The organism is Rhizobium indigoferae (assembly GCF_034554815.1).
Classification (GTDB): Bacteria; Pseudomonadota; Alphaproteobacteria; order Rhizobiales; family Rhizobiaceae; genus Rhizobium; species Rhizobium leguminosarum.
Genome location: NZ_CP140637.1, coordinates 1,190,083 through 1,247,753, shown reverse-complemented (window position 1 = coordinate 1,247,753; position 57,671 = coordinate 1,190,083). Strand labels below are relative to the sequence as shown.

General features: G+C 59.0%; 41 protein-coding genes (2 of these 41 only partly in view). 28 read left to right on the top strand and 13 right to left on the bottom strand.

Features of this window, described 5'->3' with window-relative positions; all coding sequences use genetic code 11:
- The 3 genes from U5G49_RS32515 to U5G49_RS32505 all read left to right on the top strand — a co-directional run.
- A protein-coding gene (locus U5G49_RS32515; RefSeq protein WP_193445219.1) for a PD-(D/E)XK nuclease family protein crosses the window boundary here: on the top strand, positions 1–2,013 show its 3' portion. 621 nt of this gene lie to the left of the window's left edge; only the last 2,013 of its 2,634 coding nucleotides appear in the window; the start codon falls outside the window, past its left edge; it ends in the stop codon at positions 2,011–2,013.
- Positions 2,010–5,324: a UvrD-helicase domain-containing protein gene (locus U5G49_RS32510; protein WP_193445218.1), complete on the top strand. Its 3,315-nt coding sequence runs from the start codon at positions 2,010–2,012 to the stop codon at positions 5,322–5,324. Before U5G49_RS32515 ends, U5G49_RS32510 begins: the two co-directional genes overlap by 4 nt.
- A gap of 123 nt (positions 5,325–5,447) precedes the next feature.
- Positions 5,448–6,272: a hypothetical protein gene (locus tag U5G49_RS32505; RefSeq protein ID WP_193445217.1), complete on the top strand. Its 825-nt coding sequence runs from the start codon at positions 5,448–5,450 to the stop codon at positions 6,270–6,272.
- Between the two features lie 218 nt (positions 6,273–6,490).
- Here the strand turns inward: U5G49_RS32505 and U5G49_RS32500 are convergent, their stop codons facing one another.
- The 7 genes from U5G49_RS32500 to dinB all read right to left on the bottom strand — a co-directional run bounded on the left by U5G49_RS32500 (position 6,491) and on the right by dinB (position 17,874).
- The gene (locus U5G49_RS32500) at positions 6,491–7,915 is read right to left on the bottom strand and encodes a response regulator (RefSeq protein ID WP_193445216.1); all 1,425 of its coding nucleotides are present in this window, start codon (positions 7,913–7,915) and stop codon (positions 6,491–6,493) included.
- Positions 7,912–8,643: a sensor histidine kinase gene (locus U5G49_RS32495; RefSeq protein ID WP_246289164.1), complete on the bottom strand. Its 732-nt coding sequence runs from the start codon at positions 8,641–8,643 to the stop codon at positions 7,912–7,914. Before U5G49_RS32495 ends, U5G49_RS32500 begins: the two co-directional genes overlap by 4 nt.
- 152 nt (positions 8,644–8,795) lie before the next feature.
- Positions 8,796–10,601 (bottom strand): AAA family ATPase, encoded by a 1,806-nt coding sequence (locus U5G49_RS32490; protein ID WP_246289162.1) that lies wholly within the window; start codon positions 10,599–10,601, stop codon positions 8,796–8,798.
- Positions 10,602–10,751: 150 nt separating this feature from the next.
- Positions 10,752–11,102: a hypothetical protein gene (locus tag U5G49_RS32485; protein ID WP_193445213.1), complete on the bottom strand. Its 351-nt coding sequence runs from the start codon at positions 11,100–11,102 to the stop codon at positions 10,752–10,754.
- Positions 11,103–15,806, bottom strand: a complete 4,704-nt coding sequence (locus U5G49_RS32480) for a hypothetical protein (protein ID WP_193445212.1) — start codon at positions 15,804–15,806, stop codon at positions 11,103–11,105. It lies immediately after the preceding gene.
- A gap of 184 nt (positions 15,807–15,990) precedes the next feature.
- Positions 15,991–16,740, bottom strand: a complete 750-nt coding sequence (locus U5G49_RS32475; protein WP_193445211.1) for an exonuclease domain-containing protein — start codon at positions 16,738–16,740, stop codon at positions 15,991–15,993.
- Positions 16,741–16,776: 36 nt separating this feature from the next.
- Positions 16,777–17,874, bottom strand: coding sequence for a DNA polymerase IV (dinB, locus tag U5G49_RS32470; protein ID WP_193445210.1), 1,098 nt, complete (start codon positions 17,872–17,874; stop codon positions 16,777–16,779).
- A gap of 212 nt (positions 17,875–18,086) precedes the next feature.
- Between dinB and xth the strand changes: the two genes are divergently transcribed.
- On the top strand, positions 18,087–18,923 hold the full coding sequence (gene xth / locus U5G49_RS32465) for an exodeoxyribonuclease III (protein ID WP_193445209.1): 837 nt from the start codon (positions 18,087–18,089) through the stop codon (positions 18,921–18,923).
- On the opposite strand, the gene U5G49_RS32460 is transcribed toward xth, so the two are convergent.
- Complete coding sequence (locus U5G49_RS32460; protein WP_193445208.1) at positions 18,870–19,643, bottom strand: SOS response-associated peptidase family protein; 774 nt, start codon at positions 19,641–19,643, stop codon at positions 18,870–18,872. The two genes, xth and U5G49_RS32460, sit on opposite strands and share 54 nt — an antisense overlap.
- A gap of 294 nt (positions 19,644–19,937) precedes the next feature.
- Between U5G49_RS32460 and U5G49_RS32455 the strand changes: the two genes are divergently transcribed.
- Genes U5G49_RS32455 through U5G49_RS32445 form a run of 3 tightly spaced genes read left to right on the top strand, consistent with a single transcriptional unit; the run spans position 19,938 to position 25,394 of the window.
- The gene (locus tag U5G49_RS32455) at positions 19,938–20,699 is read left to right on the top strand and encodes an ImuA family protein (protein ID WP_193445207.1); all 762 of its coding nucleotides are present in this window, start codon (positions 19,938–19,940) and stop codon (positions 20,697–20,699) included.
- The gene (locus U5G49_RS32450) at positions 20,614–22,131 is read left to right on the top strand and encodes a Y-family DNA polymerase (protein ID WP_193445206.1); all 1,518 of its coding nucleotides are present in this window, start codon (positions 20,614–20,616) and stop codon (positions 22,129–22,131) included. The genes U5G49_RS32455 and U5G49_RS32450 overlap by 86 nt, the downstream gene beginning before the upstream one ends.
- Positions 22,128–25,394, top strand: coding sequence for an error-prone DNA polymerase (locus tag U5G49_RS32445; protein ID WP_193445205.1), 3,267 nt, complete (start codon positions 22,128–22,130; stop codon positions 25,392–25,394). The genes U5G49_RS32450 and U5G49_RS32445 overlap by 4 nt, the downstream gene beginning before the upstream one ends.
- A gap of 138 nt (positions 25,395–25,532) precedes the next feature.
- Here U5G49_RS32445 and U5G49_RS32440 read toward each other — a convergent pair whose 3' ends face one another.
- From U5G49_RS32440 to iolD, 4 genes are read right to left on the bottom strand one after another with little or no spacing between them, the layout of a single operon-like run.
- Complete coding sequence (locus U5G49_RS32440; protein WP_246289160.1) at positions 25,533–26,708, bottom strand: Gfo/Idh/MocA family protein; 1,176 nt, start codon at positions 26,706–26,708, stop codon at positions 25,533–25,535.
- Positions 26,709–26,710: 2 nt separating this feature from the next.
- Positions 26,711–27,772 carry a sugar phosphate isomerase/epimerase family protein gene (locus U5G49_RS32435; RefSeq protein WP_193445204.1) on the bottom strand — a complete coding sequence of 354 codons (1,062 nt, stop codon included), beginning with the start codon at positions 27,770–27,772 and terminating at the stop codon, positions 26,711–26,713.
- A 7-nt stretch (positions 27,773–27,779) separates the two neighbouring features.
- Positions 27,780–28,598: an SDR family oxidoreductase gene (locus U5G49_RS32430; protein WP_193445203.1), complete on the bottom strand. Its 819-nt coding sequence runs from the start codon at positions 28,596–28,598 to the stop codon at positions 27,780–27,782.
- A gap of 1 nt (position 28,599) precedes the next feature.
- Entirely contained in the window at positions 28,600–30,450 is a 1,851-nt protein-coding gene (gene iolD / locus U5G49_RS32425) for a 3D-(3,5/4)-trihydroxycyclohexane-1,2-dione acylhydrolase (decyclizing) (protein WP_193445202.1), read from the bottom strand.
- A gap of 105 nt (positions 30,451–30,555) precedes the next feature.
- Here iolD and iolG point away from each other — a divergent pair, with 105 nt between their 5' ends.
- The 9 genes from iolG (at position 30,556) to U5G49_RS32380 (ending at position 43,310) form a co-directional block, all read left to right on the top strand.
- A complete protein-coding gene (iolG, locus tag U5G49_RS32420; RefSeq protein ID WP_193445201.1) occupies positions 30,556–31,563 on the top strand; it encodes an inositol 2-dehydrogenase in 1,008 nt (335 codons plus the stop codon).
- Between the two features lie 4 nt (positions 31,564–31,567).
- Positions 31,568–33,004: an NAD-dependent succinate-semialdehyde dehydrogenase gene (locus tag U5G49_RS32415; protein WP_193445200.1), complete on the top strand. Its 1,437-nt coding sequence runs from the start codon at positions 31,568–31,570 to the stop codon at positions 33,002–33,004.
- A gap of 12 nt (positions 33,005–33,016) precedes the next feature.
- Positions 33,017–33,826 (top strand): HpcH/HpaI aldolase family protein, encoded by an 810-nt coding sequence (locus tag U5G49_RS32410; protein WP_193445199.1) that lies wholly within the window; start codon positions 33,017–33,019, stop codon positions 33,824–33,826.
- Positions 33,826–34,794 (top strand): hydroxyacid dehydrogenase, encoded by a 969-nt coding sequence (locus U5G49_RS32405; RefSeq protein ID WP_193445198.1) that lies wholly within the window; start codon positions 33,826–33,828, stop codon positions 34,792–34,794. The genes U5G49_RS32410 and U5G49_RS32405 overlap by 1 nt, the downstream gene beginning before the upstream one ends.
- 273 nt (positions 34,795–35,067) lie before the next feature.
- Positions 35,068–36,144 carry an ABC transporter substrate-binding protein gene (locus U5G49_RS32400; RefSeq protein ID WP_193445197.1) on the top strand — a complete coding sequence of 359 codons (1,077 nt, stop codon included), beginning with the start codon at positions 35,068–35,070 and terminating at the stop codon, positions 36,142–36,144.
- Positions 36,145–36,219: 75 nt separating this feature from the next.
- A complete protein-coding gene (locus tag U5G49_RS32395) occupies positions 36,220–37,035 on the top strand; it encodes an ATP-binding cassette domain-containing protein (protein ID WP_193445196.1) in 816 nt (271 codons plus the stop codon).
- A gap of 33 nt (positions 37,036–37,068) precedes the next feature.
- On the top strand, positions 37,069–38,268 hold the full coding sequence (locus U5G49_RS32390) for a sugar ABC transporter permease (protein ID WP_193445195.1): 1,200 nt from the start codon (positions 37,069–37,071) through the stop codon (positions 38,266–38,268).
- A 109-nt stretch (positions 38,269–38,377) separates the two neighbouring features.
- Positions 38,378–39,250, top strand: coding sequence for a MurR/RpiR family transcriptional regulator (locus U5G49_RS32385; RefSeq protein ID WP_193445194.1), 873 nt, complete (start codon positions 38,378–38,380; stop codon positions 39,248–39,250).
- Positions 39,251–40,595: 1,345 nt separating this feature from the next.
- Positions 40,596–43,310: a PAS domain-containing protein gene (locus U5G49_RS32380; protein ID WP_193445193.1), complete on the top strand. Its 2,715-nt coding sequence runs from the start codon at positions 40,596–40,598 to the stop codon at positions 43,308–43,310.
- Here the strand turns inward: U5G49_RS32380 and U5G49_RS32375 are convergent.
- Entirely contained in the window at positions 43,276–43,599 is a 324-nt protein-coding gene (locus U5G49_RS32375) for a response regulator transcription factor (protein ID WP_322790952.1), read from the bottom strand. The genes U5G49_RS32380 and U5G49_RS32375 overlap by 35 nt on opposite strands.
- 377 nt (positions 43,600–43,976) lie before the next feature.
- On the opposite strand from U5G49_RS32375, the gene U5G49_RS32370 reads away from it, so the two are divergent.
- The 12 genes from U5G49_RS32370 to U5G49_RS32315 form a co-directional block, all read left to right on the top strand.
- A complete protein-coding gene (locus U5G49_RS32370; RefSeq protein WP_284200434.1) occupies positions 43,977–44,612 on the top strand; it encodes a response regulator transcription factor in 636 nt (211 codons plus the stop codon).
- A gap of 248 nt (positions 44,613–44,860) precedes the next feature.
- Entirely contained in the window at positions 44,861–46,597 is a 1,737-nt protein-coding gene (poxB, locus tag U5G49_RS32365; protein WP_193446742.1) for a ubiquinone-dependent pyruvate dehydrogenase, read from the top strand.
- A gap of 10 nt (positions 46,598–46,607) precedes the next feature.
- Positions 46,608–48,014, top strand: coding sequence for a cytochrome ubiquinol oxidase subunit I (locus tag U5G49_RS32360; RefSeq protein WP_193446741.1), 1,407 nt, complete (start codon positions 46,608–46,610; stop codon positions 48,012–48,014).
- Positions 48,015–48,016: 2 nt separating this feature from the next.
- Entirely contained in the window at positions 48,017–49,051 is a 1,035-nt protein-coding gene (cydB, locus tag U5G49_RS32355; protein WP_246289448.1) for a cytochrome d ubiquinol oxidase subunit II, read from the top strand.
- Between the two features lie 261 nt (positions 49,052–49,312).
- Positions 49,313–51,031, top strand: coding sequence for a thiamine pyrophosphate-dependent enzyme (locus U5G49_RS32350; RefSeq protein ID WP_193446743.1), 1,719 nt, complete (start codon positions 49,313–49,315; stop codon positions 51,029–51,031).
- A gap of 58 nt (positions 51,032–51,089) precedes the next feature.
- Positions 51,090–53,180 (top strand): FUSC family protein, encoded by a 2,091-nt coding sequence (locus tag U5G49_RS32345; RefSeq protein ID WP_193446740.1) that lies wholly within the window; start codon positions 51,090–51,092, stop codon positions 53,178–53,180.
- Positions 53,177–53,380, top strand: a complete 204-nt coding sequence (locus tag U5G49_RS32340) for a DUF1656 domain-containing protein (protein ID WP_193446739.1) — start codon at positions 53,177–53,179, stop codon at positions 53,378–53,380. Before U5G49_RS32345 ends, U5G49_RS32340 begins: the two co-directional genes overlap by 4 nt.
- 5 nt (positions 53,381–53,385) lie before the next feature.
- Positions 53,386–54,546 (top strand): HlyD family secretion protein, encoded by a 1,161-nt coding sequence (locus U5G49_RS32335; protein ID WP_193446738.1) that lies wholly within the window; start codon positions 53,386–53,388, stop codon positions 54,544–54,546.
- A gap of 58 nt (positions 54,547–54,604) precedes the next feature.
- On the top strand, positions 54,605–55,183 hold the full coding sequence (locus U5G49_RS32330) for a response regulator transcription factor (RefSeq protein WP_193446737.1): 579 nt from the start codon (positions 54,605–54,607) through the stop codon (positions 55,181–55,183).
- A 500-nt stretch (positions 55,184–55,683) separates the two neighbouring features.
- Positions 55,684–55,896, top strand: coding sequence for a hypothetical protein (locus U5G49_RS32325; protein WP_193446736.1), 213 nt, complete (start codon positions 55,684–55,686; stop codon positions 55,894–55,896).
- Between the two features lie 11 nt (positions 55,897–55,907).
- The gene (locus tag U5G49_RS32320; RefSeq protein ID WP_193446735.1) at positions 55,908–56,465 is read left to right on the top strand and encodes an FUSC family protein; all 558 of its coding nucleotides are present in this window, start codon (positions 55,908–55,910) and stop codon (positions 56,463–56,465) included.
- Positions 56,462–57,671: the 5' portion of a threonine/serine exporter family protein gene (locus tag U5G49_RS32315; protein WP_376770341.1), read on the top strand. 137 nt of this gene lie beyond the right edge of the window; 1,210 of the gene's 1,347 nt are visible here — the first part of the coding sequence; the start codon lies at positions 56,462–56,464; the stop codon falls past the right edge of the window. Before U5G49_RS32320 ends, U5G49_RS32315 begins: the two co-directional genes overlap by 4 nt.

Sequence of the window (57,671 nt, the reverse complement as noted above, 5' to 3'; positions counted from 1 at the left end):
ACCCGTAGCGAGATCGTCGAGGCTCTCAGATGGGCACGGGAGCATCTGAGCTCAGGCAGCGTTCCAGCGGCGGAAATCGCGATTGCTTCCACTACACCGCATCTCTACGACGAATATATGCTTGTTCTTCGCCAGGACAGCGGTTTGCCGATCCACTTCGCGCATGGTTTGCCGGCGCTGTCGACTCCGGTAGGGCAGTGTTGCGCCGCGCTGGCAGACACGCTGACACGCGGTTTGGATCAGAAGCGAGTAAGGCGCATTATACAAGGTTTTCCAGCCACGTCGGCGGCCGATGAAGTACCAAAGGACTGGGCGCTCGGCCTGCGGGCGGAAGCAGGTCTCTTCTCCGTCGATCAGTGGGAAGTGGCGCTGCGAGCGGCACGGGGCGCGCGGGAACATGGGGACAAGGCGGAGCGTGTCCTTTTGCCAATCCTCCGTATGCTTGCAGGTGGTCCGGCCAACGCGGTCGAAGCTGGTAACCTGCTGCTCTCGGAAAAGAGCCTCGCGATTTGGAAGCAAGCACTTCGTATGGCCCCGACCGCCGCCATCTCCCTTTCCCTGTCGCAGCTCAGGGTTCCGGATGATACGGATCCAGCCAACTCGATCGCTTGGTGTTCGTCGGATCAGCTGTCGACAAGCCCACGCCCGATCGTCAGGCTGATAGGTCTCAACGTCAAATCCTGGCCCCGGGGAGATCGGGATGATGCGCTCATTCCCAACCATGTGTTGCCGCGACGAACGCTGCAGGGACGATCACTAACTGATAGAGATCGTATCAGCTTCTTTGCCATTGCCGCCCGGGCGCGTCATGTTGCGCTCTCCCTCAGCCGACGAAGTGCCCGCGGAGGTCTTCAGGCCGCAAGCCCCCTTTGGCCGAAGGCTCTGGAGAGCGAACTGCTCAGACACCGCGTGCCAGCGCACGCCTTCAGCGAAAATGATCGGTTGTTGGCTCGCCCGTTGGAAGCCAAGGACGACGTCCGGGTGGCGCGCAGTCGCGCATGCTGGAGGGCTTGGGCCTCCCCCCAGCTGACGGAACACGATGGTCTGATAGGCGTCGATCATCGCGTCGTGCGCAAAGCAGTCGAAAGGATTCACTCGGCGACCTCGCTCCGCCTCTTGCTGAGAGATGGGCAGGCATTTGTCTGGGCTTACGCGATGGGATGGTGGGCCAACAGACTCGAAGCACGTCCCCTGGAGCTGGACGCTGCCGCCTTCGGCGACCTAGTGCACGAGATGATAGCAGCGGCTATTCGACTCCTGGATACGCAAGGCGGCGTGCAACGCGCTTCATCGAGCGAAAGGGAGGAGGCGCTGGCTGCCGCGGCCGCGCAGATAGCGATTTCTTGGCCGTCGCAGCGTGGGGTACCGCCGGCCGTGATCTGGAATGGCACGGTGGCGACCGCGCAGGCGTTGGCGAAGCACGCCCTAGAAGTCGATGCCGAACTTCCGCAAAACATCCGCAGCTGGACCGAACTCGCCTTCGGAAAAGTCCCCACTATGACGGGGGCACCATGGAAAGGGGAGGACCCGGTCGTTCTTCCGGGAACCGGTATCCGGGTCCATGGTCGCATTGACCGGCTGGACCTTGCGGACACTCGTGTCGCAACTCGGATTACCGACTACAAGACCTCACCTAAGCCCTTGGAAGTCTTCCGGCTCGTGATCGGAGGTGGCCGAGAACTGCAGCGGGTGCTTTATGCTGCGGCTGCCAAGCAGTTGCTCCCAGACGTCCAAAGGGTCGTGGCCCGACTCATCTACCTGCGCGATGACGCTTACGAACATCCGTTGGTTGGTGAGGAGTTGGAGCGTGCAACCGCTACCCTTTCGGAATTCGCGGAGCTCGCCCGAAACGCCCTGTTGGAGGGTAGAGCTCTGCCGGGACCTGATGCTCTGGACAAATATTCGAAGTTTCGCCTTGCCTTGCCAGCCGATCGCGAACGTTATTTCGAAATGAAGCAAGGCTCCCTGAAAACCGCGCAAGGCAAGCTCAACCAGTATTGGAGTAGCGAGTGAAGCTGGCCGACGAGCACCTTCGCACAATTTGCCTGACCGACTTCGAATCCCTGTTGTGCGTTGAGGCGTCCGCAGGAACAGGCAAGACGTCCCTAATGGCCGGCCGGGTCGCCATGCTGCTGGCGGCTGGCTGTCCGCCTGGCGAGATTGCTGCCATCACCTTCACCGAGGCAGCCGCTAGCGAGTTGGCAAAGCGTATCCATGCTGTCGTGCAAGATCTGCTTGACGGCAAGGTACCACCCGAAATGGTGTGTGCCCTGCCGACCGGTCTGAATGAGGCGCAACGCATAGCTTTGGGAGTGGCCGCACAGCAGCTCGACGAACTCACTAGTACCACAATACACAGCTTCTGCCAGTCGATCATTATCGATCATGGCGTCGCCGCCGGCCTCGACCCTGGATCCCGGATCGCCGACGAAGGGGTTGCAGAGCTCATGTTCGAAGACGCCTTCTCGAACTGGCTCGTTGATGCCCTGTCTAGCAACGCTCCAATCGATGAGGCTGTCGTCGATTTCGTCCAGAATCCGCTCGAGAAGCCTGTCGATACCCTCAGGAACTTGGCCCATCTCTGGAAGAATCATCGTTCGGCTCTGCCAGCGCCGACTGATCCTACGCTGCGCCCCGACATCGACTTGATCGACGCTATCGATACATTCATCCGTTGGGTTGCCAGCTATCCATACGACCTGCCCACTAACAGCCTGGCCGAGCAATTCAGCGATATCCGGATGCATTTCGTGGGCGCGTTGGACGGTAGTTCCGATTTTCGTCGCCTCTGGCGCTTGTCGAAGCCCCCGAGGATTTTCGCCATGCTCCAGGATTCCTTCGAACTAAGGAGCTATGGCGGCATCGAGACCTGGGCGTCGACCCGCCGGCATGATCGGGTGGACCTTCAAGCGCAAGCCGCAGTGCTCTACCATGCCGTAGACGACGCCTTTTCGGAGACACTTGCACACATTGCCAGCCTGATGGTGATGCAGCTTTCACAATCGCTGCAAAGAGTACTCGATAACTATGCGGAGGCTAAACGGCAGGCGGCCGTCATGGATTTCGACGACCTCTTACATCACGCCCGTAGTCTGGTCACGACTAACGAGGATATCCGGAGGACCGTCGGGGAGAGGTACCGGCGCATCCTCGTAGACGAGTTTCAGGATACTGATCTTGTCCAGACCGAGATCCTCTTTTCAATCTGCGCGCACCAAAAGACTGTTGACTGGCGAGTCTGCCGTCTAAAGCCTGGTTCACTCTTCCTCGTCGGCGATCCCAAACAGGCAATCTATCGCTTCCGGCGGGCTGACATCGAGGCCTATCACGCCGCTAGGGAGGTGGTGTTGGCGCAGCCCAACGGCATGCTCATCCCCATAACTGCTAATTTCCGATCGCAAAGACATATCATTGACTATGTCAATGCCAGCTTCGCCTCTGTGTTCGACGGTGCCGCCCAGCCTAGATATGTGGCCCTTTCAGCCACTATCGATCCAACTCCCGACGGTATACAGCGGACTGCCAAACTGACGATCAACGGCAGAGGGCAAGGACAACTCCGGCAGAATGAGGCGGAACGGGTCGCCCAACTCTGCCAGGAGCTTATTGGAAGGTTTCCCGTTCGGCGGCGGCCCGGCGTGGTGGAGCGGGCGCGCCCATCTGATATAGCACTCCTGGCCCCCAGCTATACCGAACTTTGGCGCTACGAGCGTGCGCTTGAGGCGCTTCGTATCCCAGTGACATCGCAAGCCAGCAAAGCTCTGATGTTGCGTCAGGAAACTCAGGATATGCTTGCACTTCTCCGGGCCTTGGCCGACCCGACTGACAAACTTGCTTTCGGCGCTCTGATGCGAGGTCCACTGATCGGCCTTTCGGACCAAGCCTTGCTCGACATCGCTGCCGAACTCGAGGATGCGGGCGACGAATGGGGATTTGGCATTCGCACGCCGGTAGCTGAGGTCAGTGACCCCTATGCGCGCTCAGTCCTTGGGGTCTTGCAATACCTGAGGAGCCGGGTGACTAGCGTGCCGCCGAGCCAGCTGCTGGCGGAAGCTCTGGACGCATTGGGGGCGAGATTGATCGTCACCACACGTCACCGAAGCCGCTATGCTCGCGCCTTAGCCAACCTTGATGCGTTAGTGGAGATGGCAAAACGCTACGCGACCTCGGGTCTCCAAACCTTCGTCCACGATCTGCAAGATCGATGGGAGCGTTCGGAACCAGTTCATGAAGGACGCGGCGACACGGCCGACGATTCCGTCCAGATCATCACCATGCACAGCGCCAAGGGACTCGAGTGGCCCGTCGTGGTGCCAATCGGAACGGCCACCAGGCTGCGTACCCCCGGCCGCTTCATCCATCGCCGAGCCGACAACACCCTGCATTGGCTTGTAGGCGGAGTCGCTGCGCCGGGTCTGCGGCTTGCCCGCGAGGAGGAAGAACGCCAAGACTACTTGGAAAAGGAGCGCATGTGGTATGTTGCTTCAACGCGAGCCCGCGACTTGTTGATTGTTCCGGAATTTGTCGCTGGGGACCCGAAGTCATGGTCGAAAGTCATCGACCGTACCCCGCATCCTCTCCCGGAGGTGGACCTTTCGTTCCTTCCAGAAGCGACTAAGCCGTTGGTGGCGCCCACTGAAAATACCCAGACTGCCGCAGTTTTCGCTGAACAGCAGACGCACGTTCGCTCCAGCTCGCCAGTCGTCAAGTGGTCGCAGCCGAGCATGCATGATTCAGACCGGGCCGTGGTTGTTCTGGATATGGCTCTGGATGTGGAAACGGTTCCCGGCTGGATATCTCCAGCCGGCGCAGGACGCCTCCGAGGATCGGTCTTGCACAAGCTTATCGAGGAGACGCTGACCGGAGAACTCGCTGTCGATTCGGATGCGCTTAACGCCCGGTCGCTAGAGCTGCTCGGACAGCTTCTGGCCAGAGAGGCTGAGCCGGCATTTGACCTTCCGGATTCGGGGGAGCTGGCGACAACGGTCCGAAACTTGCTCAGTATGGCTGATATCGAGGCATTGCTCCCCTTCATGATCGCCGAAGTGGCGGTCTGGGAACGAAGCGACACAGACTATCTCTCCGGCCGCGCCGATGCACTCGTCGTCGCCAACGATCGCGTTGCTGGTGTCATCGATTGGAAGTCGGACGTGTCTCCGACGAAGGACGTGAGGTCGAAGTATGCAGCACAGGTGGCGGATTACTTGCGTGCGACGGGCGCACTCGCCGGGGCCGTGGTCTTTATGAGCTCGGCGCAAATCGTCTGGGTAGGCAGTCGCGAAAAGCTATTCGAGGCGTGCGGGTTAAAGCCGGCCCCAGCCTGATTGTCTTGTCCAGAGGAAACGATCGGGCTACGGAGATTGATCAATCTAATCTTTTCCTATTGAATAGTTGACTGAGATTGCTGGGCGATTTTCTAAAATGGGCACGCGCGAGTGGAAACACCCATGTCAGATCCTGTGCTTTCAGCGAAGCTGGACCGGATTCATGCCTGTGCAAATGAAATGTATGATGAGCTTCATCGCAGTCTCTTGCATGCCTATGTCGCCTGCCTTTCGCACGACGAATTGAGGAGGACAGCGATCGCATCGCTTGACGGTCCCCAGGTGGTCCTCGCTGCGATCCGGAGTCGACTCAATCGGCTTGGAAAGGAAGACAAGGCACTCCCGGATATTGATGCGTTGGGTCGCGACCTCCTGCAGATCGTCGAAGCCGACCACAAGATACGCGCGCGAGTCGAGGCGCTTTTGTCGCATATCTATATTTTCCTCTCAGCACCGACTCGGCAATTTTTACTGGATCGGTGGCGTGACCGAGGCGGTCGGGGTGCCGGAGGCCGATGGCTCAAGGCAATTTCGGGCGATGATTTTCTGTTCACCATTGACGCTGTGTTGGACTACTGGAAAGACACTCGCGATGAAAAGGCCGCTAAAGTTCTCGCGACACGAGCGGACGCTGCTTTGTTGGAAGATGTGCTTCCTGACCTCGTTGAGCACTGCCAAGCCGGGTGGATCATCAGCCGCGCCGCCCTTGGAGCAAACTCTATCCCCGACTATACCTTTAACGCGATCCGCGAGAAATTTCCGGCCACCTTTGCTTATCTTTGCGCTAAAACGGGCCGCAAATTGAGCGACAAGGCTGCATACGAGATTATCATCGATTCAGTCGGCGGAGCTTTCGGCGATCGTGGTCTCGCGATATGGGCAATCGGTCAACTCAATATGCCTGCTGTCCTTGACCGGGTTTGGGATGCTAGGGAGGGGTCGAAATGATGCTAGACGCGCATCATGAACTCGCGTTGAGTAGACCAGCCCGATGCAAGTAATTTCCGTCGATATAGCTGTCTCAGACAATCGCTTAGATGCGCGGCGGGTTTTTGCGTTTCGAACTCGCCAGTAGCGATTTCTATTGCGGCGCCCAAGCCCTGATCATATTTTCACTGAGGCAGAAAATCGCGAATTAGATCGAGATCAAGTTTCACTAGTGCCTCTCAGGTCTTGTCATAGTAATTTTTCACGCCCTTGATGAGAGCTAGAATCAAATTCTTATCCGTATCCTCGTATTTGAGTTGCCTAATTAAGTAGGCGTAAGCAGTCGCGGCAATTTCCCGTTGCCCGGCGCCAACCGCGTCGGCCCACGCGCGGCATTCCCGCACGAATGCCGCGAAAGGGCAACCTAGAAGATAGACGTCCAGATCTCCCCATTGGGCGGCTTGATCTAGTGTTGGCCACGTTCCCCGCTCAACACCCTGTGGGTGAAAGATAGTGCTCAGCTCGAGCGTTATGGGGTCCAGGCTCGCTGTTCCCTCGCCAACGTCGCCATAGTCAATCAAGACCGCGGCACCAGTGTCAGACACCAGCGCATTGCTACCGTGCAGATCACCGTGAACGCAACACCAGCGCGTCTGCACCTTGGTGTCCTCGAATTGGGTGACCCACGCAATTTCAAACGTCTCTGTGACAGACCTGAAGCTGTCATCGGACAAAACTCGGCGGCGAATATCCATGATTTTTCGCGAAGATTCTGGAACTCCCTTGCTCCAGTTCGCAGTCGCATTTGCTATGCCGCGCACGGCTGTCGCCGCCAACTCATCTTCCTTCTTGGCGGCCTCAAAAGCAGATGCTTCGAACCCAGCGGCGAGCCCGTAGAACACACCCGCAAGCGCTCCAGCTCCAAATTCTAATGTGGCCAGCTTGCGAGGCGTTGCATGGGGGTCAAGGCGCGCTACGAACTTGTCGAAACGGCTCGCTTCATCACTGATCTCGCTCGGCGAGCCCAACTTTCCCACTGCATCATGGACGACCGTCCCGTTGCGGTCGGTAATCTTCAACCGCAGCACCTTGGCTCCGGAGAGGCCGCCCCCGAGTCGCGAGACTGCGCATCTGGTGCCACCGAACTTGCGTGCGAAAATCCGTACCAAGCGCTCTTCCGGTATCGAAAGGTTCACCCCGCCGCGTGATAATTCCACGTCAGACAAGCGATGAATAGCGGTTACGATTGGCCCAAGCTTCTGAGGGCATTCTTCAAACTTATACTTCTGCAGAAAATCTATGGTGCCTACCGTCCGGCCTTCGCCCCATACATCCACCTGTTGGGCACTCGCGAGCATTGCCGGAATGAAGTCCTCCGATGGTGAGCCGGTGAGGACAAAAATTGGCGTGCCGGCCGCTCCGAGTCTTGCTCTTGCGAATACGGAGTGGCCATGGGCCGGCTCAGCATCCAGCGCTCCATCGATGGTCGGAATCTTCAAATCCAGGACGATGAGGTCGAAATACTCGTTCTCAATCGCCGCAAAGGCTGAATCCCTACTTTTGACAACCCTTGTTTGGATCGGCTGGTCAAGCTCGGCGAAGACCTGCACCAGCTCGTCACTGAAGTCTGCTTCATCTTCAACAATCAGGACAAAAACTGTCATTTTTCCCATCTCGCTTCGTAGCGGGCACCGCCTTGCGCGGAGGGTTTAAGCGAAATCGTGCCGCCTAATGTTTGAATTGCCTGCCGTGCTATTGCCAGGCCGAACCCGCTGTGTCCCTGTTTGGTCGTTTTGCCGATTTCGAACGCCGATTCAATTGGTCCCGTTATGCCCGGTCCTTTGTCCAGCACTGCCACCCAATAATCGACGTCAGTCTCGCCCCAGGAGATCACAATTGCATGAGTTTCCTCAGTGCCGATCGATCCAATGGCTTCAAAGGCATTTCGAATGCCGTTGGAAATGGCGAAACGAACTAGCGCAGGGTCGCTCGATATGACGAAGGGCCGTTGGCCATGGAGGGAGACTTCTGCCATCTGCCCTGCCTCGATTTCTGCATTGACTGTCTCACTGACGAGTTCTGCGAGATCAAAGTCCTCGGGCCTCGGAATGGCGGCGGCATTCTTTAGTTGCTCGATCGCCTCGAATATTCGTTGGAGGTTATCGAGATGGCGTCTCGTTTTGGAGTTCTCAAAATCCGGAATCTCGCGTGAGGCAGTGCGCTTGACGAGCCCGATGGGGGAGGCGATTTCGTGCAGCAATAGGCCAGCTATCCAATCGATCGCTTGATTTTTTATCTGGTGGCGCAGCTCTGCAGACCCAGCTTCTTCATGGCTTAGTTCAATTTTCACCGGTTGAGGAATGTTCGTTAGTCTCGCGATGCCGATGTTCAAGCTCGTCTTAACGTACGAGACGGTCTCCGATTGCAGCGCATGCTTGAGCAAGCCTAAGTCTTCGGCCGTTGCATCACGAGCGAGGAAGCGAGCGGCTTTAAGTCGCTCGTGCGGCGACTGCGACCGGAGAGCTAATTTGGCTGTTTCTCGATTCAACGGCGTCCGTGCTCGCTGTAGAATGTGGCTCGTTTCTCAAATGCGGCGGCACCGCCCTCCATCACAGTTGAAATCGCTGCGACAACTGTTGGGTCAATCAATGAGGACGATGCCAAGGCGAAACCTCTTTTGCCGTCAGATCCCATCTGCGTCACACGGTTAGCGTCGCCGAGAACCGGAATATTAGCATTGTGCGTTGAAAAGATAATCTGCCCATTTGCATCACGCGCCAACAGTGACTTAATCAGGGTGTCTGCAATAAATGCATTGTCGATGTGATCCTCGGGTTGGTCGACGATCAGCAGGCGTTCCGTATGTTGGAGGACGAGTGGAAGAACGACGGTGCATCTCTGGCCCGTAGAGAGTTCGGCTATATCCTTGTAGTCGGTTCCATCAAGCAGTTGGAATTCAACATAGTCTTCGACCACCACCGTCGCCAGCGCCCCGAGGTCGACTTCACGAAGCTGAGAAATCAATCGCGCAGATCGGTCCTTCGATATTCCTGTCGCCTCAGTGATAAAATCGTAGTCGCTGGCATCGGCTGCTTCCAACAACTCGCGTGGACTGATCGCTTGAGCCAAAACCGGCGCAAGCTCATTGTATCTGATGCCACTCCCTCGTAGCGCGTCCGAAATCGCGGCGGCGAAAGCCTCATATTGACCAGATCTCGTGACTCCAATGCGGATCCTTGGCCCGAGAACCTTGTTCAACCGCGCTGCCGCCTTCGTCCTTTCCTCAAAACGCTGTTGGCGAATCTTGTCCAGGCGATCGAGGGCTTCTCCTCGTTTCTTTGAGATTGCTTGCGAACTTCTTTGACGGTCCGCGAGCAAGATAACCAACGATTCCAGTTGTGCTTTCTTCTCACGAAGCTGCTGTCCCTGCCTCACAACTGCGCCCGCGCCAGCTTGAAGGGTTTCCAGCTCGCGTCGTAGCTGGCGCGCCTGTTCTTCGACTTCGACCTTCTCTGCACCGGTCGTCTCAAGTATTTCTGACGCCTCGCTTTGCGCCAGATCTAGTTCGGCGAGCGCTTGATCAAGCAATTTTCTTGCTAACGCAACTCTTTCGCGCACGGTGTTGAGCCGGTCTGCGCCCGCGGAGTCTGGCCATGGTTCCGACGGCGGCTGGGATATTACGGCGGATTGAAGAAGCGTGCGCCATCGGCTTATCGATTGACTCAAACGCTCGGACGCTGACGACCCCACGGCCTTCGCAGTTATTCCGGCGGCGATGAGATCGAGAGCCGCCTTTTTTTCATTGGCCTCCGACGAGAGTGTTTCAAGCTGTTCCTCCTGTGGCGCCAATTGCGCAAGCTGCTCGTTGACGATCGACAGTCCGGCAATTTGCCGCTCCAATTCCTCGATCTCACGGTGAGAACTTTCCACCTCGGAGGTTAGCGAGCGAACCAAGGAAGCAGCTTCAGTTTCGTCGGCGGCCCGTTGCCGTTGATCTCCCGTAAACCCGTCCAGTAACTGGAGTCTGCCGCTCGATTGCAATCCAATAGTTTCGATTTCGGTCTGTGAGAAAACTATCGGCTTGATATAGATCCCCGAAGCCCTTCCTGCCGCATCATTTCCTGTCCTGCTGACCGTTGTCCGTCGCTCTCCATCGGAAAGAGTGACAGTGACCTGGCCACTGCCTAAAACTGACAACGCATGGTCACGGCTTTTTTTTGCGGCGTCAGGGGTGAAGCTTGGGATGTCGAGGCAAAATCGGATGAGTTCAATTAAGGACGTTTTGCCGGTGCCTCTGGCGCCAATAATCACGTTGAGGCCGGGAACGAGGTGTACGTCGAGGCCGTCCAAAAACCCTTCCTCAATCTGAATTCGTTCTATGTGCATTCCTGCGCTCCAGTGGCAGTGGGGTACGGGGCCCAGAACTCCCGGGATTCATATCGGTTGTATCTAGCTTGTTTCGATGGATTTTCTCAACGCGAATTCGGCATTGCGTTTTCATTATAGAAACAGCCTTTCAATCTCTACGCGATGCTCTTCGTGTTTCCTGGGATTTTGATCTTTGAGCTTGCGAAGATTAAGAAGCTTCCATTGAACAGCCGGAAGTTCGGATGCCTGAGGAAGGCCTATCGCACCGAAATCCGGATTAGTGTCGTGGAGAGACAGGAGAAACGCCTTCGCCGCACCGTCCAATTTGCGACGGATGTCGGCGAGTAGCCGTTCCCGCGTTGTGATCAGCTGAGGCAGACGTAGCGCGGCGGCGATCACACCGTCTTCGCTCACAAATCGCAATGCCGACGCTTTTTGCTCCGCGCCGCGATGCTGAGGGTATTTCACAAACATTTCTTCCAATTACACTTTGCCGTTTAAGGCATTATCCTCTCGTTCCGAGTTGCGCCGGCTGACCAGCGTGCGTTGTGCGGCAACCCGCTCCCATTTTTCAAGCGACAGCTGCATGAGGCAAAGTCGGTCTCCCGGTGTTTCGGAGAGAAAGGGATCGATCCTGCGCAGCAGCGCGGTGAACAGAGACCTCCTCTGCGGCGCGGGCGCCTCTCTTACTGCGACCAGCAGATCGAGCGTGTGCTTCTCGGCACGCTTTCGCCAAAGAGCGGCGAAAGCAGCATTGCGGATACTGTCTTCGATTTCATTGTCGAGAGATTTGTGGATGTGGAGCAACAGAAGGTCCGGTCCGCCAAAACCCGCGATCTCGCAGGCGGCTACACGATCGGACACGTCGGTGCTGGAAAACATCGTTTCGACAATGTCGATTAGCTTATCTTTTGGCGCCCGCCGCAAAGCGCGTGCAATGGCGGCCCGAACCACATTGCTTTTTTCAACCTTCATGTGCGCGCAGAGACGCTCGGTTCCAATTTCTGGATCCAGTGTGATGATCAGCTCGACAATTTCGCGTCGCCAGCGAGGGGTGCCTTCAGTCAAAGCAATCGAGGCTGCCTCCAATGCTGCCTCGCGGTCAAGCTTCCATAGGCCCTTCAACGCTGCTCCTCTTCGGTCAGGCCGGTAGGTCAGAGGCGCTAGGGCATAGTCGAGGAGCATGTCGTGCGCCCGCTCAGCGCCAATCTCCGGGAGGAATTCAAGGTAAGAGAAGCTGCCCGGCAAACGGTTCTGTCCGATCCAATTACGAAGTCTTGCCGACACCTCAAGATGCTTTTCCGTTCGCAGTAGGATAAGAAATAGATCCCACGCGAATTCCGGATCCTCGGCGACGTTCGCCTCGCGCCTGAAATGAGAAAGTATCGTCTCAAGCGCAACAGGCGTGTTTACAACTAGCAAGGCATTGACGGCGGCTCTGCACTTGTTTTTTCCGCTCGCCAGCATGGACGCCAGAAAGTGCACGAATTCGGCTGATTGTTCTCCCCGACTGGACAAGCTTGCGGCGACAAGATCTGCTGCCGGCGACGCAGAGTCGATATCCTTTAAGTTTGCAAGTATGAAATCGAACGCTTCTGCGCTTCCGGAGAAAATTAACTGCCTGAGTGTTGTCGGAGCTGCGATAGGATCTGAAAGGACGCCTGGCTGCGGGAGAGATATTGCAAGTGCCATTTGGGGGCGGGACGCAGTCAGCCAAACGGGTATCTGCCGACCCGACCGGATCGCAGCCACGTCGATGCCGTCATAGTCGCCGCGATAGTCCAGGATGTCCACCGCAAGGATCCATTCATCCTCGTTAGTGTCGATTGGCGATCCTACGACCGCTTCACTTGCTATGCGTCTTACGGCAGCTGTAACAGCCTCTGACGGATGCGCGGCAGCGTGAGAGAGTCCGATCCAGCGTGCGGCGCTGTCTGGATGGCAAAGCGCAGCAAGCACAAGGTCCTCGTATCGTTTTCCATTGATGCGCTGCAGCAGTGCAACCGCATCTGCCGTTACGTCATCATGTCCCTTGATGTCCTCCAGAAGAGACAGCCTGCCGAGCGCTATCGCATAAATGTGTTCTTCAAAATCTGTCCCCGCCTTGCTTTGTAGGGCCAGGAGATGGTCATGTCGTGTAACACTCAGCACAAAGGAAAATGGTGAAAAAAAGTCGGTTGGATGACGAAAACGCTCAGTCTCGATCATTCCACGGACTTTGCTTGCGAGTTCAATCAGCCAATGGCTCCATAACGCGCCATCGATTTCATCTTCGACTCCACGAAAAGCACTCTGGGCGGTGCCTGACACTTCGCCGTCGTCCGCAAGTAGTTGCAAGAGTGCGCTCCGGAACTGGTCAGGTTTTTTGAAAAGCAGCGGACGTGCCCACCATGAGGTGGTCCCTTTTCCTTGCTTGATCCCCGCCGTCATCATGGCAAGCGCCCGATCGGGATCAAGCTCGCATAGGGCGGCGAATGCCGCCTGCTGCATCCAATCCTCCTTTATAGCCAGCCAGTTCTTGAGTGTTGGAATTTCGGCCTGATCACGGAACCGCCTCACGGCATAGACGAGGCTTCTCATCCTTCCTTTCGGCATATGTTCGATCAACATCGCCTTGTGTGAAAACCAGATCGGTGAGGCAGCTTCTGGCTTAATGCCAACCAGCATATAGGCCAGACCGTCCAACGGATCTCCACGAGCCACGGCGTGGTCCAATCGAGCGTCTAACCATGAAGTGGAGAGATCCGCGCACCGACGCAGCGCGCGCATGGCGTCTTCTCGACTGTTAAGATTCGGGTAATCGCGGGTGAACTCGTTTTGAACTTCTTTGTTTTGGAGCCGTCTATGGCGGTCGCAATAGACCGTCCAGAGCCCGTCCAAAAGCACAGGTGATGGGGCCGATTGAGCGAGAAATACGCCGGCATCTTGCAAGATTGGACTATCTTCCTTCAGCAGCTGTTCCGACATGTTGGTGGCATTCTCGCGGGCGGCTTTTAGAGACTCGACAAGCGCTTTCGTCGCGATCTTAACTTGCCATAGCGGCGCGTTTGCTTTTTCCATCTCTCGTAGTCGTTGTACCAACGGCTTAGCAGCTCTCGCTCCAAGCGTCGGGACAAGAAGCAGATAAATCCCCTGAATGTGCGCGGATTGGACAGGATTGCCCTCCAGACGACGCATGAGCATCGTGCAATCTGACAGATCGGATGCTGCAGTGGGTGAGGACAAAGCCAGCCAAAGATAGTCCATGGCCACGTAACCCAACGACCTGCCACCTATGGTATGTCTGCTCCCATACATTTCTTCAATGATGTCACAAAGATGCGCGGCATCGATCTTGCTCTTGCGACGCAGCCGCCTGAGCGTCACGGCCACCATCCAGTTCAGCACGCGGTCGTGCCAGATTTCAACGTCTGCTTCAGCCGTCCTCGTAATGAGACCAGCCCGCTCCAGCCGGATTCGCATGTCGCTATTGACCCCCGCCTTCGTGCGGGTGGCGGCATCCCAAGGATAGGCACACCTTCCATCAATAGTGTCGGATAGAAGCTCCATGACCAAGGCTTCATCGTCTGGGTGGTCTGACAGACCTCCCAGCTTCCAAAGTTTATCGTAGTAGTTCTCGAAAATTTCGTATTCATTCTGTGGCGCAAACGTGCCTGAGACATCGAACTGAGCGTAAACGTGGGCGAGAACTGGCTTGCAAAGAAGCTGTCTCAGATCATCGGGCAGGTCAGTGAAAGGACGGTCTCGCAACCGTAGAAACTCGCGGAGCTGAACGAACGAGAAGTTGCCAATGGAGCGCACCTTCGAATGCTCACCGCCGATTTGGCTGAAAACTGCGGCTCCAACATTCTCTGGAACCGACATGATAAGACGGAATTTCCGATGGTTCATGATTTCAAGTGAAAGCTCGCGTGCCTCTTCCACCGTCTGAACATTGTCGACGAAAATAACCGCCAGCGGGAGATTGGACGAAAGACCTTCCGTCGCATTTCCAATGATGGACTTCTCCAGTCGCGTGTGAACCACCGTCAGGGAAAGATCCTGGTCGTGGTTCATCCCATCGATCCAGATCCGATCCGCTGCCGACCTAAGTGTTTCGCCGGCATTGCCTTTGGATCGCACGATCACGCTCGGCAAGCCAGCGCGCATGGCAGCCTCAGCGGCGGAACACAAAGCCCAAGTCTTGCCGCTGCCGCTACTGCCAGAAAGCAGGGTTACAGGTTTCTCGCCAAGCTCCAGGAGCGGACGCACGTCATCCTTGCGGCAATAGCCCAAGGAGGTCATTGCAACGGTCAAAGCCGGCAACAAGGCACGCGCGAGCTTAGACCGGTCACGGATAGGCTTGGAGACCAGGCCAGCTTCTGAGAGTAGCTCTTCAGGCGTGATCTCGACATTGCCGATGGCAGACTTGGCGAGCAATATGCCATAAAGCTCTCGACGCTTAGCTGGAATGTTCTCGCGGTAATCAATGACGACCTCAAGAAGAGCGTCGATTTCCTCAATGTAGATATCGTCAGTCGCCTCCATTTTGACAGAAAAGCCGGAGAGTAACCGCCTTACTTTTCGTCGATGTTCCTCGGTGTCCTTGTCCTCATCGTCCGCAAGCTTCCTGCAGATGTAGTTGAAAAATGCAAGGTCCGTACTCGGATGATCCAACCCATCTGCGGCGCTCGGATCGGTAGGCGCATTGAAGAACGGACGCATGACTTTGGTGTCAAGGCTGGCTCCGGCGACGCTGCTTTTTGCCTCGGCGGCCAGCGTCTCGACGACGCGGAACAGATCGTCGTATCGAGCACCCTTGCGCCCGTCGGTCACAAATCGAAAGGAAATTTGGCCTTCGTCGCTTATATGAGGAACGGCTTTAAGGAGGTCGGGCATAACGTCCGAAATCACATCCCTTAGACTCCAGGTGCGCCCAGAGGATCGGGTCTTATATTGTTCAACCAAAAGGTGTCCGCCGTCGAGTACAGACGCATCTCCAGCGCCCGGCTCCAACGTGATCACAACCGTGGAGCTATCGTCGTCGGAGCTAGGATTGAGCGTCGCACGCGAAATGTGAGCAAGGTTAGCAAGGAACTGGTAGAGAAATCCGTTGATAGCTGCCGGACCGCCGGGAGCAACCGACTTAAAACTCGGCGCCACAGGGTCAACTAGATTCGGCTCGTGACCATTGCCTATCGTATCCAATATACTCGCTCCAATTAGACCTCTCCCTAAAGGGGAAAAAGTGTTTAAATATATACAGTAATCATGAGCTCTGATAAGCGTAGCTCACCCGATTTAATCGCCACTCAATTCCCGCCTCTGACCCATTTTGCGTGCGCAATGTTATGCGCAGCGGCCTTGATCGGAGGTATTGGCCAACAGATAGCTAGAGCAGCGTTCGCTGCGCTGACTCTGGTGGAACGGGTTGTTGACCTTCGCCGCGGCGGGCCAATTCGGTCTGAGCGCTGAAACGAATATCGACGTCCCGGTCTCGTGAAAATTCATGCAACGTGTCCAGGCTGAGGCGATCCCAGCCTTTGCCCCGGTCCGGTCCAGATGGCACCCGCGGCAAGAGACCCGGTTCACTGCTCCACGCCAGAAGTTGCTCGAGCGAAGCCTCGTTCAGGAGGTCGCGTAGGTGATGAGCTGTGACATAGGCATCCGGCATGGCTCGATGGGCCGGCAATCCGATTTCGTGTTCCAGTCCTTCCGGCATGCGTTGATAGCGAAGCATTTGATTGGAAAACCGTGGAAGATGGGGCCATACGCGCAGGGCGCATTTCCAGGTACAGATCCATGGTGTGCCGCCCGAAAGCCGGGGAGTGCAGTACCGCTGTTCAAAGGCCGCTCGATGCGCAGCCAAGGCAGCCACGCCTTCGTCAGGACGAAGAACGCTTAACGCAACATCCTTCCAATAGGGTGCCGATGCGACCTGGACGTCCATGATGTGGTGGATTGCCATCGTCTCAGGCGAGATCGGACGGCCGGGATTGATCAGCAACGCGCCTCGTTCATCACCCAGGCGCCACCGCTCATCCAGTCCAAGGACGACGTCCTGCCAGCCGATTTCACATACGTCGTTCGGCCCGTTGCCTGCGGTTTCGAGATCGATGACGCGAATGCGGGAACTACGCATGTTCTGGACTCTGTCTGTCGTTTCGGACCTTCATGGTCACAAATTAAGATCGAGTTGCTGCCGACTTTGCGCATCGTCGCTTCGATCGTTTGTCAGGGATGATAGCGTCACGCCCAAAAGACGCACGGATCGCTTGAATGGGTAAACGCTCGCCAGAAGTTCGGATGCGGCGTCGAGCACGTCCATGTGTCCCGAACAAGGAATAATGCTGGTCCGACTGCGGGTCGCCTGGGTGAAGTCAGAGTATTTGATTTTCACGGTTACGGTCTTGCCGCTGATGCCCTGCGCCTCGCAGTAGCCCCACACCTTCTTGGCAAGTGGCTTCAGCTCGGCCGTCGCGCGTTCGAGATCATCGATATCCTCGACGAATGTGTCTTCTGCTCCCACTGATTTGCGGATCCGGTCGGGTTTGACTTGCCGCTCGTCAATGCCGCGGGCAATGCCATAGAAATAAGGACCGGACTTTCCGAAATGCTCCTGCAGGAAGATGAGCGACTTCGATTTCAGATCGAGCCCGGTTTCGATGCCGAATTTACGCATGCGCTCGGCCGTCGCTGGCCCGACACCATGGAATTTCTTGACGGGCAGGGTTTCGACAAAGCCTGGCCCATTCTTCGGCGTAATGACGGCCTGGCCGTTGGGCTTGTTCAGGTCACTGGCCATTTTGGCGAGAAACTTGTTGTAGGAAATGCCGGCTGAGGCGTTGAGCCCGGTGACCTGCTTGATCTTGGCCCGGATTTCCTTCGCAATCTCGGTGGCGATCTCCATGCCTTTCAGGTTTTCCGTCACATCGAGATAGGCCTCGTCGAGGGATAGCGGCTCGATCAGCGGCGTGTATTCGGCGAAGATTTCGCGGATTTGCTGGGAAACCGCCTTATAGACGTCGAAGCGCGGCGGCACGAAAATCAGGTCCGGGCATTTCCGTTTTGCGGTGACCGACGGCATAGCCGAATGGACACCAAAGGCCCGCGCCTCATAGCTTGCTGCAGCCACCACGCCGCGTGCGGCCGATCCGCCGACGGCGAGCGGCTTGCCGCGGAGTTCCGGATTGTCGCGCTGTTCGACCGACGCGTAAAATGCGTCCATGTCGATGTGGACGATTTTCCGGACCGGGATGTTGCTCAAGTCGTTCATGGCGGCTTCAACGAGAAGGGCTGCGGGTTCGGCGCCTCCTTTTGAAGGTTTTACACCGAAACAAAGAGAGAACATAGCAGCCTTCGCCGCGATATCAACAATCGGAGTTACCGGGTCCTGAATGCGGTGAAACTACTGGCCCGCCAAGGCGTTCTGATCCTGTGACAATAACAGCAGGAGAACAGTCCAATGATCGCAAGCGCTGACCGTCGGTGAAACTCGCCACATACAATGTCAACGGTATCAACGGCCGCCTTGACGTGCTGCTGCGATGGCTCGATGAGGCGCAGCCAGATGTCGTGTGCCTGCAGGAATTGAAAGCCCCAGACAACAAGTTTCCGCGTCGAGAACTTGAGCGCGCCGGCTACGGAGCGATCTGGCATGGCCAGAAATCTTGGAATGGAGTAGCCATTCTAGTGCGTGGACAGGATCCGCTCGAAACGCGGCGTGGCCTGCTCGGCGATCCGGATGACACGCATAGCCGCTACATCGAGGCGGCCATCGATGGAGTGATCATCGGTTGCCTCTATCTGCCCAATGGCAATCCTGCTCCCGGTCCGAAGTTCGACTATAAGCTGCGCTGGTTCGAACGGCTGCATCACTATGCGGCCGAACTGCTCGAGCTAGACATTCCCGTCGCGCTCGTCGGCGACTTCAATGTCATGCCGATTGACCTCGACGTCTACAAACCTGAACGGTGGCGGGACGATGCGCCGTTCCGACCGGAGGTGAAAGCGGCCTACGCCGCGCTCGTTGAGCAGGGCTGGACGGACGCGGTGCGGCACCTTCATCCCGATGAGCGGATCTACACATTCTGGAAATATTTCCGAAATGCCTTTGCCCGCGACGCAGGGCTGCGGATCGATCACTTCCTGCTAAGCCCCGCACTTGCTGACGATCTCAAGCAGGCCAAGGTCGACAAGTCGGTCAGAGGCTGGGACCACACAAGTGATCATGCACCGGTGTGGATCGAGCTGCTTTTGACCGGTCCAGGCTCAGAAAAGGCTCGGCTGGGCGACCGGGTCTCCGGCCTTTGTTACGATCGTTGAGCCGTAAGGCTCCCTGGATGCTATGATCAGCGCATCGTCGGGGAGCGGACGGCCAAGCGCCTTGGCCTCGTCCCATGGCGCGCGCATCCAAACATCGGTCTCTTCCTTTGTCAGCAGGAGGACCGGCATGGCCTTCTCATGAATTGGCTTCACCAGGTTATTCGGATCGGTGGTCAGGAAACCGTAGAGGTCATCGGTTGTCAGTCCGTCCTTGACCTTCCGCACGCTCGTCCATTGTGGGACATGGATGCCTGCAAAGAACATCAGGGGCTTGCTTTCATCGAGCGCGAACCAGGCGTTTGGGGTCCTGCCGCCCTCTTCCTTGCTGGCTGGATCGGGCTCCGCGAAGCTGGTCACAGGGACAAGGCAGCGATGCTCGACACCAAACCAACGCTTCCAGTGCGGAAAATTGAGAGTACGAACATTCGTGGTGCCGCCATCCACCTGCTCACGCAGCAAGGCATCGAAGTCGACCTCCTTGCCCTTGGCGCGCAGTTTTTCGGCCTTCTTTTCAGCTTCTTTCTTGAGAGCGAATAGTGGGGAGGGCAGACCCCAGCGCACATGCACCAGCTGCTTTCTTCCATCGGCCGTATTGCGCACGATCGGCCCCATCTGATCCGGGTTCATTTGGTACGCCGGCATGAGATTGATCATGCTCTCGGCGTCCTGAGCCCACTTGGCAACCCAATCCTTGTCTTCCATGCGGTACAGATTGCACATTCGCGGCGACCATTCCCGTGAACACTGCGAGCATCGTACCCGATGGATTTGCCAAATGCCAACCGGCGGAGGGTGAGTTGCCAATCCGACAAAATTTATTTCCGCTCGACCAAATCGCCGCAATTGGCCCATGGCCATGATTCGCAAAGCGAATCTCTTGGTTCCCTAAAGTTGAGAGATAATATTCCTATTCTCGGTTGCTTGACTCTTCGAGCCCATCGGAACAGATAGAGAACATCTGCATTCGAACGACATGAAGTCGAAACTCCAACACGGCCTTCAAGGGACGCGTGAATGATAACTGCTGCCCGCAACAGGGTAATTACCGATCTACGCGACCGCATAGCCTCTCTCGAGGGCGGTTCGACGAGGAAGGTTGGCTGCCTTGCTTTCGGGGTCTCCGAAATAGACGGGGTGCTTCCGGGCGGCGGTCTGGCATATGGCGCCTTGCACGAATTCGCGGGTGGCGGGTCCGGAACGGTTGATGGTGCTGCCGCCGCCCTCTGCGTGGCGGGGATCGCGGCGCGAACCAAGGGGCAGATCCTTTGGTGCATGACGCGTCCAGATCTGTTTTTCCCGGCGCTGGCGCAGGCGGGTCTTCATCCCGATCGCGTGGTCTTTGCCGAAGCCGATAGGGAAGAAGATGTCCTGGCGACCATGGAGGAAGGTCTTGGTTACGGTGGCCTGGGTGCCGTGGTCGGTGAGCTCGTTCGTCTTCCCATGACCGCGTCTCGCCGGCTTCAGCTTGCGGCGGAGAAGACCGGAACGATTGGGCTGGTCGTGCGACGATGGCGGCGGCAGACAGAGGCATCGGACTTTGGCCAGCCGACGGCATCAACATCCCGATGGCGCGTCAGCGTACTGCCATCGGAAGAACTGCCGGTTCCGGGCGTCGGGCGGCCACGATGGCTGCTGGAGTTGATGAGAGTGAAGGCGGGCGAGTGCGCAGAGTTTATTGTAGGAGCGTGCGATGCCACGGGTCGTATCCATTTATCTTCCGGATCTCGCGATCGACAGGATCAGACGGGCCGACGGCGCGGGAATGCTCACCGCTGAGCGGCCGCTTGTCGTCGTCGCGAAGAGTGGTTCCAAACGCTGGATCGCAGCCGCGGATGAAACAGCCCGATCCGCGGGTCTTAATATTGGCATGCCGGCCGCGAAGGCGCAGGCCATCGTGCAGGGCCTGCAGATGGTCGACGCCGATCCGATCGCGGACACTGCGGCCCTTAGACGCCTCACGCTATGGGCGTTGACGCAGTACACGCCGATCGTGGCAATGGATGCGCCCGACGGCATCGTCATGGACACCGACGGCGCCGATCATCTCCAGGGCGGCGAGGATCTGATGCTGTCCGGCATCGTCAATCGCTTCCGTGCAAAGGGGTTGACCGCGCGGGTGGCGATTGCTGACAGCTGGGGTGCGGCGCATGCGCTGGCACGGGTGAGCCCGCGCGATACCGTGATCGCTGCGCGGGGCGAGACGTCAGGTTTCGTCGAGCGGCTGCCGGTATCATCATTGCGGTTGCCCTCTGAAATCGTCACGGGCCTTCGAACCCTTGGGTTTCAGACGATCGGCGAGCTGTCGGCCACACCACGCGCGCCGCTTGCCCTTCGCTTCGGTCCCGAAATCGGCCGCCGTCTCGACCAGATGTATGGCCGGCTGCCGGAGCCGATCGATCCGATCCGTCCGATGGATGTCATCGAAGTCAGCCGCGCCTTTGCCGAGCCGATCGGCGCTCCCGAGACCATCGCCAAATACGTCTCGCGGCTTGTCGTTGAACTCTGCCAAGCGCTGCAGCAGAAGGGCCTCGGTGTTCGCCGCGCGGATCTTCTCGTCCACAAGGTCGACAATACCATGCAGGCGATCCGCGCCGGAACGGCGAAGCCCGCCCGCAATGTGGCCTGGCTGACAAAGCTCTTCAAGGATCGGATCGAGAAGATCGAGCCGGGGTTCGGGATCGAGAAACTCTCGCTGGTGGCTATCATCGCCGAACCGCTCACTGAAGTGCAGAAAGCGTCCTCCCTGATCGAGGAGGAGATCGTGGATATCGCGCCGCTGATCGACGTGATCGGCAATCGCGGGCAGCGTGTCTATCGCATGGCGCCTGTGGCGAGCGATGTGCCCGAGCGCAGCGTCAAGCGCGTGAGTGCGGTCGCCGAGGAGACCGGGTCGTCATGGACCTTGCACTGGCCTCGACCCGTTCGGCTCCTTTCCCGTCCGGATCTCATTGAAGTGATCGCGCTGCTGCCGGATCATCCGCCTGTGTCGATGACCTGGCGCGGCAAGCGGCGGCGGGTGAAACGTGCCGATGGCCCGGAGCGGATTTTTGGCGAGTGGTGGACGAGAGGCTCCGAGTTCGATGCGGTACGCGACTATTTCGTGATCGAAGACGAGGGCGGCGAACGGTTCTGGATATTCAGGTCGGGCGATGGCATCGATGCGGCGACTGGCTCGCACAAATGGTTCCTGCACGGGATTTTTGCATGAGATATGCCGAACTCCAGGTCACGACACATTTCTCATTCCTGCGCGGAGCATCGTCGGCGGATGAGCTGTTTGCGACCGCCAAGGCGCTCGGCATCGAGGCGCTCGGCGTCGTCGACAGAAACTCGCTGGCCGGCATCGTCCGGGCTCTCGAGGCGTCCCGTGCCACAGGCGTCCGCCTGTTGGTCGGTTGCCGTCTCGATCTGCAGGACGGCATGTCGATTCTCGTCTATCCCACAGATCGTGCCGCCTATTCGCGCCTGACCCGGTTGCTGACGCTCGGCAAGGGCAGGGGCGGCAAAGCCAACTGCATCCTGCATCTCGACGACCTTGCCCTCTATGCCGAGGGCCTGATCGGGATACTGGTGCCCGATCTTCCGGACGAGACCTGCGCGGTGCAGCTCAGAAAGATGGCGGAGATGTTCGGGGACCGGGCTTATCTCGCCCTTTCCCTTCGCCGGCGGCCGAACGACCAGATGCGGCTGCACGAGCTGTCGAACATGGCCACACGCTTCAAGGTGAAGACCGTTGTGACGAATGACGTTCTTTTCCACGAACCGTCGCGCCGTCAGCTGCAGGACGTCGTCACCTGTATTCGCACCAGAACCACGATCGACGATGTCGGTTTTGAAAGGGAGCGCCACGCCGACCGCTTCCTGAAGCCACCGGAAGAGATGCAGCGGCTGTTCCCACGTTACCCGGAAGCATTGGCCCGGACGAGGGAAATCGCCGATCGCTGTCGGTTCTCGCTCGAGGAACTGACCTATCAATATCCTGAGGAGGCAATCGTCCCAGGCAAGGACGCGCAAGCGTCTCTTGAGCACTATGTGTGGGAATGCGCGCCTACGCGGTATCCGGAAGGTCTGCCAGACAGCGTTCTGAATATCACCCGCCATGAGCTCGACCTCATCCGGGCCATGAAATACGCACCCTACTTCCTGACCGTGTTTTCGATCGTCCGATATGCCCGCAGCCAAGGCATTCTCTGCCAGGGGCGGGGATCTGCCGCCAACTCCGCGGTCTGTTACATTCTCGGCATCACCTCCATCGATCCGGAGACAAATGACTTGTTGTTTGAGCGATTCGTTAGCCAGGAACGCGACGAGCCGCCGGATATCGACGTCGATTTCGAGCACGAACGGCGTGAGGAAGTCATCCAGTGGATCTATAAGACCTACACCCACCAGAGGGCAGCGCTTTGCGCGACCGTGACACGGTATCGTGCGAAAGGGGCGATCCGCGATGTCGGCAAGGCACTCGGTTTGCCGGAGGATATGATCAAGGCTCTGTCATCGGGCATGTGGTCCTGGTCGGCCGACATGGTCGGCGACCGGAATCTGCGCGAACTCAACCTCAATCCCGACGACCGCCGCCTCGCATTGACGCTGAAACTTGCGCAGCAGCTGATGGGCGCCCCCCGGCATCTCGGCCAGCATCCCGGCGGTTTCGTGTTGACGCATGACCGGCTCGACGATCTTGTCCCCATCGAGCCGGCATCGATGGCCGACCGGCAGGTGATCGAATGGGACAAGGACGATGTCGAAGCCCTGAAGTTCATGAAGGTCGATGTCCTGGCGTTGGGGATGCTGACCTGCATGGCAAAAGCATTCAAGCTGATTGAGGAGCATAAGGGCGAAACGATCGATCTGGCGAATATCGAGCAGGAAGACTCTGCGACCTATGCGATGATCCGCAAGGCCGACACGCTCGGCACCTTCCAGATCGAAAGCCGGGCTCAGATGGCAATGTTGCCGCGGCTGAAGCCGCGGACCTTCTACGATCTCGTCATCCAGGTTGCCATCGTCCGGCCCGGGCCGATCCAGGGTGACATGGTGCATCCGTACCTGCGCCGTCGCGAAGGCAAGGAACCGGTCGGTTATCCGACGCCCGAACTGGAAGCGGTGCTTGGAAAGACGCTCGGCGTGCCTCTCTTCCAGGAATCGGCAATGAAGGTGGCGATGGTCTGCGCAGGCTTTACCGGTGGCGAGGCCGATCAGCTTCGCAAATCGATGGCCACGTTCAAGTTCACCGGTGGCGTCTCTAAATTCAAGGACAAGCTGGTCTCCGGCATGGTGAAGAATGGATATTCGCCGGAGTTTGCTGAAAAGACCTTTTCGCAGCTCGAAGGCTTCGGCTCCTACGGGTTTCCGGAAAGCCATGCTGCAAGCTTCGCGCTCATTGCCTATGCCTCCAGCTATGTGAAATGCCATTACGCCGACGCGTTCTGCGCGGCCTTGATCAACAGCCAACCCATGGGCTTCTATGCGGTCGCCCAGATCGTCGGCGACGCCCGCAACCACGGTGTGGAGATCCGGCCGGTCTGTATCAATCGCTCTCGCTGGGACTGCACGCTCGAGCAGGTCAAGGGAGACGAGCGCCGCCATGCCGTCCGCCTGGGTATGCGTCTGGTGCGTGGGCTGGCGGCAGCCGATGCGGCACGGATCGTGGCCGCCCGTGCCGATCAGCCCTTCGACAGCATCGATGACATGTGGCGGCGCTGCGGTGTGCCAGCGGCGTCGCTGGTCGAACTGGCGGAGGCCGATGCTTTCCTGCCATCGCTCGAACTTCAGCGACGCGATGCACTGTGGGCGATCAAAGCTTTGCGCGACGAGCCATTGCCGCTCTTTGTTGCCGCGGCCGAGCGTGAGATGAAGACGCTCGCCGAGCAGCAGGAGCCTGACGTCAAACTTCGGCAGATGACAGATGGCCACAACGTCATCCAGGACTACAGCCATACCGGTCTGACCCTGCGCGAGCACCCGATCGCATTCTTGCGCAAGGACCTTGCCGCTCGAAGCATTGTCACCTGCGGAGAAGCCATGTCGGCCGGAGATGGCCGTTGGTTGATGACCGCGGGCCTCGTTCTTGTCCGTCAAATGCCCGGGTCGGCAAAAGGTGTGATGTTTCTGACGATCGAGGATGAGACCGGTCCGGCGAACGTCGTTGTCTGGCCGAAGCTCTTTGAGCGACGTCGGCGCGTCGTGCTCGGATCGAGCATGATGGCGATCAACGGCCGGATCCAGCGGGAAGGGGAGGTCGTGCACCTCATCGCCCAGCAGCTGTTTGATCTGTCGGGCGACCTATCCGCCTTGGCTGATCGTGATGGGGAGTTCAAACTGCCGACGGGCCGCGGTGACGAGTTTTCCCATGGGTCGCCGGGCAGCCCGGATTCGCGGGATCGACCGCCGGCGGTCAAGCCGAGGGATATTTTCGTCCCCGATTTGCACATCGATACGCTGAAGGTGAAAAGCCGGAATTTTCACTAATGAATGCAGCGTGATAGCTCGCCTCGATGGAGAATGCCGCGGTTCGATTCCGTTCAAGGCGTGCATGCAATTGCGTTCTCTTTGCGATCGCTAAGACAAACGACTGCAGGATGTGCCTGCAGTCGATGTTCCTATCCGTTAAACCGCGACGGGTGTCAGCCAAGGTTGATTGTTGGCCGCGGCGCTATCGACAACGGCATCGACGAATGCAACGCCTTTCAGGCCGTCATATGCGGTCGGAATATCCCGCCCGATGGCGGTTGGTTGGCGCCCATCACGCTTTGCGCGAATAGCCTCCGCAAAACCTGCATAAAGGTTTGCAAATGCCTCGAGATATCCCTCAGGATGCCCCGGAGGCGTACGAGTGCGGACTTTCGCGGCTTCAGAGAGTTCATCGGCGCCTCGTTTAATGATTTCGGTGCGGCCGTTGAGACGAGCGTGCACGAGTTCGTTCGGCCGCTCCTGAAACCAACGCAGAGATGCTGTTTCACCAAACACACGCAGCCGGACGCCGTTCGACGAGCCGAGGGCCACCTGCGACGACCAGAGCAGCCCGCGCGCGCCACCCTCATATCGCAGCATCACGTGGGCGTTGTCGTCGAGTGCACGTCCTTCCACGAATGTTGCCAGATCTGCGGTCAAGGACTCGAGCTTGAGTCCCGAGACAAAACCGGCCAGGTGATAAGCGTGTGTTCCGATATCACCGATCGAGCCGCCGCGGCCGTTCTTTTTCGGATCAGTTCGCCACGCGGCCTGTGCGTTTCCTTCGCTTTCAATTGCGGTCGCCATCCATTCCAACGGGTATTCCACCTGAATGGTGCGGATCTTTCCAAGCATGCCCGTCGAAGCCATGTGTTTGGCTTCATGGATCATCGGGTAGCCGGAATAGGTATATGTGACGCCCATGAAGCGACCCGTCTCGCGAACGAGCCTTTCGAGCGTGACGGCGTCTTCCAGGGTGGCCGTCAGCGGTTTCTCGCAGATCACGTCGAACCCGGCTTCCAGAAACGCCTTGGCGATCGGGAAATGCGTGAAGTTCGGTGTGCAGATCGCCACCGCATCTATGCGGTCTTCACGCGCATTTTCGCCCGCGATCATGGCTCGATAGTCGTCGTAGGATCGTTCCGCGCTCAGACCTTCACTTGCGGCGAAAGCATGTCCGCGGGCCGCGTCTACGTCGAACGCGCCTGCGACCAGATCCCAGTGTCTGTCCTGGCGGGCAGCAATACGATGAATGTTGCCGATGTAGGCGCCGCTGCCGCCTCCGACCATTCCAAGACGAAGCGGTCCTTGCGATGTCGAATCTGAAGTCATGATTACCCTCGATCAAGTCCGAGCATGGCTCGATTGGCGTCCCTGTTGGCGCCTGATTTTACGAAGTCGTCAAAGGCGCGATCTGCCACCCTGATGATGTGGTCCTGGATGAATTTTGCGCCCTCGGCGGCGCCGTCCTCCGGATGCTTAATGAAGCATTCCCATTCGAGGACAGCCCAGCCGTCAAAGTCGTAGGTTGCAAGCTTCGTGAAGATCGCGCCGAAATCCACCTGACCGTCGCCAAGCGAGCGGAAACGGCCGGCACGCTTCGACCAGGGCTGGAAGCCGCCATAGGCGCCTGTCTTGCCGTTCGGCCGAAACTCGGCGTCCTTGACGTGGAACATCTTGATCCGCTCGTGGTAGTGATCAATGAATTCCAGATAATCGAGCGCCTGCAGCACGAAATGGCTTGGGTCGTAGAGAATGTTGCAGCGCGGATGATTGCCGACACGCTCCAGGAACATCTCGAAGGTCAGCCCGTCATGCACGTCCTCGCACGGATGAATCTCGAAGCAGAGGTCGACGCCCTGTTCATCGAAGTCGTTCAAGATCGGCGTCCAGCGTTTCGCCAGCTCGTCGAACGCCTCCTCGACCAGACCTTCCGGCCATTGGGGATAGGGATAGAGATATGGCCAAAGCAGCGATCCTGTGAAACTCACATGCCGATCGATGCCGAGATTGCGGGACGCGCGGGCCGCAAAGCGCATCTGCTCCTCCGCCCAGGCGCGCCGCGCTGCCGGGTTGTTGTGAACATGCGCCGGGGCGAAGCTGTCCATGATCTGGTCATGAGCCGGGTGTACGGCGACGAGCTGACCGGTGATGTGTGAACCAAGCTCCGTCACCTCGAGGCCGCTTTCCGCAAGCACACCCTTCAGGTCGTCGCAATAGGTCTTGCTCTCGGCCGCCTTCTTCATGTCGATCAGGCGGTTGTCCCATGTGGGTATCTGGACGCCGCCAAATCCTCTTGCGGCCACCCATTTCGAGAGGTCGGGCAGCGAGTTGTAGGGGGCATCATCCGCCGCGAATTGGGCAAGATAGATGCCCGGTCCCTTCATCGTTTTCATGTTTCACCTATTCAGCGAGGGCTGTTGCTGGAGCAGGGGGGCCGCCATCATAGGCTCCCCAGACCGATTGGTCGAAATGAACGACCGAACCCGTCATCATTCCGCAATCGTCGGATGCAAGGAAAAGAACGGCTCGCGCGACCTCCTCAGGCGCGAGGATGCGCCCGAACGGTTGAGCGGCCGAAGCCTTGGCGAGCCAGTCTGGATCGGCCCCATGATAGTCGCGCTGAACGCGATCTTCGCCGTCAGACGCCATCCAGCCGATGTCGAGCTGGTTCACCCTGATCTGATTGCGCATCAACGCATATCCAGAGTTTCGGGTCAGTGTCGCCAATGCTCCCTTGGAAGCAGAGTAGGGTGCCAGAAAGGGTTGCCCGGCGTGCTCCGATGTCGATCCGATGTTGATCATGCTGCCTTTGACGCCGTCGCGGATCATTAGCCTGGCAGTCTCCTGCATGAGGAAGAATGGTGCACGCACGTTGATGGCGAACATGCGATCGAAGAGATCCGGCGTCGAGTTCAGGAGATTGCCGCGATCCGTGAGACCGGCCGCGTTGACCAGAATATCGATCCTGCCGAACGCGCCATCGGCTGCGGCAATTACGGCCCGGCAGTCCTCCACTTTCCCAAGGTCGGCCGGAACGAAGGTCACCGGCACGCCGGTGTCGCGGCTTATTGCGCTGGCAACGGCGTCTCCCTTTTCGCGGTTTCGTCCGCAGGTGACGATGCCCGCCGCGCCGGCTTCGGCAAAGAGCCGCGCAATTGCCGCGCCTAAGCCCTGTGTACCACCGGTGACGACGGCAAATTTTCCTTCGATCCTGTTCATGTCAAACGCCTACACGCTGTTTTGCGCGGATTTTCTCCTGATCGGCGCGTGCCTGCCGCACACTTTCCCGGTCGGAAACTTCCGGCACACCGACGTCCCAATCGGCGTCGCCCGGAACCCAGGCGTAGGCGTCGGTCACAAGCGTCACAATTGTCGTTCGGTCGGTCGTCTGCGCCCATTCCATTGCTGTCTTCAGATCGGCAAGGCTTTCGCAGCGGCGCGCGAGCGCTCCCATGGATTCTGCATGTTTCACAAAGTCGACGGCGAAAGGCTCCTTCACGCGGCAGTCCTTGATGAGATTGTTGAAGCCGGGCACACCCTTGAACTGCTGCAGGCGGTTGATGACGGCATAGCCGCCGTTGTCGCAGACGACGACGATCATTTTGTGGCCCGAAAGGACAGTCGAATAGATGTCGGAATTCATCATCATATATGTGCCGTCGCCGATCATGACGATCGGCGTTCCGTCGCCCGCCTTCGCCATCGCATGCCCCCAGCCGGCGGCAATTTCATATCCCATGCAACTAAAGCCGAATTCGCAATCGAACGTGTTGGGATCCTTGACGCGCCAGCCTTTCGTCACTTCGCCGGGCGTTCCGCCTGCGGCGGCAATCACAGTGTCGTTTGGCTTCGATGTTTCGTTGACGATTCCGATAACTTGCGCATAGGTCGGGATCGGGCCGTTGGTGATCGTCTGGTGTTGATCAAGCAGCTTGTTCCAATCGGCAAACAGCGACTGAGCCTTTGGAAGGAGCGCCGGATCGGCGGTCCACTCACCGAGTATTTCGTCGAGTTCCGTCACGGTCTCAAGGGCGTCGCCGACGACGGCCAGGGCGCGATGCTTGACGGCGTCAAAGCGTGCAGCGTTGATCGAAATGAATTTGGTGTCCTGCCGAAAAGCGGTCCACGAGCCGGTCGTAAAGTCCTGCAGGCGTGTGCCTATCGCAAGGATGACATCCGCTTCCGCGGCGAGTGCGTTGGCAGACGTCGAGCCGACAATGCCGATCGGGCCGGCGTGAGCTGGGTGATTGTGCGTCAACGCCCCCTTTCCGGCGATCGTTTCGACGATCGGAATGCCACGCCTGATCGCAAATTCGGCCACCTTTTCTTCGGCCAGCGAATAACGGACGCCGCCGCCCGAGATGATGAGTGGCTTTTTTGCGGATTTCAGAAGTGTTGCAGCCTCGGCAAGCTTGCGACTGTCTGCACGCGGACGTGGTACGGACCATACCGTGGGTTCAAAAAATGCGACTGGGTAATCGAACGCGACCTCTTGCGTGTCCTGCGCAAGGCCGATGAATGCCGGACCACAGTCCGCCGGATCCAGCATTGCTGCGATGGCCTGCGGCAGCGATGAGATGATCTGTTCGGGCAGGGTGATGCGATCCCAATACCGGCTGACCGGTTTGAAAGCGTCGTTGACGGTGACGGTCGGGTCATTGAAGTGTTCGACCTGCTGCAAAACCGGATCGGGTATGCGGTTTGCGAAGGTATCGCCGGCGATCAGGAGGACTGGCAGCCGGTTGGCATGGGCGGTGCCGGCAGCCGTTACCATGTTGATCGCGCCGGGACCGATCGAGGCGGCGGCGACCATGAGCTGGCGGCGGCGCTTGGCCTTTGCAAACGCAATCGCCGCGAGCGCCATTGACTGCTCGTTTTGACCGCGCCAGGTCGGCAACTGGTCTTGAACCGCCTCGAGCGCTTCGGAAAGGCACGTGACATTGCCGTGCCCGAAGATGCCGAACACGCCCGCAAACAGCGGCAGGCGTTCGCCGTCGATCTCCGTGAACTGGTTGCACAAATAGCGTACGAGCGCCTGCGCCATCGTCAGGCGTACAGTGTTCCGGGACATCCGGTCTCCTCCCATGGATCATGTTTTCCGAACGGTACGAAATATTAATTGACAAATCAATAGTTCCGCAACAATCATTGCAAAAATTCAGTCGGGAGGATCCTGATGCTAAAAATCGCAGTTCTCGGCTGCGGCCGTATAGGCCGTATGCATGCCGAAAACATCGCGGCCCACCCGCGCGCAAGCCTTGCAGGTGTGTTTGACATCCATCGCCCGGCTGCGGACGAAGTCGGCGGCAAACTTGGCGTGGTGGTCTTCGATTCGGCGGACGATGTCTTTTCTAGCGCGGCCGTCGATGCCGTGCTCATCGCAACCTCAACGCCAACACATGCCGACTTTATTGAAAAAGCGGTGGCGGCCGGCAAGCCCATACTGTGCGAAAAGCCGATCGACCTTAGCCTCGAGCGTGTTCGGCGTTGCGCGCAGACGATCGGTGCGACGGCAGTCCCTATCATGCTCGGTTTCGTCCGTCGCTTCGATCCGGGACACCGCGCGGCGAGAGATGCCATTCGCACCGGCGATATCGGAGACTTGCATCAGGTTGTTATCACCTCTCGGGATCCCGGCATGGCCCCGGTCGCTTACATGGAAGCGTCCGGCGGCATTTTCCGCGACATGACCATCCATGATTTCGATATGGCGCGGTTCATTCTCGGCGAAGAAGTGACGGAGGTCTCCGCTGTGGGAAGCCGACTTCTAAATCCATCGTTGATGGAGCGGCTGGGTGATTACGATACGGTGACGGTGGTGCTGGCGACCGCCACGGGCAAGCAATGCATCATCAACAACTCGCGTCAGGCGGCGTATGGTTACGACCAGCGCGTCGAGGCGCTCGGTGCGAAAGGCATGGTCATCTCCGAAAACCGCCGCCCCAATATGACGACGCTGCATCGCGCGGATTTTACCGGGAGTGGTGCTCCGCTCCTGAACTTCTTCATTGACCGATACGCAGAGGCGTTCTCGGCCGAGATCAGCGCCTTCGTCGAGGCGATAGAAAGTGGAAATCCTCCCGAAGTCGGGTTCGAAGATGGTCGAAAAGCATTGGTCCTGGCCGAGGCCGCGATCAAATCGGTGGCCGAGGGCCGCACCGTGAAAATCAGCGAGATCGGATAAAGGCATGTACCAGAATTTCGGACTTTTCATTGGCGGACAGTGGCGCTCCGCCTCGGACGGCGCGACAGCGGACGTGCTGAGCCCCGTCACGCAGCAAGCGCTCGGCAGTGTTCCCGTCGCCACCGCCGACGATACCAAGGATGCCCTGGCTGCCGCGCGCGGTGGTTTTGACGCCTGGCGGGCAACATCCGCCTTTGCAAGAGCCGATGCACTGCATCGGATTGCCGACGAAATGCTTCGCCGCACGGACGAAGCGAAGCGGATGATCTCGTCGGAAACCGGCAAGCCCATCGCGCAGGCGGAGCGCGAATGGGGTCTGTCGGTCGACCAGTTCCGCTGGTTTGCGGAAGAGGCTCGTCGCATCTACGGCAGGATCATCGAGTCCCGCGTGCCGGGTGGCCGCTTCGAGGTCTCGCGCGAGCCCGTCGGTATCGTTGGCGCTTTCACCGCCTGGAATTTTCCGGCGGCCCTCGTGGCCCGCAAGGCAGCGCCCGCTTTGGCGGCTGGATGCTCGATCATCATCAGGCCATCGACCCAAACGCCTGGCGTCGCCATGGTCATGGTCGACTGCATGCGTGCGGGCAATCTGCCCGACGGAACCATCAATCTGGTCGTCGGACCGACGGCGACGACCTACACGCCGATCATGGCGGACAAGGCAGTGCGGAAGGTCTCGCTGACCGGATCGACCCGTGTTGGCCAGCAGATGATCCGCGATGCGGCCGAGACCGTGAAGAAGGTCTCGATGGAACTCGGGGGCAATGCGCCGCTGATCGTCTACGATGACGCCGATCTCGAACTCGCGCTTAATGTCTCCGTCCCGACGAAATTCGCGAATTCCGGCCAGGTGTGCGTTACCCCCGACCGGTTCTTCGTCCATGAAAGCCTTCACGATGCCTTCGTTGACGGATTTGTTTCTCGTGCAAACGCGCTGAAACTCGGTGACGGGCTGGATCCTTCCGTGCAGATGGGGCCGCTGATCAATGGGGGACGGCTAGCGGAGATCGAGGCGATCGTTTCCGACGCGGTGAAAGCTGGCGCGCGTGTCTTCGCAGGCGGAGAACGTGCCTCCGAGTTCAATGCCGGTCACTTCTACAGGCCGACGGTTTTGTCCGATGTCACCGACGATATGAAGGTTTTCGCCGAGGAGAATTTTGGCCCGATCGCCGCGATCACGCGGTTCAGGGATGAAGACGAAGTTCTGGGACGCGCCAATGCCTGCGACATGGGGCTGTCTGCCTATGCGTTCACCCGTTCGCCGGACCGCGCCCGCCGGACAGTCGCCGCCTTGAAGGCGGGCATGGTCGGAATAAACAGCTTCGCACTTGCCGCCTCTGAGGCGCCATTCGGCGGCACCAATCATTCCGGGATGGGTCGCGAAGGCGGTATCGAGGGTATCAGCGACTACCTCGACACCAAGCTTGCACAGATTGTGTTTTGAGGGGCAGCGGGCATGATCAAGAACAAGCTGAAAGAAATCTGGGCCGCAGGTCGGCCGTCGATCAATGGCTGGTTGTCCATCGGCAACGCTTTCACCGCAGAAATCATGGCAGCGCAGGGCTATGACTCGATCGCCATCGACATCCAGCATGGCGCCCTCGACTACAGCTCCGTACTGCCGATGTTCCAAGCCACGCGCGCCTCCGGCGTTGTGCCGCTGGCGCGCGTGCCCTGGCTGGAGCCGGGCATCATCATGAAGGTGCTCGATGCCGGTGCCTACGGCGTCATCTGCCCGATGGTGAACACGGCCGCACAGGCGGCCGAATTCGTCAGCTACGTCCGCTATCCACCCCATGGCCAGCGCAGCTTCGGACCGACCCGCGTCAGTTTCGCCGCAGGACCTAACTATGCCGGCGAGGCCAACGACGAAATCCTCGCCTTCGCAATGGTCGAAACCAGGCAGGCGATGGATAACCTTGACGGGATCGCAGCGGCGCCGGGACTGGATGGGATCTATGTCGGTCCAGCCGACCTGACCTTCAGCCTGACGCAGGGCCGCCTCGCTCCCGCCTTCGATCGCGAGGAACCGGAGATGATTGAAGCCCTGAAAACCATCGTCGCTGCCTGCAAGCGAAATAACATCCGCGCCGCGCTCCATTGCGGCACGCCGGACTATGCGGCGCGCGCCATCGACTGGGGTTTCGACATGACCACTGTCTCTGGCGACAGTCGGCTCCTTGCGGCTGCCGCGGCCGCAAGCGTTGCAAAGTTTCGCGATGCCGTCGGCCAGATCGCCGGCGCGGATGTGAAGGGGGCATATTGATGCCGCACATCCTTGTCGCCGGAAAATTGCATCCCGCGGGCATGGCGCTTCTTGAGAGCGCCGAGGGCATCACCTTCGATTATGTCGAAGAAGTGTCCGAACCGTCGTACCGCCCGCTGATCGGCAAGGCCGACGCGTTGGTGCTGCGCACGCAACCCCTGTCGGCGCCCACCATTTCAGAAGGTGAGCGCCTCAAGGTCGTCTCGCGCCACGGTGTCGGTTATGACGCCGTCGATCTGCCGTCGCTCAACGCACGCGGCATAGCGCTCACGATCGTCGGGGACGTCAACTCCGTTTCGGTTGCCGAGCATGCCCTGATGTTGATCCTGTCGGCCGCCAAGCGCGTTCTCCGGGGTGACCGCGCCGTGCGAGCGCCTGCCGAATGGGGTTGGCGAAATCGCCTGGAAGCAGAGGAGATTTCCGGAAAGCGGTTGCTGATCATCGGATTTGGACGCATCGGACGCCACCTCGCGCGGATGGCAGGAGGTTTCGGCATGGCGATCAGGGCCTATGACCCATATCTGCAGGCTCAAGGCTGGCCGGAAGGACAGGTCGACCCCGTGGACGATCTGTTCAACGGGCTGCGATGGGCCGATGTCGTTTCCGTCAACATTCCCAAGGCCGAACAACCGATCATCGGTGCGGTAGAGCTCGCAGCGATGAAACCGGGCGCTATACTCGTCAATACCGCCCGCGGCGGTGTCGTCGATGAGAAAGCCCTGGTCGAGGCGTTGAAATCCGGACATCTCGGCGCTGCCGGGCTCGACGTTTTTGATGACGAGCCACCATCGCAGGACAATCCTCTTCTTTCCTTCGATCAGGTTGTTCTGTCGCCGCATATTGCCGGGCTCACCCGTGAGTGCGGAGAAAGGATGGCAGTGGCATCGGTGCAGAACGTCCTCGATTATTTCTCGGGTGATATCGACAGCAGATTGGTCGTCAACGCCACCGAGCTGCAGCGACATTAGTCACGCGCATATGGAATGCGGCCAACGCTCGATCCGGAGACACCGTCTTGAGCGCGTCACCCGTGCGCGAAACTTTCGCAATGAAAATTGCGATAAATAAAAACAGCAGTAAATATTGAAAATTGCTTTGACACATTAAGGATTGCTGTTTAGCTTGAAATGCAATGATTGTTGCAGAAACAGCAATCATGGAGTGGCAGAGGGTGCGCTGGGAGGCGCTGCCTGCGGAAAATCTGCCGCATCCGAATTCACTTGTTTCATGGGAGGTAAGAGATGGAACGACTGATCCGCAGCCTTTTGGCGACGACGATTATTTCCGCCGCAATGGGCGGTGCCGCATTTGCGGAAGATAAGGCGAAGGTGTTCTTCCTTCTGCCCAACCAGACGACGATCCGCTTCGAAAGCCGTGACGCGCCGTTCTTTGTGGAGGCCATGAAGGAGAAGGCGCCAGACGTCGAAGTCGTCGTCCAAAACGCGCAGGGTGATCCGACCAAGCAGCAGGCCCAGGTCGAGGACGCCATCGCTCAGGGCGCAAAAGCCATCCTTCTCACCTCTGCCGACGCAAATCTTGCAGCCGGCGGGCTCGCCGCCGCCGAGAAGGCAAATGTTCCCGTGGTCCTCTACGACCACGACGCGGTCGGCGGAAAAGCCGAGGCACATATCGTGTTCGATTCCCTGTCGGTCGGTCAGGCGCAGGGCAAGCGCGCCGCCGAATTGATCAGCGCCATGTCGAAGACGCCGGTGAACGTAGCCCGCGTCAAGGGCAATCAGGGCGAATACGGTACGGGCCAGTACGAAAAGGGCCAGAACGAATTCCTGCAGCCCCTGATCGACTCCGGCAAGGTCAAGGTTGTCTGCGAACAGTACACGCAGAACTGGGATCCGGTTCTCGCCCAGAACTTCGCCGAGGATTGCCTCACCAAGACCAATGGCGATGTCGACGTCTTTCTCGGCATGAATGACGGCACAACGGGCGGCTCCGTCGCGGCACTCATCTCCCAGGGCGCCAAGCCGGGCGATAAGCTCGTCACCGGCGGCCAGGACGCCACCGTGGAAGCCCTCCGCTATATTGCCCAAGGCTGGCAGGACAATTCCGTCCTGAAAGATCTGAAGGTCCAGGCAACCGAAGCGGCCGAAGTCGTCGCCTCGATTGTTGCCGGTAAGGGCGTGCCGAAGGATCTGGTCAACGGCAAGGTCAACAACACCTTCATGGACGTGCCGGCGGTGTTCCTGCCGGTCAGCAATATCACCAAGGACAATCTCGGCGACGTGGTCTCCAAGGGCGTTTGGACCTGGGCAGAAATCTGCAAAGGCATCGAGACGACCGACGTCTGCAAGAAGAACCTTTAATTTTGTCCCAGCGGCGGAGGAGGGTGGTTTGCCGCCATCCTCCGCCAGCGAGGGCAAAAGCGTTTCGGAGGCTACATGACCGCGACCGATACAGGGGGCTTGCAGAACACGTCCCCGCCAAACCAGAAATCCGTTCCGATTGTTTCGATGCGCAACATCCAGAAGTCGTTCGGCTCGGTTCACGCCTTGCGCGGGGCTTCCGTCGATGTGTATTCGGGCGAAATCGTCGCTCTTGTGGGCGACAATGGCGCTGGCAAATCGACCTTGGTAAAGGTGATGGCTGGCGTCCATGCCGCCGACTCCGGGGATTTCGAGATCGACGGCAAGCCAGCCAATATACGAACGCCTGCCGATGCCACGGCGCACGGCATTGCCACGGTCTACCAGGATCTGGCTCTCTGCAACAACCTCGATGCCGTCCAGAATCTCTTTCTCGGACGCGAACTGACCGGATCCGGCTTTTTTGGCAGGCGCATTCGCCGTGCGGAATGCGAAGTGCGCGCCCGCGAAGTGATGACGCGGATGCGGTTGGGAAATCTGTCCTTGACGCGGCCGGTCGGTGCTATGTCAGGCGGGCAGCGTCAGAACATCGCAATTGCAAGGTCCATTCTCTGGACTCCGAAAGTGGTCATCCTCGACGAGCCGACCGCGGCGCTCAGCCACTCCGCTGCCCAGCGGGTCGCTGACCTGATCCGTGGTCTCGCCGACGATGGCCTCGGCATCGTCATTGTCAGCCACGACATCCATCATTTCGTTGTCAACGCGACAGACCGGATCGAGGTCATGCGCCTCGGGGCAAACGCTGCGAGCTTCAGATCCAAGGATGTCACCGGCGAAATGGTCGTCAACGCGATGGTCGGTGGCAATGAAGGCGTCAATCTCGCCGGCTGATCGACACATTTCCGTTTGCAAGGAATGAACACCATGACTTCCATTTCCACGACGATCACGCCGAAGCGTCGCACTTTCGGAGAGCTTCTGAACAGCGATCTACGAGCGTTGCCCGTGGTCATCGCCCTTGTCGCCTTGTGGATCTTTTTCTCCACCCAGAGCGACATCTTCCTCACGCCAAGAAACCTGTCGAACCTTCTGCAGCAATCCACCGTCGTCGGCATCATGGCGCTTGGCTTGATGTTCGTTCTCCTGGTCAAGGAGATCGACCTGTCGATCGCCGCGATCCACGGCGTCACCTCAGTCCTGAGTGCGAAGCTGATCGTCGACTACGGCTTTTCCCCGTGGTTGGCGCTTCCGGCTGCGATTTTGATCGGGGCAGCGATCGGCTCCTGTTCGGCGCGTTGGGTGAACTGGGTGGGCGTTCCCTCGTTCGTGGTTACGCTCGGACTTGGCCTGGCGCTCAACGGCATCCAACTGCTTCTGCTGCCCGCAACGGCGCGTTACGGCCTGATGGGCACCGGGGTGGAATATATCGCCCAGACGACGATAGAGGGCGCCGGAGCCTGGATCACATGGTTGATTGGCGTCGCGCTCCTCGCTAGCTTGATCCTGTCCGGCGTCGCCCGGCGCCGACGCGCAGGTCTCGGCGTATCGACCCTTCACGGCGTGGTTCTTCCGATCGCGGGGGCGGGCGTGCTTGGCGCGATCGTCGTGCTGGTCTTGAATGCCAACCAGGGAATTCCCCTGCCGGTTCTGATCTTCGTCTTCCTCCTCGGGGTCGGTGGCTACGTCTTGAACGAAACACAATTCGGTCTCTATCTCTATGCCGTTGGCAACAATGACGAGGCGGCAAGGCGGGCCGGGATCAAGGTGCCGCTCATTCGCATGGCCGCGTTTGCGATCGCGGGTGGTGTTGCTGCCATTGCGGGGATCGTCGCTTCCTCCAGAACGCTCGGCGTCGGTGTCTTTTCTGGCGGCGGCGTCGGCGGTGGAACCTTGCTGTTGGAATCGATCGCGGCGGCGGTGATCGGCGGCGTCAGCCTGTTTGGCGGGCGCGGCGCCATCCATGCGGCCCTGTTGGGAGCCCTGGTCATTGGCACGGTTCAAAACGGCCTTAATCTGATGGGTGTCGAGAACGAGGTCAGGCTGATTGTCACAGGCCTTTTGCTGGTGCTGGCCGTCTCGATCGACAAGATCATCGAAAAGCTGACTGGACAGCAATCGTTTTGATCGATCGCGACAGGGCGGGACCGGATTTCGGCACGCGCTATAACGGTTTTGCCATTGCCAACGTTTTGCAGTTCAGCGCATGATGCAATGGAATTTGCAGGTATGAAGAATGGCAGAAATCGAACCACCGCGCGACTACGAGGAATTCATCAGGCTGGTTCATGACCGCTATGACGGCATGAGCAAATCCTATCAGAAAATCTCGGTCTATCTCACTCAGAGCCCAAATGATGTCGCGGTTCTCTCCGTCAATTCGATTGCAGAGCGCTGCGGCATCCATGCGTCCAGCTTCGTCCGGTTTGCCCAGTCATTGGGCTACGAAGGGTTTAAGGACCTGCAAGGCCTGTTCCAGCGCCGTCTTTCTACCGCAGCACCGGGCTTCGAAGCGCGCAAGAAGGCTCTTGAAACGGAGCTCGGAGCTCGGACCGATAAGAGTGAAGCCGGGTTTTTACGGGACCTTGTAGTTCGCGATATCGCATCCCTTCAGGACATCCTGGCGCAAATCTCCGGTGAGGATTTGGCAACGGCAGTTGATCTTCTGGAGAAAAGCGAGACAATCTACCTGATGGGCCAGTTGCGCTCGGCACCCGTTGTCGAGTTATTGCGCTATGTTCTGACGATGCTTGGAAAGCGCTGCGTTCTACTCGATCCCGGTGGTGGGCTGGCCACCTACATGGCGCGAACAATGAAAGATACGGATCTGCTATTTGCCGTGTCGTTTCGCTTTTATGCAACGGAAGTTGTGAACGTGGTCGAGGATGCCGCATCTCGGAGCATCCCGATCGTCGCGATTTCCGACAGCACGCTGTCCCCACTCGCCAAATCAGCGACAGTTCTCTTCCCGGTCCCCGAACATGAATATACGTTCTCGCGTTCTCTCGCTGCGCCAATGTGCCTAGCGCAAGCATTGACCGTTGCGCTTGCTAGCCGCCTTCAGGGCAGTGAAGACGACCCACGGATACCCATTGTGACCGGACAATAGGATTGACGACAGCCTTAGCTCGTTAAGCAGCGGGCTCCGGCGTCGTGTATCTCCATCGCACCGTTTATATACTGAAGGAAAGCGGTTGGCCTTCTGTAGCTCACAGCAGTTCGCATCCCAAAGTTGAGCGCGCTCAGGTGAGCGGACATTTTGTCAACGTCGAGAATTTTGTCCGCTTTTGCGCCCCATATCGGCCGTTGAGATCGGTTCCGCAGCTCCCTGATAGCAGACCTTCCTAGAGAGAACTTCAAGGAGGTATCGAATTTTCGAGTGATTCTCATAGATCTCGTTAATCTAAATGCCCCGAGACCCCGAACACTGCCGCCAACCGATGGAGGCTATGGTAGGTCTCGGCAGCTAGGGCCAAACCAAGATATTAAGGCCTTCCTGACTTCGTTCGAACGGTGTATTTCCGGCCATCACTTCCGACGCCTGAGACGGCTATGGCGCCTCTCTTGCCGCAGAAGCTGGCGTGGAGGCGCTCCGGAAAGGTGGACGCGTCAAATAGCAAAGATGAACAAGCCGTCTCTTTACCACGGACAAAAGAGGATCCACTCATGAAACTCGGCTTCGTCTCCGACAGCCGCGGCGGCATGTCCTTTGAAGCGCTTCTCGATAATCCGTAGGTCTACTTCTTATAGACCCCGGTCCAATTTAACGAGATGCGGCCCCATGGTACCTTCCCTATGTCGCTGCAACTTCCCCTCCCAGTCCGGCGACAGGTTGACCTCGGTGTGTCCTCCCCCTTTGTCACCGAAGCAACAAACTTGACCGCCTCGATCCGCCGAGGCGGTCTCTTTATAGATAGGCACGAATTAGCCGGCGTCCGCCACCGTCTGGCAACGACGTTGCTGTGGCCCTAGCGACCCGCATGCATGGCACCGATGGTGAAAGGCCTCGAAGGCTGCCGGGCCCCGCCCGGTTGTTGAACCGCACCACGCACAGCGTCTTCCTGACAGGCGCGCTTTACCTTGAGCGCATTCGAGCTGCATCATGGCCCAGCTTCAATGAAGTCCGGGTCGTGTCAACGAAACCCGCCAGGGCGGGCAAGGGAGACATTCGTCTCTGCCGCTCCCGCAATATATCCGTAGAGGGGCGGGGAAATTGTGGTCTCGTCTTCCTTTCGAAGTCGTCCAGCGGATGTCGACGAGCCCACCGCGGCGATGTCGGCTTCCTCATTCCTAGTCCTCGCCCGCCTCGAACGCCTCCTTTCGATCTCTACCAATGGCCGGAGGGATATCGGCAACCTTCGCCAAATGTCCGAAAACACCCGAAAAGGCATGGTCCGTCTCTGGCATAGGAGATAAGATAGTCGCCCAACTGTAGGCCGGCTATGGAGCGACCTATGTCAAACGAGGGTGACGGCGCTGAGGAGACGCCTTTCAGCGGCGAGCAAGAGCTTCGTCTGCTAGTGGAGGATATTCCGGCCCTGGTGTGGAGAGCTGGGCGAAAAGGCAATATTGAATGCGTCAACAAGCGTTTGCTTGACTATATTGGAGCAACACTTGACGGAATTGCCGGGGGTGGATTGTTGGAAAGGGTCCATCGAGACGACTTTCCGGAAACTGCAAAGGCTTTCCATCAGGCAATTCAAACCGGAACGTCGTATCAGGGTGTGCTTCGGCTGCGCCGGGCGGACGGCGAGTTTCTGTGGCACCACGTTCGTTGTGAGCCTCTGCGCGATCGGCAGGGACTCATCATTCAGTGGCATGGCCTGTGTGTCGATATCGATGAAGTCAAGAAGGCCGAAGAACGGCCCGGATCCGTGGCACAGCTTCAGGCCACTCTCAATGTGATTCCTGCGTATACTTGGTATACGGCTCCGTCCGGCGGGCTCACCTTTGTGAATAAACGAACCGCGGATTACCTTGGTCTTCCAAAAGATCATCCCTTGCGCCTCGGTATCGACGTTGGCGCGACGTGGGACGCCCATATCCCTTTGTTGCATCCCGACGAGCAAGAAGAATCACGCAAAGCCTGGTCAGACTGTCTGCGCTCGGGGGAGGCTGCCGAGTTTAGTCAGCGAGTTCCCAACGCTCAAGGGAGTTACCGCTGGTTCCTCAGTCGAGCCGAACCGCTCCGCGCAAGCGATGGAACTCTGATGCAGTGGGTCGGGGTGAATCTGGATATTGAAGAGCTTAAGCGCGCCGAGCAAGCCTTACGGGAGAGCGAATACGCGCTCCGCCAAATCGTCGAAACGGTACCAGCCCAGTTCTGGTCATTGGACCCCGCCGGCGAACCCACCCAACTCAATCAGCGCCTGTTGAACTACAGCGGCATGCGATTTGAGGACTTCAAGCATGGCGGTTGGAAGAAATTCGTGCACCCGGACGACTTTTCAGAAACAGAAAGGGCTTTCCGTCACGCAATTCAGACCGGAACTTCGTACCAGGCCGTGCACCGCCTGCGTCGGGCGGATGGCGAGTTTCGTTGGCACCATGTTCGCGGCGAGCCATTGCGCGATCAACAAGGACGCATTGTGCAGTGGTACGGCCTGTCTGTCGACATCGATGAGGGCAAGAGAGCCGAAGACCTGCTGCGCCGCAGCGAAGCCTTTCTGGCCGAAGCCCAGAGGCTCAGTCACACCGGCGCGTCGGCATACAATGCCACGACAATCCTTTATTGGTCAGAAGAGACCTATCGTATTTTTGGGTTTGATCCGCGCGACGGTCTCCCGAGCCGTGAAGCGGTGTGGGACCGCATCCACCCGGATGACCGGGCTCGGGTGCGCGCAGATGTTGAGAACGCGCAGAACGGAATAGAAAACTTTTCGAGCGAATTCAGAATAATACTGCCTGGTGGAACGGTCAAATATCTCGAATCAATCCGCCACCCTATCTTCTCCACAGATGGGGAACTGGTCGAGGTGGTCGCCACGCAGATCGACGTAACCGAACGCAAGCGCGTCGAGCAAGCTTTGCGGGAGAGTCAGGCGAAGTTCCGTGACTATGCCGAAACCGCTTCCGATTGGTTCTGGGAGATCGGCCCGGACTACAAGTTCACGCTGCTGACCGAGAATGCGTTCGGTTCAGATTCGGCTGATCGAATCGGAACAATGTTCTCGGATCACGCTCTCGACCTTGAAACGGAATCGGAGAAGTGGCGGCAGGTCTGGGAAGCCCTTGATTTGCGTAAACCGTTTCGTGACTTTGTCTATCGGGGGATGAGCAGCAACGGTTCTCCGATGTACGTGAAAGCCAGCGGCAAACCAGTGTTTGACACGAACGGAGAATTCCGAGGCTATCGCGGCACCAGTAGCGACGTAACAGCGGACATGCGCGCGCAGGAGGAGCATGAGAGGCTGCTCCGACTGGAATCAGATTTGGCGCACATGAACCGCCTCAGCGTAATGGGGGAACTGACCGCCTCGCTGTCTCACGAGATCACGCAACCGATTGCGACGGCACGCAATAACGCCCGTGCGGCACTGAATTTCCTGGGCAGGCAGCCTCCGGACCTGGAGGAAGTCAGGGAAGCGCTCTACTCTATTGTGGGCGATGCTGATCGAGCCGGAGATATCATCGACCGCATCCGTGACCAGATCAAGAAAGCACCGCCGCGAAAGTCCCGTTTTGATCTCAATCAGGCGATCAACGAGGTGATTCTATTGGCGCGAAGCGCAGTCAGCCAGAATGGAATCTCGGTCCAGACTCGCCTTGCGAAGGGGGTGCTTGCGATCGAGGGGGATCATGTTCAACTGCAACAAGTCGTGCTGAACCTAATTCTGAACGCGGTCGAAGCCATGAGCACGGTCGGGACCGGGCCGCGGGAGTTGCTGATCAGCACCGAGCAAGCCCAGATCGGAGGCGTGCTCGTGTCCGTGCGCGATTCCGGGCCGGGCATTGATCCGGACCGCCTCGATCGCATCTTCGAGGCTTTCTACACCACCAAATCCAGCGGACTGGGGATGGGGCTGTCGATCTGCCGGTCGATCATCGATGCACATGGGGGCCGGCTGTGGGTAGATGCGAATGAGCCTCGCGGCGCTGCTTTCCAATTCACGTTGCCCGATGCGGAAAAGGAGCTCAGGAACCCTCTTCGGGCGGCTCAGCAGACTTGAGGGCCGCACGAAGACAGCGCACCAGATGCTGCTCATCGAATGGCTTTGGGAGGTAACAAACGACCCCATCGTTCTGGGCGCGGGTGTGGTCGGCGTCGTCAGGATAGGCGGTGACGAGGATCGTCGGAATCGCATAACCCGCCTCGGTGAGGCGTTCATGGAGCTCGAGCCCAGTCATCTTCGGCATATGGACGTCAGCGATCAGGCAGGCAGTTTCGGCGAGACGCGGCGATGCGAGGAAATCGGCTGCCGACGGGAAGGTCGCGACGTCGTAGCCAAGCGACCTCATGAGCCTCCTCATGGATTCGCGAAAGAACTGATCGTCCTCGACGACCGAGACCAACGACGCCGTCGCCATATGTGCTCCGGAAGTGCGCACGAACTGCGGGTGCGAATGCGCTAGCCTGCGCCCGGAGCGATGCCGGAGCAATACCAGTACGTGTAAACTATGGTTTATCCCTGGATGCGGATTTTCGCCGTTGCGGGCGCGATGCCAGCAAGCGGAGGCTGAAGGGCATAAACTCTCGTTTACGCCGGCGCGCAACGTTGACGGAGAATGAGACTGTTCACGTCGATCAGTATGGACTAACCTTGCGGGAGAAGAGCCACGGACCTTTAAAACCGAGGCAAACGCTCATTTGCCGGCCCCTGATCGTGAGCACAAAGATGTCAGACGCGAACGCTACCGTCTTGGTCATCGACGATGATCCCGCCCTGCGAGCCTCGATCGGGCGCCTGTTACGATCGCTCGACCTCGATGCTCGACTGTTTGCGTCCGTCTCCGAGTTTCTCGAGATGGACCCGCCGAAGTGTCCCGCTTGCCTGGTACTCGACGTCAGATTGCCGGGAGGAAGCGGCCTCGATCTTCAACGTCAGCTTGCCAATGCGAATCAGGAGATCCCCATCATCTTCATCACCGGCCATGGTGACATCCCCATGTCGGTGCAGGCGATGAAGGGCGGTGCCATTGAGTTCCTGACGAAGCCGTTCCGTGATCAGGAGCTCCTGGACGCTATTCAGCTCGGCCTCTCTCGCGATCGTGCCCGGCTGAAGAATGAAGAAACTCTGGTCGCTCTCAGGCAGCGCTTCGCGTCGCTGAGCCCCAGGGAGCGGGAGATCATGATCGAGGTCGTGCGCGGCCGGCTCAACAAACAGATTGCAGGCGATATGGGCATCGCCGAAGCCACCGTGAAGGTGCATCGCAGCCGTCTGATGCAAAAGATGGAGGCCCATTCGCTTCTCGGGCTCGGCCAGATGGCCGAAAAGCTGCAACTGGTACCCCGGGAGCCGCAACACGGCTGAGCCGAGACCCGCTCGAACAGTGGTGGCTCTCCTGGCATTCGATCTGCCGTCCTTCGCGTGTAATCCAAAGCTTAGGCCAATAAAACCATGATGCTATTCCGCGCCACCTGCGTGCAATAGATCGCGGCATCCCAAATCGCCAAACTCCACGTGATCCCGACCGACCAGCCTCCTCGCTGCGCCCTGGGACTGCCAGCGGCAGCGGAGAGCTGCCATCGGCCGTAGACACAACGCTGGAGAGCAAAGCTATGCCAAGAACAGTCGCAGATCAGTTTGTCGAGTTCCTCATCGCGGCGGGGGTCAAGCGCGTATACGGCATTGTCGGCGACAGCCTCAACGGTCTGACAGACGCCATCCGTCGCCAGGGCAAAATCGAATGGGTGCATGTCCGTCACGAAGAAGTTGCCGCCTTCGCTGCTGGTGCCGAGGCGCATCTGACCGGCGACCTCGCTGTTTGCGCCGGCAGCTGCGGGCCTGGAAACCTCCACCTGATCAACGGGCTCTTCGATTGCCATCGCTCAAGGGTACCGGTGCTTGCCATTGCAGCCCATATTCCTTCCGCGGAAATCGGCTCGGGCTTTTTCCAGGAAACCCATCCGGAGACGCTGTTCAAGGAGTGCAGCCACTATTGTCAACTCGTCTCCTCGCCAAACCAGATGCCGCGCACCCTCGAAGTCGCGATCCGCGAAGCGGTCGGCAAGCGCGGCGTATCGGTGATCGTCATGCCCGGAGACGTATCGCTGCAAGCGGCGTCTAAAGCTTCGACGCCGAAGATCCATGCTCTGTTGCCGCGGGCGCCGGTGGTGACGCCCGCCAACCAGGAGCTTGATCGGCTTGCAGCCCTGCTGAACGGGGATGGCCGTGTGACGATCCTGTGCGGCTCGGGTTGCCAGGGAGCCCATGATGAACTGCTGGCGCTGGGTGCGCGTCTCAAAGCGCCGATGGTCCACGCGTTGCGCGGAAAAGAGCATGTAGAGTGGGACAACCCCTTCGACGTCGGCATGACGGGCCTCATCGGCTTCTCATCAGGCTATTACGCCATGCTCGACTGCGACGTCCTTCTCATGCTTGGGACAGATTTTCCCTATCGGCAATTCTATCCGCAGGGAAGTGGTGTGCGCATCGCGCAAGTCGATATCCGGCCGGAGAATTTGGGCCGTCGCGCTGCCGTCGATCTCAGCGTGGTCGGCGATGTCAAAGCAACCCTTGCGGCCTTGTTGCCCCTTCTCGACGAGAAGCGCGATGGTTCCCACCTGGCGCAAGCCCGCGAGCATTACGGCAAAGCGCGCAAACAGCTCGACGATCTGGCAATCGGCAAACCCGGTGGACGGCTGCTGCACCCGCAACAAGTTGTCAAGGCATTGAGCGACCAGGCTGCGGCCGACACGGTCTTTACCTGCGACGTCGGCCTTCCGACGGTATGGGCGGCGCGCCATCTTGCGATGAACGGCAAGCGGCGGCTGGTCGGGTCTTTTTGGCACGGGTCGATGGCCAACGCCATGGCGCAGGCCATTGGCGCGCAATCGGCCTTTCCCCAGCGAGAGGTCGTCTCGCTCTCGGGCGACGGCGGCTTTACCATGCTGATGGGCGACCTCCTGAGCCTTGCGCAGCTCGAGCTGCCGGTGAAGGTCGTCGTATTCAACAACGGTGCGCTCGGTTTCATTGAACTCGAGCAGAAATCCACCGGATTCCTCAGTTTCGGGACCGACTTCAAGAACCCGAATTTCGCGGCGATGGCGGAGGCTGCCGGCATCCGCGGAATTCGGATCGAAAGGCCGGCTGACGTGGATGAAGGCGTCGCCGCGGCGCTGGCGCATCCGGGACCAGTGTTGATAGACGCCGTCGTAAGCCGAACCGAGCTCGCAATGCCACCATCGGTGACCATAGAAATGGCGAAGGGCTTCACGCTCTACATGACGAAAGCGCTCATGAACGGGAAAGCCGATGAACTGATCGATCTCGCGAAATCCAATCTCTGGCGCTAGGGGGCTTGCCATGGACGTTACCGCGCTCCTCCTGTCACGGTTCCAGTTCGCGTTCACCGTGTCGTTTCACATCATCTTCCCGTCCTTCACCATCGGCCTGGCCGCCTGGCTTACCGTCCTCGAAGCCCTTCACCTTGCGACGGGACGTCCCGCCTATCGTTTTGTCTTTGAATTCTGGCTGAAAATATTTGGTATAGCCTTCGGGCTCGGTGTCGTTTCCGGCATCGTCATGGCTTTCGAGTTCGGTACCAACTGGAGCGAGCTCTCGCGCATATCAGGACCGATCCAAGGCCCACTGCTCACGTATGAAACCTTTACCGCTTTTGCGCTCGAGGCGAGCTTCTTCGGTGTCCTTCTGTTCGGGCGGAAAAGAGTGGCGCCGTGGTTCTACCTCCTTTCGACCGCCATGGTCGCGCTCGGTACGACGCTCTCCGCATTCTGGATCATGGTCAACAACAGCTGGATGCAGGTCCCGGTCGGCTATGTTATCGAGAATGGCATTTTCGTTCCGAGCGATTGGGCCAAAATCATCTTCAGCCCCGTCGTCTGGGTGCGCTTTCCACACATGCTTCTTGCCTCCTACCTGACCGGCACCTTCTGCGTCGCGGCGACCGGGGCGTGGTACCTGCTACGTGGAATATTCGGGACCGAGGCCCGCATCATGTTGCAAATGGGCCTTTACCTCGCGGCTGTCCTCATGCCGGTGCAGCTGTACTTCGGCCATCTGACCGGCGACTACGTGCACGACGAGCAGCCGGCGAAATTTGCAGCGATCGAGGGCCGTTGGCACGACGAGCAGCCGGCGAGTGAAGTGCTGATCGCGATTCCGGACGAAAGCACCGAAACCAATCATTACGCGATCAGCGTTCCTGTCCTCGGCAGTCTCATCGGTAGCATGAGCTTCACGTCGAGGGAAATAGGCTTGACCAATTTCCCGCCGCAGGATCGGCCTCCAGTGCTCATTCCCTTCTTCGCGTTTCGTATCATGGTCGGCTGCGGAATGATCATGCTGATGCTTGCCTGGCTCGGCACCTATTTGTGCGTGAAGGGCCGCATAGAGCAAAACCGCATTTTTCTCTGGTGCACGTTCCTTAGCTTTCCCTTGCCCTACGCCGCGATATTGACCGGCTGGTTCACCGCCGAGGTCGGGCGGCAGCCTTGGACGGTCTATGGCATTCTGCGAACCGCCGACGCAATGACACCGTTCCTCACGACGCGCGCAGCCACTCTATCGCTCATCGTTTTCTGCACGGTTTACACTCTCATCTTTCTGTTCGGTATCTTCTACATCTACGCGCTTCTACGTGCCGGGCCCGCGGGGCGCCTCGTCCTGCCAGCCACCGATGCGACCCCCAACCGCCCGATGTCCGTCGTCAAGCATCCAGCGGCACCCCATCACCCCACAGCCGGAGAATAGAGATGATGATTTTCTGGGTAGCCGTCCTTGCGATCAGCACATTGCTCTACGTGCTTCTCGACGGCCTTGATCTTGGCGTCGGTATCATCTTCGGCCTCACCCGCGATGAGGCGAAGCGGGATGTCATGATGACCGCAGTCACGCCGATTTGGGATGGCAACGAGACCTGGCTGATCGTCACTGGCGTCGTCCTCTGGGGCGCCTTTCCGCTCGTCTATGCGACTCTCCTGTCTGCCTTTTATCTGCCACTTCTCGTCATGCTCGCGGGACTGATCCTTCGCGGGGTAGCCTTCGAATTTCGGCACAAGGCGAAGCGGATGCGGTGGCTCTGGGATTGGAGTTTCGCCGGCGGTTCATTCGTCGCCGCATTCGTACAGGGCCTTACCGTCGGCGCTCTGGTCGAAGGCTTGCCGATCGCTAATGGTCACTATGTCGGCGGTGAGTTCGGTTGGCTCAGTCCCTTCTCGGTGCTCTGTGGGATCGGCCTCTGCATCGGCTACATGCTTCTCGGCGCCGCCTGGCTTGTCTGCAAGTGCGAAGCGGATGTCAGGGAGATCGCCTATCGCCAGATGCCTGTTCTCTCGATCGCACTCCTCGCTTTTTTGGTTGTAGTGTTCGTCTATGCGGTTATCGAGCATCTGCCGGTCATGGACCGCTGGCTGGAGCGGCCTTATCTCCTTCTCTTTCCGGCGGTCGGCGTCGCCGCCGCCATCACTCTGGTCAGCAGTGTCCGCCAGCGGCGGGACGGCCCACCGTTCCTCATGGTCGTCCTTATCTTCGCGGCTGCATTCAGCACGCTGGCGATCTCGTTCTGGCCCTACATGATCCCGTTTGCGATCACGATCGAAGCGGCCGCTGCACCACATGCGAGCCTCGCCTTCATGTTCTGGGGTGCGGGTCTCTTCGTCTTCCCGCTCATGCTGCTCTACACGGCGATTAGCTACAGGGTCTTCAGAGGCAAGGTGACCGGGGAAGCGTCCGCACATCCATACGCAGGTCGAGTCGGGTCCCGCGAGAAGGAAGAGGCACAGCCTTGACGGTGCGGCCAATCCCTTGTTGCGCACCAGGGTCCGGCAAAAGGCAGCGTCAGTCAGGACACTTCGGTTTCGGTGAGCGGCATCATGTGGGTCCGGCAGCTCAATGGCTTGGGGTGGCACTCGGCCGAGCAAGCGGCAGGTAGTTTTGGTCATCGCATTGGTCGGCAGAGAGGCAAGGCCCAGCTGAGCGGCTCCAATGCCAAACACGACGCGAGTCATGAGCGAAGAAGAGAATTCAACCCCGATGCAGGAGCTACTGCCATGAGTAAACGAGTTGCCGATTTGATAATCGAAACGCTGCAATCAGCCGGTGTGAAGACCTGTTACGGAGTGGTCGGCGACACGCTAAACCAGATCGCTCACTCAATCGATCGAAGTGAGATCGATTGGGTCCATGTGCGGCATGAAGAAGCTGGCGCCTTCGCAGCAGGGGCCGAAGCGCAGCTCACTGGCCATCTCACGGCCTGCGCAGGTACCTGTGGACCCGGCAGTCTCCACTTCATCAACGGCCTCTATGAAGCCAATCGCAACCGCGCGCCGATCATCATGATCGCAACGCAGATTGAGCGCCAGGATTTAGGGTTCGAATCGATCCAGGAGATCAATTTCGATGACGTGTTCAAGGGCTGCAGCGTCTACTGCGAGATGATCCTTACACCGGAGCAGGCCCGCCGCAAGACGGTCGCGGCCTGCCAGGCAGCTTTGACGAGACGCGGTGTCGCCGTGCTGGTCGTGCCAGCAGACATCGCGAATGCCGCCTCGCATGACGAACCCGCCTATGCTGTCCATGCGCGGCGCCCGCTCATTCGCCCGAGTGATGCTGACCTCGATGAAATCGCGAGCATTCTGAACAAGAGCGGGGCGATTACGATTTATGCGGGCGCGGGTTGTGCCGGCGCGCACGACGAGGTGGTCGCAACGGCGGCGCGGTTGAAGGCGCCAATGGCCCACACATCCCGCGGAAAGGACTTCCTCGAATATGACAATCCATACAATGTCGGGATGACCGGCATCATCGGCGGGCCGGCTGGCTATCATGCCATTCGCAACTGCGACACGCTGCTTTTGCTGGGTGCCGATTTCGCCTGGACCCAGTTCTATCCGGATGGAGCGACGATCATCCAGATCGATGCCGACCCAACGCATATCGGCCGGCGACATCCGGTGGCAATCGGGACGGTCGGCGATATCAAGACGACCTTGGAAACTCTGCTGCCGCGCCTCGAGCAACACGACGACAACGCGTTTCTGGCAACCTATGTGGAGCGTCATCGGAAGGACGTGGCAGCGGCAAAGGCTGAAACCGTGTCGGGTCCGGACTCCGCCATCTCAGGCACTTACCTTACCAAAACTATCAACAAGTACGCGGCCGATGACGCGTTGTTTGCGGCCGATGACGGCACCGCGGCGGTCTGGATGCTTCGCCACATCGATACCGGCGGCAAGCGCAGAACCTTTGCCAGCTTGCTGCATGGCACCATGGCCAGTGGAATGGCGTCCTCGCTCGGCCTGCAGAAGTGCCAGCCTGACCGACAGGTGATTTGCCTGGCTGGTGATGGTGGGTTCGCCATGCTCCTTGGCGATCTACTAACGACAGTCCAGGAAAATCTGCCAGTCAAGATCGTCGTCTACGACAACGGCAAGTTGGGGTTTGTCGATATCGAGCAGAAGGCGGCTGGCTTAGAGCCGTTATACACGGATTTGAAGAACCCGAACTTCGGCGAGGTTGCGAAGGCGGTCGGCCTTTGGGGGCACATGGTCTCGAAGGCTGGTGAAGTGGAGGACGCCGTCCGAACCTGGCTTTCCCAACCCGGCCCTGCGCTCCTGCATGTGAAAGTGAAACCGATGGAGTTGGTGACGCCACCTTCGCCGTTCGTTTCGCCAGAGGCGGTGGTCGGGATGGCTGTCTACTCCGCCAGAGCAATGCTGCACGGCAAGGGGCACGATGTTTGGGAAATGATCGTGGAGAACATCCCGTGATCAGCCGAGCTGGAGGCACGTTCCCGATGCTCGCTACCGAACACAGGCGGATACGCCGATGACTGGCTCCGTGCTCAGTGGTTTTCGTCTCCTGCAGTTGAGCACGTCCGCACAGTTGCGCCCGCTCGAGGGAGTTCTCCGGGCTGCGGGTCCGCCGCTGCTCTTCGGATTGCGGCTCTGGGCCTCAGTGTCTTTGGCACTCTACGCGGCATTCTGGCTCCAGCTCAGCAACCCATTCTGGGCCGGAGCCTCGGCGGCGATTGTGTGTCAGCCCCAACTCGGCGCTTCTTTGCGCAAGGGCTGGTTCCGAATGCTCGGTACCATCGTCGGTGCTGTCGCGAGCGTGGTTTTGATTGCCTGCTTTCCGCAGGATCGCGTGCCGTTTCTCATCGCTTTGGCATCGTGGGGAGGGGCTTGCGCTTTCGCAGCCACCCTCTTGCGCAACTTCGCGTCGTATGCCGCATCATTGGCTGGCTACACATCGGCGATTATCGCCGGCGACTTGCTCGGCACCGTTGGTGGTGTTGATGCGACCGCAGCCTTCATGCTTGCCGTCACCCGCGCAACGGAGATCTGTCTGGGCATTGGCTGTGCTGGCATCGTTCTTGCTGGAACCGACTTCGGCGGCGTTCGCCGCCGGCTGGCGACACTGATTGCGCAATTGGCAGGCGACGTCACGGCCGGCCTGAGCGGGACGTTGGCGAGCGGGACGGCGGGGACGGAGTTCGATGACCTACAAGAGGTTCAGCGTGAACTCGTCCGCCGTGTCGTCGCGCTCGACCCGATCATCGATCAGGCGGTTGGGGAGTCTTCGGAGATCCGGTATTACGCGCCGGTGTTGCAGCGAGCGGTGGATGGCTTGTTCTCTGCCCTGGTCGGCTGGCACGCGGTCGCCAATCACCTAGCGAAGCTACCCGTCAATGAGGCGCACCAAGCAGCGACCACTCTTCTCAAAAATCTTCCACAAGAGCTGCGATCTGCGCCGGAACCCGGCGCGGCGGCGCGGTGGCTGGCCCATCCTGCAGCTGTGCATCGGATCTATCAGACCGCAGTACCACCACTGACCGCTCTGCCGGCCGGAACGCCCTCGCTGAGATTGCTCGCCGACAAAACAGCCGAGGCATTCACCGGCATTGCTCACGCGCTCGACGGGCTTGCCCTGCTTGTTGCCGATCCCGCAAGACCTGCTCTCCGTCCGGGCAGGAATCGACCCCACGTGCCCGATTGGCTACCCGCTCTGGTCAGTGCCGGCCGTACTTTCGCTACGATCGTTGCTGTCTCACTGTTCTGGATCGTCACAGGCTGGCCGGGCGGTGGCCTGGCCATGACCTTCGCCGCGATCGTCACCCTCCTGCTCGCACCGCGATCCGAGGAGACCTACGGCGCCGCCGTGCTTTTTGTCATCGGCGGCATTCTCGACCTGATGCTGACCGCAATCGTCTCCTTCGCGGTGTTGCCAGGACTATCCACACACGGCTTTGCGGCCTTCAGCCTCGTCATGGGTGTTTGTCTGGTGCCTCTCGGCACCCTGTTAAAATCAGCCCGGCAACCCTGGCAGGTGGGGCTGCTCACCGCGATGACGATGGGTTTCGTGCCAATCCTCCAACCGACCAACCCGGAGACCTACGATGCCCTGCTGTTCTATAACATCGCCTCGGCAATCGTTGCTGGAATGGGTGCCGCAGCGCTGTCGTTTCGTCTCCTGCCGCCCTTGTCGCCAGTATTCCGTGCACATCGGCTGCTGGCGCTAACCTTGCGCGATCTGCGGCGGCTGGCAAAGGGGGCCACCCAAGGGGATTGGGAAAGCCGGGTGATCGGACGCCTCGCGGCGATGCCGAATGAGGGGGCGCCGTTAGAGCGTGCACAACTGTTGACGGCACTCTCGGTCGGCAGCGCGATTGTTTACTTGCGCCATTTCGCACAGCGGTTCGACCGCGGCGCCACCTTCGGCGCGGCGCTTGAGGCGCTTGAGGAGGGTGATAGCGCGAGCGCGATTGTCCACCTGTCTCGGCTCGACGAGGTCCTGGCCGCCGAGTCCACCGACGCACAGGGGACGCAGGACGCCCTGCGAGCGCGCGGCAACATTCTTGTCATTTCGGAAACGCTGACAAGACCAGCTTCCCTTTTCGATGCGGGAGTGCCGCGATGAGGTTCGTCGAGGTCGATCTGTTTGGTGTGTATGTCGCGCCGATGTCTTTGATGCTGATCGGCGCTTGGGTGGTGACGGTCGCACTACGCCGGATGGTCGTCCGATTCGGACTGCTTCAGCACGTATGGCATCCGGCGCTATTCGTGTTCGCGGTCTATGTGATCGTTCTGTCGTTGATCGTTTTAACTGTAGCGTGGTGACCGCGATGTCTGAAACCAAGGCCGAATTGAAGCCCGAAATGGCGAATGCCGATAGCGAAGCAACGTGGTCGCCCCAAATGCTTGCCCACACGACGCCAAAGCGGCGACCGCGCGTCCTGCCGGTGTTGCTCACTGCGCTCGCAGTCGCGATGGCGGTCATACTTGGGCGGGCGATGTGGGATGCCTATATGGGCGCGCCGTGGACACGCGACGCCACCGTCCGCGCCTATGTCGTCACGATGGCTCCAGAGGTCGCCGGACGCATCGTCCAGTTGACGGTCCGAGACAACCAGTTTGTGCACAAGGACGACCTGCTGATGGTGATCGATCCAACCGACTACAAGATTGCTGTCAGCCAAGCGGAGGCATCGGTGCAATCGGCGCAGGCCAACGTGCAGAGTATCGATGCGCAGATCGACGCTCAACAGGCACAGATCCGCGCCAGCCAAGCACAGCTTGACGAGTCCCAGGCTGCCCTCGTGTTTGCGCAGCAGCAATCCGGACGATATCGCATATTGGCACAGGATGGCTCGAGCACCGTTCAGAATGAGCAGCAGTTCACGTCCCAGCTGCATCAGCAGGAAGCTGCGGTCCGGACTGCATCGGCAAATCTCAATCTGGTGCAGCGGCAAGTCGAGTCGCTGAAGGCGCAACGCATGAGCGTCGAAGGGACGCTTGCGCAGGCCAAGGCGCAGCTCCAGCAAGCGCAGGTGAATCTGGAGCGCACGCGTATTGTTTCCCCAGCCGACGGCTACGTGACAAACCTGCTGGCGCATCTTGGCGACTACGCCAATGCCGGAGTGAACACCATCTCGGTTGTCGATGCCAATTCATTTTGGGTCGACGGATATTTCGAGGAAACAACCCTCGCTCCGATCCACGTTGGCGATCCGGCGGCAATCAAGCTGATGGGTTACAGCCAGATGGTGCACGGCCATGTCGACAGCATCGCCCGAGCAATCGACGTCGCGAACGCACAACCCGACAATCAAGGCGTCGCGACCGTCAATCCCATCTTCACCTGGGTGCGCCTGGCGCAGCGCATCCCGGTAGCGGTGCGCATTGATGTGGTGCCGCCAGGCGTTGTCCTGGCTGCCGGCATGACCGCCACCGTGCAAATCGACGCATTGAGGCGATCGCCGGGGAAATCGTTGGACGAACGGTGATGTCATGTCTGGATGTCGTCCGATCCTTCCAGACTTCAACCAACTCGAACCAAGGAGAATGCTGATGACTTCCGCTGATCTGATCCATTCGAGCAAATACCCGGCCATCACCAGACGGACCGCCGTGCTGATCGCCGACCCCGAAGTGAGCCCAGCCTCGCCGCTGGTCGAGCGCCTGATCGGGGAGGGCCTCGACGTATGCCTTTCCGATAAGGCCGATGCGGCGAGACGCCACCTACGTGAAAGGACCGCTTCCTTCGCCATTGTCGAACTCGTCTTTGATGACGGAGACGGTATCGATCTTGTACGGGATATCGCGAATAGCTATCCGCGGTGCCGCACCTTGGTCCATAGCCGTTTCTGCAACCTGGCCAACGCTGTTCAGGCGATCAAACTTGGCGCCAGCGATGTTCTTCCAAAGCCCACCGATATCGACTTTCTGATCGGCGTTCTCTTGAACAAGGACCTGCGGCAGCCGACATTCCGATCGTCTTTCCCGGCACCCGACAGCATTCGCCACGAGCACATTCGGACCATCTATATGTCGTGCGGTGCCAACGTGGCGCGTGCGGCTCGCCAATTGTCCATGCATCGAAGGACATTGCAGCGCATCCTCCAACGCACTCTGCTGTTGTGAAGGCTGCGTCCGATTAGTCGCGCGCCCTTTCGGACGGCTGTCCGCGCTCGGCCGGATGGACGAAAAGCTGCAACTGGTACACCGGGAGCCGCAACACGGCTGAGCCGATGCCCGCACGAACAGGGGTGGCTCTCCTGGCATTCGATCTGCCGTCCTTCGCGTGTAATCCAAAGCTTAGGGCAATAAAACCATGATGCTATTCCGCGCTACCTGCGTGCAATAGATCGCGGCATTCCAAATCGTCAAACTCCACGTCATTCGGCCGACGCCGCAGGAGGCGGTAGAGACATCATCCCACGTCCATAGTCCGCAGTCGGTCGCGGACTCTGACGAGTGCGACAGGAAGAAAGGCGACGGATGCATCGTTACCACGCACGGCGGATTTGATGACGTACCTCCCCGATTGCACGCTCATTCGTAGCAGCACGAAGTTTTGCGGCAAGTACGGGCGCTTACACGGCGAGAGGGTCTTCAGAGGCAGGGTCCGATCGTCACGCCCGGTGAGCGCGGTATCCTTCTATCCCTACCTGATCCCCTTCTCGATCACGCTCGCCGATGCCACCGCACCTTACGCGAGCCAACCCTCCGTCACGACGGAAATAGCGAAAGGCATTTCGCTCCGCATGGTGAAGGCAACCCTCAATGGACGCGCCGACGGGCTTGTCGATCTCTCCGCACCAACCGTTGGCGCTCACGCGAAAGTCGAACGATAAGGCATGACGCCATGGAACAAAGAATTTTCCGCACGCTCGTTTTCATCGCCCGCTGCTCCGCGGCCGCGACAGCTGCTTACGAACTGGCGTTGTTGCTGGGGCTGACCGAGTCGGTATGGGCGGCAATGTCGGCGGTCATCGTTTCCCAGGAGCGACTGCATGAAACGCATTCTTCTCTCAAGGGGCGCATCTTTGGCACGCTGCTCGGGATCGTCGTCACCATCATTGTGAGCGAGGTCGCCGCGCGCCAGGCTGCCTCCGTTGCACTCCAGATGGCGGTCTCGGTTGCGATTTGCGCGCTGATTGCACGTGAGTTCCCGGCACTTCGGGTTGCCATGTGGACCTGTCCGATCGTCCTGCTGGCGGTCCGTCCGTCCGTCCCGATCGTCGTCGTAGCACTGCATCGTGGCAGCGAGGTCATACTCGGCGCGCTCGTGGGCTGGGTATTCCACTGGGGCGCCGAAACACTAGTCGATGCGGTGATACGCACGATGCCCGGCCATCTGAAAACCAGCCGCGCCCATCGCTGGCTCAAGAGCCGCGTTGGAACGCACCGGATCGAAGGATGATCGTCATGCCTGCCACGGTTGAATCAGCATCACGATCAACCCGTCTGACGCGGACGGAGGCGCTGGACACCGTCGCGCTCGCCGCCAAGCTTCTCTACAAGAACGGGCAGACCAGCCAACGTGTTGTCCTTGCCGTCGAACGGCTTGGACACGCTCTCAGCCTGCCGCTGACACTGCACCTCTCCTGGAGTGAGCTCGCGCTCCAAGTTGAGGGCATGCCCTATTCCGAAATGGTAGGAGCGATGCCGCTCGGCGTCGACATGGGAAAAGTCCTGGGCGTCATGCGGGTGATTGATCAGGTCTGCGAAGGGAAACTGCCACCGGAGGACGCGCGCTGCGCGGTGGAAGTGGCGGCATCCCATTATGCGCCGGCCTCCACGCCGCGTTTCGCGCTGTTTGCGGCCCTGGGTGCCGCGGCTCTCGGCGTCATCTTCGGCGCGACCGAAGCTGTCAGCCTGTTGCTGATGGCTTTTAGCGCCGGCCTTGGTGCGCTGTTCCGCCGTTGGTTGGCGAAGGTTTCTGAGAATCCCTTCATTCAGCCGCTGAGCGCTGCCTTGCTCGCAGGCGTCGTCGCAGCCGCTGCCGATCGGTTGCAACTTTCGGGCGCGGCATCGTCCCTCACTGCGCTTTGCCCCTGCATGATACTGGTGCCGGGACCGCACATCCTCAATGGCGCAATCGACATGGCACGCGCCCGTGTCGCCATCGGCCTTCCTCGACTAACCTATGCGGGACTTTTGATCCTTGCAATCAGCATCGGCCTTTTGGTTGGCCTTGAGGCTTGTGGCGCAGCCCTGCCACCTGCAGTATCATCTCCTGGTGTGCCATTTACGGCAGATGTGACCGCAGCCGGCTGTGCAGCCGCGGCATTCGGCACGTTTTTTTCGATACCCTGGCGCCTTCTACCGCTTCCCATTGCAGTTGGCATGCTCGCGCATGGTGCACGCTGGGCGGCAATCTCCTTCGCAGGGGCGGACGTTGCTACCGGTGCGTTCGTCGCATGCCTACTTGCTGGCCTTGTCGTTGCACCTGTCGCTGATCGTTTGCACCTGCCGTTTGCTGCACTCGGCTTCTCCGCCGTCGTCTCGATGATGCCGGGATTCTTCCTCTTTCATGCGGCCAGTGACCTGTCCGAGCTGGTTTCAATCGGGTCGCGCGCGCCGGTGGACCTACTGATAGGAATCGTCAGCAACGGGGCCACAGCCT

Bases quoted from the DNA above. Each gene is read 5' to 3' on its own strand.
- U5G49_RS32505 (WP_193445217.1), top strand. From the start codon at position 5,448: ATGTCAGATCCTGTGCTTTCAGCGAAGCTGGACCGGATTCATGCCTGT.
- U5G49_RS32500 (WP_193445216.1), bottom strand. From the start codon at position 7,915: ATGACAGTTTTTGTCCTGATTGTTGAAGATGAAGCAGACTTCAGTGAC.
- U5G49_RS32475 (WP_193445211.1), bottom strand. From the start codon at position 16,740: ATGCGTAGTTCCCGCATTCGCGTCATCGATCTCGAAACCGCAGGCAAC.
- dinB (WP_193445210.1), bottom strand. From the start codon at position 17,874: ATGAACGACTTGAGCAACATCCCGGTCCGGAAAATCGTCCACATCGAC.
- U5G49_RS32460 (WP_193445208.1), bottom strand. From the start codon at position 19,643: ATGTGCAATCTGTACCGCATGGAAGACAAGGATTGGGTTGCCAAGTGG.
- U5G49_RS32455 (WP_193445207.1), top strand. From the start codon at position 19,938: ATGATAACTGCTGCCCGCAACAGGGTAATTACCGATCTACGCGACCGC.
- U5G49_RS32450 (WP_193445206.1), top strand. From the start codon at position 20,614: ATGCCACGGGTCGTATCCATTTATCTTCCGGATCTCGCGATCGACAGG.
- U5G49_RS32445 (WP_193445205.1), top strand. From the start codon at position 22,128: ATGAGATATGCCGAACTCCAGGTCACGACACATTTCTCATTCCTGCGC.
- U5G49_RS32440 (WP_246289160.1), bottom strand. From the start codon at position 26,708: ATGACTTCAGATTCGACATCGCAAGGACCGCTTCGTCTTGGAATGGTC.
- U5G49_RS32435 (WP_193445204.1), bottom strand. From the start codon at position 27,772: ATGAAAACGATGAAGGGACCGGGCATCTATCTTGCCCAATTCGCGGCG.
- U5G49_RS32430 (WP_193445203.1), bottom strand. From the start codon at position 28,598: ATGAACAGGATCGAAGGAAAATTTGCCGTCGTCACCGGTGGTACACAG.
- iolD (WP_193445202.1), bottom strand. From the start codon at position 30,450: ATGTCCCGGAACACTGTACGCCTGACGATGGCGCAGGCGCTCGTACGC.
- iolG (WP_193445201.1), top strand. From the start codon at position 30,556: ATGCTAAAAATCGCAGTTCTCGGCTGCGGCCGTATAGGCCGTATGCAT.
- U5G49_RS32415 (WP_193445200.1), top strand. From the start codon at position 31,568: ATGTACCAGAATTTCGGACTTTTCATTGGCGGACAGTGGCGCTCCGCC.
- U5G49_RS32410 (WP_193445199.1), top strand. From the start codon at position 33,017: ATGATCAAGAACAAGCTGAAAGAAATCTGGGCCGCAGGTCGGCCGTCG.
- U5G49_RS32405 (WP_193445198.1), top strand. From the start codon at position 33,826: ATGCCGCACATCCTTGTCGCCGGAAAATTGCATCCCGCGGGCATGGCG.
- U5G49_RS32400 (WP_193445197.1), top strand. From the start codon at position 35,068: ATGGAACGACTGATCCGCAGCCTTTTGGCGACGACGATTATTTCCGCC.
- U5G49_RS32395 (WP_193445196.1), top strand. From the start codon at position 36,220: ATGACCGCGACCGATACAGGGGGCTTGCAGAACACGTCCCCGCCAAAC.
- U5G49_RS32390 (WP_193445195.1), top strand. From the start codon at position 37,069: ATGACTTCCATTTCCACGACGATCACGCCGAAGCGTCGCACTTTCGGA.
- U5G49_RS32385 (WP_193445194.1), top strand. From the start codon at position 38,378: ATGGCAGAAATCGAACCACCGCGCGACTACGAGGAATTCATCAGGCTG.
- U5G49_RS32380 (WP_193445193.1), top strand. From the start codon at position 40,596: ATGTCAAACGAGGGTGACGGCGCTGAGGAGACGCCTTTCAGCGGCGAG.
- U5G49_RS32375 (WP_322790952.1), bottom strand. From the start codon at position 43,599: ATGAGGTCGCTTGGCTACGACGTCGCGACCTTCCCGTCGGCAGCCGAT.
- U5G49_RS32370 (WP_284200434.1), top strand. From the start codon at position 43,977: ATGTCAGACGCGAACGCTACCGTCTTGGTCATCGACGATGATCCCGCC.
- poxB (WP_193446742.1), top strand. From the start codon at position 44,861: ATGCCAAGAACAGTCGCAGATCAGTTTGTCGAGTTCCTCATCGCGGCG.
- U5G49_RS32360 (WP_193446741.1), top strand. From the start codon at position 46,608: ATGGACGTTACCGCGCTCCTCCTGTCACGGTTCCAGTTCGCGTTCACC.
- cydB (WP_246289448.1), top strand. From the start codon at position 48,017: ATGATGATTTTCTGGGTAGCCGTCCTTGCGATCAGCACATTGCTCTAC.
- U5G49_RS32350 (WP_193446743.1), top strand. From the start codon at position 49,313: ATGAGTAAACGAGTTGCCGATTTGATAATCGAAACGCTGCAATCAGCC.
- U5G49_RS32345 (WP_193446740.1), top strand. From the start codon at position 51,090: ATGACTGGCTCCGTGCTCAGTGGTTTTCGTCTCCTGCAGTTGAGCACG.
- U5G49_RS32340 (WP_193446739.1), top strand. From the start codon at position 53,177: ATGAGGTTCGTCGAGGTCGATCTGTTTGGTGTGTATGTCGCGCCGATG.
- U5G49_RS32335 (WP_193446738.1), top strand. From the start codon at position 53,386: ATGTCTGAAACCAAGGCCGAATTGAAGCCCGAAATGGCGAATGCCGAT.
- U5G49_RS32330 (WP_193446737.1), top strand. From the start codon at position 54,605: ATGCTGATGACTTCCGCTGATCTGATCCATTCGAGCAAATACCCGGCC.
- U5G49_RS32320 (WP_193446735.1), top strand. From the start codon at position 55,908: ATGGAACAAAGAATTTTCCGCACGCTCGTTTTCATCGCCCGCTGCTCC.